52 protein-coding genes (2 of these 52 only partly in view) are annotated in these 57,671 nt (G+C 33.1%); 27 read left to right on the top strand and 25 right to left on the bottom strand.

The window, feature by feature from the left end; genetic code table 11:
- From ACWA1B_RS11445 to ACWA1B_RS11410, 8 genes are all read right to left on the bottom strand, one after another.
- On the bottom strand, positions 1 to 298 hold the beginning of the coding sequence (locus ACWA1B_RS11445) for a GntR family transcriptional regulator (RefSeq protein WP_456906949.1). It extends 710 nt beyond the left edge of the window; 298 of the gene's 1,008 nt are visible here — the first part of the coding sequence; the start codon lies at positions 296 to 298; the stop codon falls past the left edge of the window.
- A 525-nt stretch (positions 299 to 823) separates the two neighbouring features.
- Positions 824 to 1,849, bottom strand: coding sequence for a glycoside hydrolase family 43 protein (locus tag ACWA1B_RS11440; RefSeq protein WP_456906947.1), 1,026 nt, complete (start codon positions 1,847 to 1,849; stop codon positions 824 to 826).
- 26 nt (positions 1,850 to 1,875) lie between these two features.
- A complete protein-coding gene (locus tag ACWA1B_RS11435; RefSeq protein WP_456906945.1) occupies positions 1,876 to 3,309 on the bottom strand; it encodes an MFS transporter in 1,434 nt (477 codons plus the stop codon).
- 222 nt (positions 3,310 to 3,531) lie between these two features.
- Positions 3,532 to 4,641 (bottom strand): endo-1,4-beta-xylanase, encoded by a 1,110-nt coding sequence (locus ACWA1B_RS11430; RefSeq protein ID WP_456906943.1) that lies wholly within the window; start codon positions 4,639 to 4,641, stop codon positions 3,532 to 3,534.
- Positions 4,642 to 4,684: 43 nt separating this feature from the next.
- The gene (locus ACWA1B_RS11425; protein ID WP_456906941.1) at positions 4,685 to 7,261 is read right to left on the bottom strand and encodes a glycosyl hydrolase 115 family protein; all 2,577 of its coding nucleotides are present in this window, start codon (positions 7,259 to 7,261) and stop codon (positions 4,685 to 4,687) included.
- A 233-nt stretch (positions 7,262 to 7,494) separates the two neighbouring features.
- Entirely contained in the window at positions 7,495 to 8,658 is a 1,164-nt protein-coding gene (gene uxuA, locus ACWA1B_RS11420; protein ID WP_456907039.1) for a mannonate dehydratase, read from the bottom strand.
- A 175-nt stretch (positions 8,659 to 8,833) separates the two neighbouring features.
- Positions 8,834 to 9,571 (bottom strand): SDR family NAD(P)-dependent oxidoreductase, encoded by a 738-nt coding sequence (locus tag ACWA1B_RS11415; RefSeq protein ID WP_456906939.1) that lies wholly within the window; start codon positions 9,569 to 9,571, stop codon positions 8,834 to 8,836.
- A 167-nt stretch (positions 9,572 to 9,738) separates the two neighbouring features.
- Complete coding sequence (locus tag ACWA1B_RS11410) at positions 9,739 to 11,892, bottom strand: alpha-glucuronidase family glycosyl hydrolase (RefSeq protein WP_456906937.1); 2,154 nt, start codon at positions 11,890 to 11,892, stop codon at positions 9,739 to 9,741.
- Between the two features lie 448 nt (positions 11,893 to 12,340).
- Between ACWA1B_RS11410 and ACWA1B_RS11405 the strand changes: the two genes are divergently transcribed.
- On the top strand, positions 12,341 to 13,957 hold the full coding sequence (locus ACWA1B_RS11405) for a L,D-transpeptidase family protein (RefSeq protein WP_456906935.1): 1,617 nt from the start codon (positions 12,341 to 12,343) through the stop codon (positions 13,955 to 13,957).
- Between the two features lie 58 nt (positions 13,958 to 14,015).
- On the opposite strand, the gene ACWA1B_RS11400 is transcribed toward ACWA1B_RS11405, so the two are convergent.
- Complete coding sequence (locus tag ACWA1B_RS11400; RefSeq protein WP_456906933.1) at positions 14,016 to 14,972, bottom strand: hypothetical protein; 957 nt, start codon at positions 14,970 to 14,972, stop codon at positions 14,016 to 14,018.
- Between the two features lie 366 nt (positions 14,973 to 15,338).
- Between ACWA1B_RS11400 and ACWA1B_RS11395 the strand changes: the two genes are divergently transcribed.
- From ACWA1B_RS11395 to ACWA1B_RS11350, 10 genes are all read left to right on the top strand, one after another.
- Positions 15,339 to 15,509 (top strand): hypothetical protein, encoded by a 171-nt coding sequence (locus ACWA1B_RS11395; RefSeq protein WP_456906931.1) that lies wholly within the window; start codon positions 15,339 to 15,341, stop codon positions 15,507 to 15,509.
- 239 nt (positions 15,510 to 15,748) lie between these two features.
- Positions 15,749 to 17,266: a tetratricopeptide repeat-containing sensor histidine kinase gene (locus tag ACWA1B_RS11390; RefSeq protein ID WP_456906929.1), complete on the top strand. Its 1,518-nt coding sequence runs from the start codon at positions 15,749 to 15,751 to the stop codon at positions 17,264 to 17,266.
- A gap of 6 nt (positions 17,267 to 17,272) precedes the next feature.
- On the top strand, positions 17,273 to 17,941 hold the full coding sequence (locus ACWA1B_RS11385; protein ID WP_456906927.1) for a response regulator: 669 nt from the start codon (positions 17,273 to 17,275) through the stop codon (positions 17,939 to 17,941).
- Positions 17,942 to 18,089: 148 nt separating this feature from the next.
- Complete coding sequence (locus ACWA1B_RS11380; RefSeq protein ID WP_456906925.1) at positions 18,090 to 18,320, top strand: hypothetical protein; 231 nt, start codon at positions 18,090 to 18,092, stop codon at positions 18,318 to 18,320.
- 1 nt (position 18,321) lies between these two features.
- Complete coding sequence (gene yidD / locus ACWA1B_RS11375; RefSeq protein WP_456906923.1) at positions 18,322 to 18,603, top strand: membrane protein insertion efficiency factor YidD; 282 nt, start codon at positions 18,322 to 18,324, stop codon at positions 18,601 to 18,603.
- A 19-nt stretch (positions 18,604 to 18,622) separates the two neighbouring features.
- Positions 18,623 to 19,018 (top strand): hypothetical protein, encoded by a 396-nt coding sequence (locus ACWA1B_RS11370; RefSeq protein ID WP_035647569.1) that lies wholly within the window; start codon positions 18,623 to 18,625, stop codon positions 19,016 to 19,018.
- Between the two features lie 3 nt (positions 19,019 to 19,021).
- Entirely contained in the window at positions 19,022 to 20,290 is a 1,269-nt protein-coding gene (locus ACWA1B_RS11365; protein ID WP_456906921.1) for an ABC transporter permease, read from the top strand.
- Between the two features lie 4 nt (positions 20,291 to 20,294).
- Entirely contained in the window at positions 20,295 to 21,194 is a 900-nt protein-coding gene (locus tag ACWA1B_RS11360) for a hypothetical protein (RefSeq protein WP_456906919.1), read from the top strand.
- Between the two features lie 167 nt (positions 21,195 to 21,361).
- Positions 21,362 to 22,417: a type I restriction endonuclease gene (locus ACWA1B_RS11355; RefSeq protein WP_456906917.1), complete on the top strand. Its 1,056-nt coding sequence runs from the start codon at positions 21,362 to 21,364 to the stop codon at positions 22,415 to 22,417.
- Positions 22,418 to 22,509: 92 nt separating this feature from the next.
- The gene (locus tag ACWA1B_RS11350; RefSeq protein WP_456906915.1) at positions 22,510 to 22,920 is read left to right on the top strand and encodes a single stranded DNA-binding domain-containing protein; all 411 of its coding nucleotides are present in this window, start codon (positions 22,510 to 22,512) and stop codon (positions 22,918 to 22,920) included.
- Positions 22,921 to 23,252: 332 nt separating this feature from the next.
- Here the strand turns inward: ACWA1B_RS11350 and ACWA1B_RS11345 are convergent, their stop codons facing one another.
- Positions 23,253 to 24,170 (bottom strand): hypothetical protein, encoded by a 918-nt coding sequence (locus ACWA1B_RS11345; RefSeq protein WP_456906913.1) that lies wholly within the window; start codon positions 24,168 to 24,170, stop codon positions 23,253 to 23,255.
- Between the two features lie 369 nt (positions 24,171 to 24,539).
- Here ACWA1B_RS11345 and ACWA1B_RS11340 point away from each other — a divergent pair, with 369 nt between their 5' ends.
- The 3 genes from ACWA1B_RS11340 to ACWA1B_RS11330 all read left to right on the top strand — a co-directional run bounded on the left by ACWA1B_RS11340 (position 24,540) and on the right by ACWA1B_RS11330 (position 27,015).
- Complete coding sequence (locus ACWA1B_RS11340) at positions 24,540 to 24,698, top strand: hypothetical protein (protein WP_456906911.1); 159 nt, start codon at positions 24,540 to 24,542, stop codon at positions 24,696 to 24,698.
- 32 nt (positions 24,699 to 24,730) lie between these two features.
- Positions 24,731 to 25,399 (top strand): response regulator, encoded by a 669-nt coding sequence (locus ACWA1B_RS11335; protein ID WP_456906909.1) that lies wholly within the window; start codon positions 24,731 to 24,733, stop codon positions 25,397 to 25,399.
- A 263-nt stretch (positions 25,400 to 25,662) separates the two neighbouring features.
- Complete coding sequence (locus tag ACWA1B_RS11330) at positions 25,663 to 27,015, top strand: GH1 family beta-glucosidase (protein WP_456906907.1); 1,353 nt, start codon at positions 25,663 to 25,665, stop codon at positions 27,013 to 27,015.
- Between the two features lie 75 nt (positions 27,016 to 27,090).
- Here ACWA1B_RS11330 and ACWA1B_RS11325 read toward each other — a convergent pair whose 3' ends face one another.
- A complete protein-coding gene (locus ACWA1B_RS11325) occupies positions 27,091 to 27,456 on the bottom strand; it encodes a hypothetical protein (RefSeq protein ID WP_456906905.1) in 366 nt (121 codons plus the stop codon).
- A 350-nt stretch (positions 27,457 to 27,806) separates the two neighbouring features.
- Entirely contained in the window at positions 27,807 to 28,439 is a 633-nt protein-coding gene (locus tag ACWA1B_RS11320; RefSeq protein WP_456906903.1) for a hypothetical protein, read from the bottom strand.
- A gap of 565 nt (positions 28,440 to 29,004) precedes the next feature.
- On the opposite strand from ACWA1B_RS11320, the gene ACWA1B_RS11315 reads away from it, so the two are divergent.
- Positions 29,005 to 29,196 (top strand): hypothetical protein, encoded by a 192-nt coding sequence (locus ACWA1B_RS11315; protein ID WP_456906901.1) that lies wholly within the window; start codon positions 29,005 to 29,007, stop codon positions 29,194 to 29,196.
- Between the two features lie 161 nt (positions 29,197 to 29,357).
- Complete coding sequence (locus tag ACWA1B_RS11310; RefSeq protein ID WP_456906899.1) at positions 29,358 to 30,956, top strand: tetratricopeptide repeat-containing sensor histidine kinase; 1,599 nt, start codon at positions 29,358 to 29,360, stop codon at positions 30,954 to 30,956.
- Positions 30,957 to 31,026: 70 nt separating this feature from the next.
- Here the strand turns inward: ACWA1B_RS11310 and ACWA1B_RS11305 are convergent, their stop codons facing one another.
- The 5 genes from ACWA1B_RS11305 to ACWA1B_RS11285 all read right to left on the bottom strand — a co-directional run bounded on the left by ACWA1B_RS11305 (position 31,027) and on the right by ACWA1B_RS11285 (position 38,042).
- Positions 31,027 to 32,469 carry a TolC family protein gene (locus ACWA1B_RS11305; RefSeq protein ID WP_456906897.1) on the bottom strand — a complete coding sequence of 481 codons (1,443 nt, stop codon included), beginning with the start codon at positions 32,467 to 32,469 and terminating at the stop codon, positions 31,027 to 31,029.
- Entirely contained in the window at positions 32,462 to 35,629 is a 3,168-nt protein-coding gene (locus ACWA1B_RS11300; protein ID WP_456906895.1) for an efflux RND transporter permease subunit, read from the bottom strand. Before ACWA1B_RS11300 ends, ACWA1B_RS11305 begins: the two co-directional genes overlap by 8 nt.
- Before the next feature lie 103 nt (positions 35,630 to 35,732).
- A complete protein-coding gene (locus ACWA1B_RS11295; RefSeq protein WP_456906893.1) occupies positions 35,733 to 36,815 on the bottom strand; it encodes an efflux RND transporter periplasmic adaptor subunit in 1,083 nt (360 codons plus the stop codon).
- Between the two features lie 176 nt (positions 36,816 to 36,991).
- Positions 36,992 to 37,378 carry a hypothetical protein gene (locus ACWA1B_RS11290; RefSeq protein WP_456906891.1) on the bottom strand — a complete coding sequence of 129 codons (387 nt, stop codon included), beginning with the start codon at positions 37,376 to 37,378 and terminating at the stop codon, positions 36,992 to 36,994.
- A gap of 259 nt (positions 37,379 to 37,637) precedes the next feature.
- The gene (locus ACWA1B_RS11285) at positions 37,638 to 38,042 is read right to left on the bottom strand and encodes a GNAT family N-acetyltransferase (protein WP_456906889.1); all 405 of its coding nucleotides are present in this window, start codon (positions 38,040 to 38,042) and stop codon (positions 37,638 to 37,640) included.
- Between the two features lie 179 nt (positions 38,043 to 38,221).
- Between ACWA1B_RS11285 and ACWA1B_RS11280 the strand changes: the two genes are divergently transcribed.
- Positions 38,222 to 38,785, top strand: coding sequence for a hypothetical protein (locus ACWA1B_RS11280; protein WP_426484258.1), 564 nt, complete (start codon positions 38,222 to 38,224; stop codon positions 38,783 to 38,785).
- Positions 38,786 to 38,836: 51 nt separating this feature from the next.
- Here the strand turns inward: ACWA1B_RS11280 and ACWA1B_RS11275 are convergent, their stop codons facing one another.
- The 4 genes from ACWA1B_RS11275 to ACWA1B_RS11260 all read right to left on the bottom strand — a co-directional run bounded on the left by ACWA1B_RS11275 (position 38,837) and on the right by ACWA1B_RS11260 (position 43,763).
- Complete coding sequence (locus ACWA1B_RS11275; RefSeq protein ID WP_456906887.1) at positions 38,837 to 39,448, bottom strand: tetratricopeptide repeat protein; 612 nt, start codon at positions 39,446 to 39,448, stop codon at positions 38,837 to 38,839.
- Between the two features lie 151 nt (positions 39,449 to 39,599).
- On the bottom strand, positions 39,600 to 41,471 hold the full coding sequence (locus tag ACWA1B_RS11270; protein WP_456906885.1) for a M1 family metallopeptidase: 1,872 nt from the start codon (positions 41,469 to 41,471) through the stop codon (positions 39,600 to 39,602).
- Between the two features lie 322 nt (positions 41,472 to 41,793).
- Positions 41,794 to 43,374, bottom strand: a complete 1,581-nt coding sequence (locus tag ACWA1B_RS11265) for an NADP-dependent glyceraldehyde-3-phosphate dehydrogenase (RefSeq protein WP_426484254.1) — start codon at positions 43,372 to 43,374, stop codon at positions 41,794 to 41,796.
- A 77-nt stretch (positions 43,375 to 43,451) separates the two neighbouring features.
- Entirely contained in the window at positions 43,452 to 43,763 is a 312-nt protein-coding gene (locus ACWA1B_RS11260; RefSeq protein ID WP_456906883.1) for a rhodanese-like domain-containing protein, read from the bottom strand.
- A gap of 358 nt (positions 43,764 to 44,121) precedes the next feature.
- Between ACWA1B_RS11260 and ACWA1B_RS11255 the strand changes: the two genes are divergently transcribed.
- Complete coding sequence (locus ACWA1B_RS11255) at positions 44,122 to 44,748, top strand: Crp/Fnr family transcriptional regulator (protein ID WP_456906881.1); 627 nt, start codon at positions 44,122 to 44,124, stop codon at positions 44,746 to 44,748.
- 237 nt (positions 44,749 to 44,985) lie between these two features.
- Positions 44,986 to 45,771, top strand: a complete 786-nt coding sequence (locus ACWA1B_RS11250) for a sulfite exporter TauE/SafE family protein (protein ID WP_456906879.1) — start codon at positions 44,986 to 44,988, stop codon at positions 45,769 to 45,771.
- A gap of 289 nt (positions 45,772 to 46,060) precedes the next feature.
- Here the strand turns inward: ACWA1B_RS11250 and ACWA1B_RS11245 are convergent, their stop codons facing one another.
- The 4 genes from ACWA1B_RS11245 to ACWA1B_RS11230 all read right to left on the bottom strand — a co-directional run bounded on the left by ACWA1B_RS11245 (position 46,061) and on the right by ACWA1B_RS11230 (position 50,089).
- Positions 46,061 to 46,528, bottom strand: a complete 468-nt coding sequence (locus ACWA1B_RS11245) for a hypothetical protein (RefSeq protein WP_456906877.1) — start codon at positions 46,526 to 46,528, stop codon at positions 46,061 to 46,063.
- A gap of 171 nt (positions 46,529 to 46,699) precedes the next feature.
- On the bottom strand, positions 46,700 to 47,776 hold the full coding sequence (gene cydB / locus ACWA1B_RS11240; RefSeq protein WP_456906875.1) for a cytochrome d ubiquinol oxidase subunit II: 1,077 nt from the start codon (positions 47,774 to 47,776) through the stop codon (positions 46,700 to 46,702).
- Between the two features lie 2 nt (positions 47,777 to 47,778).
- Positions 47,779 to 49,125 carry a cytochrome ubiquinol oxidase subunit I gene (locus tag ACWA1B_RS11235; RefSeq protein ID WP_456906873.1) on the bottom strand — a complete coding sequence of 449 codons (1,347 nt, stop codon included), beginning with the start codon at positions 49,123 to 49,125 and terminating at the stop codon, positions 47,779 to 47,781.
- Positions 49,126 to 49,498: 373 nt separating this feature from the next.
- Entirely contained in the window at positions 49,499 to 50,089 is a 591-nt protein-coding gene (locus tag ACWA1B_RS11230; protein ID WP_456906871.1) for an HD domain-containing protein, read from the bottom strand.
- Positions 50,090 to 50,299: 210 nt separating this feature from the next.
- On the opposite strand from ACWA1B_RS11230, the gene ACWA1B_RS11225 reads away from it, so the two are divergent.
- The 8 genes from ACWA1B_RS11225 to ACWA1B_RS11190 form a co-directional block, all read left to right on the top strand.
- Positions 50,300 to 51,715, top strand: coding sequence for an MBL fold metallo-hydrolase (locus tag ACWA1B_RS11225; protein WP_456906869.1), 1,416 nt, complete (start codon positions 50,300 to 50,302; stop codon positions 51,713 to 51,715).
- 80 nt (positions 51,716 to 51,795) lie between these two features.
- Positions 51,796 to 52,359 (top strand): YeeE/YedE family protein, encoded by a 564-nt coding sequence (locus ACWA1B_RS11220; RefSeq protein WP_456906867.1) that lies wholly within the window; start codon positions 51,796 to 51,798, stop codon positions 52,357 to 52,359.
- 10 nt (positions 52,360 to 52,369) lie between these two features.
- On the top strand, positions 52,370 to 52,849 hold the full coding sequence (locus ACWA1B_RS11215) for a DUF6691 family protein (RefSeq protein WP_456906865.1): 480 nt from the start codon (positions 52,370 to 52,372) through the stop codon (positions 52,847 to 52,849).
- Between the two features lie 456 nt (positions 52,850 to 53,305).
- Entirely contained in the window at positions 53,306 to 53,767 is a 462-nt protein-coding gene (locus tag ACWA1B_RS11210; protein ID WP_035647635.1) for a MarR family winged helix-turn-helix transcriptional regulator, read from the top strand.
- Between the two features lie 4 nt (positions 53,768 to 53,771).
- The gene (locus tag ACWA1B_RS11205) at positions 53,772 to 54,404 is read left to right on the top strand and encodes an NAD(P)H-dependent oxidoreductase (RefSeq protein ID WP_456906862.1); all 633 of its coding nucleotides are present in this window, start codon (positions 53,772 to 53,774) and stop codon (positions 54,402 to 54,404) included.
- 30 nt (positions 54,405 to 54,434) lie between these two features.
- A complete protein-coding gene (locus ACWA1B_RS11200) occupies positions 54,435 to 55,001 on the top strand; it encodes a YceI family protein (RefSeq protein ID WP_035647640.1) in 567 nt (188 codons plus the stop codon).
- A gap of 204 nt (positions 55,002 to 55,205) precedes the next feature.
- Positions 55,206 to 56,486, top strand: coding sequence for a hypothetical protein (locus tag ACWA1B_RS11195; RefSeq protein ID WP_456906860.1), 1,281 nt, complete (start codon positions 55,206 to 55,208; stop codon positions 56,484 to 56,486).
- A 301-nt stretch (positions 56,487 to 56,787) separates the two neighbouring features.
- Positions 56,788 to 57,671 carry the 5' portion of an anthranilate synthase component I family protein gene (locus ACWA1B_RS11190; protein WP_456906858.1) on the top strand. Its footprint extends 517 nt past the window's final position, so 884 of the gene's 1,401 nt are visible here — the first part of the coding sequence; the start codon lies at positions 56,788 to 56,790; its stop codon lies beyond the right edge, outside the window.

Raw genomic sequence — 57,671 nt, 5'->3', positions numbered from 1 at the left:
AAGCCTTAAAAGTGTCTAAAACCAAAAGCACTTTTCTCGTTTCGCCCGCTACATAATAGCCTTTATTTGGTACAGAGTCAATTGTATTTTGATCTTTTAAAATCGAATACGCTTTAAAAACTGTGTCTCTCGAAAGCTGATACGTTTTGCAGATTACATTCACTGACGGAAGCAAATCTCCCTTTTGTAAAATATTCTCCGCAATGGCATTCGTAATTCCGTCAACCAACTGCTGATACTTCGGAATATCACTTTCGTGATTAATTATAAACTCAAATTTTTCTTCTTCTTTTAGCATACCGTTCTGTTCCGTTCTGTTATGCTAAAGTAATTAAAAATCTTTTATAAAAAATTAATTTTTACATGAATTATGTTATTTTTTTTAAGCTCTTTTATTCTAATAATTTGGGCGTGTTTCGCCACGGCGAACCGGGCTATACGTTTCAAGTCCTCGCCTCGTCAAAAGACGAGATGGGCTTTCCACTTCTATCCCTCACGCAAACTGTTTTCAAAAGAAATTACAGTATTATTTACCGCACCTTTGTCATTTCGTTTTAGAAATTTGAAATGACAAATTGTACGGAAAAACGTTGTCTACAAATAATCCTTCTTTTGATTTAAAAATATTCGCAGACGCATGATCTCTTCTTTGATAATTAAACCTATTAAAAACAATAACATCTTTTTGAACAACCGGTTGTGATTTCACGAAAATTTTTTTACATGCCATTATACGAACCATAGAAAAGGTTAATACTATAATTTTTAAACCAGCTGTTCTTAAGTCAATCATCTTCAGAATTAATTTTGAAAATAGTCTTGTTTAATCTTCTTTATTGTAAGGATCAATTGTTACAATTGAACCATCTTCATTATATTCAATTTTAGTCACTTTTATAGACCTCAAGTGCGTCACTCCTTTTGACAAACTCGAATCATGATAAAATAAATACCATTCTTTATTTATTTCACAGATCGAATGATGCGAAGTCCAGCCCACAACAGGATTCAAAATTCTTCCCTGATACGTAAAAGGCCCATAAGGATTATCACCAATTGCGTAACAAATAAAATGCGTATCGCCCGTTGAATAAGAGAAATAATATTTTCCGTTGTATTTATGAACCCATGACGCTTCAAAAAAACGACGATCGTTATCACCGGCTAATAAGGCATTTCCATTTTCGTCTAAGATTTTGATTTCTTTCGGTTCTTCAGCAAACTCTTTCATATCATCTGAAAGCAAAGCTACGATTGGCCCTAAAGCTACTTCATTTGCCTTTGGCTCTTCATATGACTTATCATAAGTGTTATTTCTATATTTTTGAAGCTGACCTCCCCAAATTCCGCCAAAATAAATATAGTACTTACCGTCGCTATCCTCAAAAACAGCCGGATCAATACTGTAGCTCCCTTTTATAGCATTTGGTTCTGACTTAAATGGTCCAGTTGGAGAATCGCTTATTGCCACGCCAATCTGGAAAATTCCGTCTGCGCGTTTTGCCGGAAAATACAAATAATGCTTACCGTTTTTACAAGCCGCATCAGGCGCCCACATTTGTCGAACAGCCCAGGGAACATCATTAACATGCAAAGCTACGCCATGATCTACTGCTTCTGCATCAACATTTTCCATGGAAATAACATGGTAATCTTCCATTCCGAAATGATCTCCATTGTCATTGAACGGAATTCCTGCATCAATATCATGCGATGGATATATGTATATTTTTCCGTTAAAAACGTGTGCCGACGGATCAGCGGTATAAATATGATTCACTAATGGATTTGAAATTGCGCGTTTAGCTAATGCTACAAAGTCAATGTTTTCAATATTATCTTCAGGCATGTTCTCTTTTTTTATTTTTTAATACATTAAACTCTTCTCTCTTTTAAATCTGATTCAATCTGCACTTCCATTTTCTTGTCGATTTTGTAAAAAAACAATAATCCAACGCCAATAAGGAAAGGGATAGCTGGAAAAACACTAACCAACAGTTTTATTCCATTTATAGCTATATCAGTCTGCTGTGCAGCATTTGGGACGTAATTAAAATGTCCTAATAATGAAGTTGTCAAAGCGCCTCCAATGCTTAAACCTGCTTTTAACCCGACCATCATGGCAGAAAAGATAATTGCAGTTGCTCGGCGGTTATTCATCCATTCAGAATAATCGGCAACATCGGCAATCATTGCCCAAAGAATCGGAATTGTGATTCCGTAGAAAAATCCATGCAGAATTTGGGAGAAAAATATGAAGCCAATTGATGATGAAGGAAAGAAGTAAAAAGCAATAACAAAAAGCGTTGAAATGAATAAAAACAAACCAAACACATTTCGTTTTCCGTATTTATCCGCAAGATTTTTAGACAAGGTAATTCCGACTATCATAAAGATAATACCGCCGGCATTAAACAATCCAAATCCCGCTGAAACAGGATCATTTCCAAAATGATTCAAACCAATTTTTGACAAAGTATCTAAAATAGGCTGAATAAAAATCGCCAATTGCTCCTTATCTACATAATTTTCAAAATAATAGACATATGATCCACCTTTCATTGCAAGTGTTATAAAAACCAAAGTTGTAAGTGAAAGCATGATTACCCATGGTCTGTTTTTGACCAAATCACTTAAATCTTCTTTTACACTTGATTTTTGTTCCGGCTTAGGAATAATTCTTTCTTTTGTTGTCAAAAAGGTGATTAAAAGCATGATGGTCCCGATAATCGCCAAAACTGTCATCACTTTTTCTATCCCAACAGCCTTATCACCATTTCCGGCACTTTTTATAATCCCGAGCATAAATACCTGAACAAAAAACTGCGCAAACATAACCGCCACAAAACGATAGGATGACATACTGTTTCGTTCGCCCATATCGCCTGTAATTACACCACTTAAGGCTGAATATGGCAAATTATTTCCCGCATAAAAAAGCAATAATAAACTATAAGTCGCAACTGCATAAATCACTTTTCCCTGATAAGAGAAATTTGGCGTTGTAAAAGCCAGTAATGCAATTACGCCCAATGGTACAGCTGTCCATAAAATCCAAGGTCTGAATTTTCCCCATTTCGTACTCGTTCTATCTGCGAGTACACCAATAATTGGATTAAAAATAAAAGCGGCAATCAAACCGACAACCAACATAATTATAGAAGAATGCGCAGGCGATAATCCGTAAATATCGGTATAAAAATACGCCAGATAAGTCATCAAGGTCTGAAAAACTAAATTTGCAGCAAGATCACCTAAGCTATATCCAATTTTTTCTTTTATGGATAGTTTTTGGGAATTAAAATTCATTATTGGTTCGTGGTTATTGTGGTTAATTTTTACAATCAATTCTTATAAAAAATCGATCATTTCAGTTAGCTCTTATACTGATTTCAAAAGCTTTTTACTTAAGCAATCGGTTGTGTAAATTTAGTAAAAAAAATACACCATCCAAATTTACTTTATTTAATTGCATTATTTTCAGAAAAACAGTCAGTTCGCATTCTCAATAAATAGAATTCGCACTCTTTTTTATTCTTTTTTTGCTTTAAGCTGAAGAATGCTATCGTATGCTTTTTTATGTTTCAACTGAGTATCAAATGGAAGCGGATAATTTGTTCTTCCTTTTATAGGCCAGTCATTTAGCCATGATTGTCCGTCATGAACGCCCCAAAAAGTAACTCTGCTTATTTTGTCTTTATGCTTTAAAAATAACTTGAAAATAGAAACATAACGTTCAGCTAATTTATTCTGAATAGAATCTGGCAATGCTTTTGGATATGGATTCATTTTTTCATTTCCTTCGAATTTCTGATTTACATCAGCACCTTTTAAATCCCATGGATTTGGCAAGACCGTAATATCCAATTCCGTAAATGCAACTTTAATTCCTAAAGCCGAATATTCCAAAATACTTTTTTCGATTTCTTCAATTGATGGACTTGCTAATCGCCAATGTCCCTGAATTCCAACTCCATCCACTTTTCCACCTGCCGCTTTTATTTTTTTGATTAAAGCGATAGCTCCAGCTCTTTTTGCAGGTTCTTCAATATTATAATCGTTGTAATACAAATCTACTTTTGAATCTGCTTTTGCAGCAAGTTTGAATGCATCAACTAAATATTGCTCTCCAAGTGTATTCAAAAATACTGACTTTCTTAAAGTTCCATCTTCGTTTAAAGCTTCATTTACAACATCCCATGAACCAATTCTTCCTTTGTATTTAGAAACAATTGTCGTGATATGATCTTGCATAAACGCTTTCATTTCGGTACTGTCTTTTATTTTTTCCATCCAGGGCGCTAATTGACTGTGCCAAATCAAAGTATGTCCGTGAACAAACATTTTATTTTTTTCGCCATACGCCACAAATTTGTCAGCTAATGTAAAATCATATTTATCCTTTTGCGGATGCACAAACATTGATTTCATAATATTTTCCGCTGTAATTGCATTAAACTCTTTTTTAATCAACGAATCTTCTTTAGTATTTTTTTCCTGAATTTGGTCAGCGCTTAAAGCCGTACCGATATAGAAATCGTCTTTATAAGCATCTTTTAACGACAGCGTTTCTTTTTTCGAAGAACAACTTACCATCAGCAACGTTGCGACGGCAAACACATAAGGGTTAATAAATTTCATATTTTGTGGTTTTAATAGTTAATAGTTTTTTTCGCTCAGTTTGTCATTTCTTCCTAAAACTTTCCGGTGGCCCTAAATACGACTCCAAAACTTTTCCTTCTTCTGTTTCAATTACAATTTTCTGGAGCACCACAGCCGGATCGATCGCATAAATTTTCAAAACATGATTTCCTGATTTTTCAATTTGATGTTCCGATGTAATTATTTTAATATTATTTGCAACCGATGACGCCCAAGCTTTTTCTGACGAATCTGCATTGAGGTTCATAATTTGCGGTTTTTCCGAATCAAAAGCAATTCCGTATTTTAATCCATCACCCATTTTAAAATTGATTGTTGGCGAAAAATAGGCGTTTACTTTTATCTTTCCCTTGCTGAAAAAATGAACATCATATTCTAATCTTGGTGACTGTTGTGAAATTTCAATCGGCTGAACATTCGAAGGTTTTATTGTTATTCCAGAATCTGTTTTACCAAGATTTGGGATTATAGTCCATTTTACAGCATCTGAATTTATTGCTTTAGAATAGTTTTTGCTTTCTATCGAAATATAACCGTTGTTCTCAACAAAACCTCGAACATGACCTAAATTTCTATTTTTATTAGTTGATACCTCAGCCTTCATAGAAATTTTCGCTTCGTCTTTATTTGAAACCTCAATTGTTTTCGTTTTTGGAATCACATTTTTATCGGGCTGTTGCCAATTTGTATATCCAATATGCGTCTGTGACATCATATGATTCCATTTACCGCTTGCAACTTTGGTATGATAATAATTTGTCAGCAGACTATCTTTTTCGAATAACATTTTTACTTTTTCAGCATAATCATTTGCCGAAGCTCTTCCCTGCTCTGCATATAAATGATTTTTGGCCGTCGCGACATACAATTCGTTTAAATTGGCACTTGCCAAAACCGGAAATAAAACCAGCTGATAAAAGGCATCTTTATATTCAGGTTTCAATTTCTCGTTTATTGCATTGGCTTTTTTAACCAATATTTGATAATCCGTAACAACTTGATCTGCTTCGTTATAATTTGTGATGCTATACGTTTTCTCATCTAATAATTCAGGTTTTCTACGAGAATTATACTTGGTGTATAATTTTAAAATCTCAGCAATTTCCACTGCAAGCTGACCTCCAAAATTCTCTTTTGCCCAATTCACATAATAATCTTGTAAATTTCCGGCATTGAACTTTTCTGGGTTCCAAGCCATATCAAGGAAAAACTCAATTGGAAATTCCATCGGTTTTATATCACCAACATTAACAATCCAAATTTTATCAACTCCGTGTTGATACGCCAGATCCATTTGTTCCCAAGTACGCTCGATTTGGTTGGTATTGATCCATTTATAATTTCGAGGTCCGCCAACATAATCATAATGATAATAAATTCCGTAACCGCCTTTTCTTGCTTTGGCATTCAGTTCCGGCAGTTTTCTAATATTTCCCCAATTATCATCGCACAATAAAAGTGTTACATCATCGGGCACCGTCATTCCTTTGTCGTAATAATCCTGAACTTCTTTATAAAGCGCCCACATTTGAGGCGTTTCTTCAATTGGCTTTTTAGTAACTTCTTGAATGATATTACGCTGTGTTTTTACAATATTTTCCAAAAGTCCAATGGCAGTTCCTTTAGTCATTGGTTCATCGCCGTCGCCTCGCATTCCAATTGTCACAATGGTTTCTTTATTTCCCATTCGTTTAATTCCGTCTTTCCAGAAATTAATCAAGGTTTCTGAATTGGTATTAAAATCCCATTTTCCTTTTTCTTTTCCCCATTCAGCATGCGCTCTCGTTAACGGTTCGTGATGCGAAGTTCCCATCACAATTCCATATTCATCGGCCAAAACAGCATTCTGAGGATCATCCATATAAAACATTCTGCCCCACATCGCTGGCCATAAATAATTGCCTTTCATTCGCAAAATCAATTCAAAAACGTTGTCGTAAAATTTCGAATTGAATCCGCCAAATTTTTCAAAAGCCCAGCCTGTTAATGCAGGCGCTTCATCATTTATAAAAATACCACGATACTTTACTTTTGGTTCTCCCTGCGAGTGTATTCCTGGCAAAACATGCAATTCCGATTGTTTTTTAACCGGAACATCTGCCCAAAAATACCATGGAGAAATACCAATCTGGCAAGACAAATCGTAAATTCCGTAAATTGTTCCTCTTTTATCTGAACCTGCAATTACCAAGGCTTTTTTTATTCCTTTAAACGGATTTTCAACAATTTGCGTGGTAAATTTTTCCCATTTTCCCTGAAGCTGATTCGCGTCAATTTTTCCTTCTTTGGCTAATTGATCAATGATTTCACTTTTCCCTAATGTTCCAATTATGACAACAAAACCTTCGGCTTCAGAAATATTTTTTATTCTCTTCGAATGCAAATCAGAAACTTTAAAAAGATCGTTTTCTAAATGTCCTGTTACTTTTAAAACTCCTGCATAATCTTTATCGTCAACCAAAATTGAAGCTATTTTTCCTTTCGAAACTAAAGGGAAATTTTTAGCAGAAGACTGATTTACTATATATTTCTCTGGATTTATGGCATATGTATTTGTGCTTAATCCTATAAGGAAAAGCAGAGAAATTATATTTAGCATCTTAAATTTTAAACACATAGAATCATAGTTTTTCTTTGTCTGCAAAAAGGCGTTTCACTTGTTTTAATAAACATAGTTTTTCGTTCTTTCAATTTTTCCGTTCTATTTTGTCATTCAGAGGAACGAGGAATCTCCGTAAGTAACGCCGCAACGTGAATCCAATCTTTGTAGAGCTTCTCGCGGAGATTCCTCGTTCCTCGGAATGACAAACAGGGCGTGTGATATCAATAATATTACAAATTCAATTTATAAGCAATTCCCATTTCCAATCCTCTCAATTCTGCCAAACCTTTTAATCTTCCTGTTAAGGAATACCCAGGATAAGTTTCTGTTTTTTCATCAACTGCATGCAAAAAACCATGATCTGGGCGAACTGGAAGGCTTGTTTTAGTTCTGTTCATTAGAAGTAATAATTTCTCTACAATCACTTCCATTTTCACATCGCCAATTAAATGTTCTGATTCACGGAAAATAGTTTCGCTTTCGCGGACGGTATTTCGAAGATGCAAAAAGTGAATTCGGTCACCATAATCATCAATTATTTTTTCCAGATTATTTTTTGGATCAGCGCTCAATGAACCCGTACAATAACACAATCCGTTTGCTTTAGAAGGAACCTCATCAAAAATCGCTTTCAAATCTTCTTCTGTTGAAACAATTCTTGGAAGACCTAAAACCGAAAAAGGCGGATCATCTGGGTGAATCGCTAATTTTTGCCCATTTAGCTCAGCAATCGGAGTTACTTCAGATAAAAAGTAAATTAGATTTTCCCTTAATTTTTGATTGTCGATGTCAGCATAATTTTCTAAAAGCGCCAAAATTTGTTCGGCCGTAAAATTGATTTTACTTCCTGGCAATCCTAATAAAACATTTTTAAATAATAATGTTTTTTCATCTTCAGACAATTGATTTCCAAATTGCAACGCTTTTTCTTTTTCAGTATCTGAATAATCATTTTCTGAATTCGGCCTTTTTAAAAGAAATACATCAAAATAGGTAAATGCATCCTGATTGTAGAGTAAAGCTTTACTTTCATCAATGTTTATAAAATTATGATGCGTTCTTACCCAATCCAGAATTGGCATAAAATTATAAGTAATGATTTTGATTCCACAATCTGCCAGATTCTTTAAACTGATTTTATAATTTTCAATGTATTGAACATAATTCCCAGAAGCACGTTTTATTTCTTCGTGAACAGGGAGACTTTCCACAACCGACCATTCCAAACCTGCATTTTTAATAATTTGCTGTCTTTCTTTAATCTCGTCAATTGTCCAAATTTCTCCAACTGGAATATGATGCAAAGCCGTTACAATTCCAGTTGCTCCAGCTTGTTTGATATCTAATAAAGTAACGTTGTCCTGAGGTCCGAACCAACGCATTGTTTGTTGCATTTTTGTCATACTTATTTTTTTAATCTCGCAAAGGCGCAGAGTCGCAAAGTTTTGTTTCCCGCTCCCGATAGTTATCGGGATAGCAGATTGAGCTGATTTAATCTTTATAATCCTCTAATCTGTGGCTTTAAAAAACCTTTGAACCTTTGAACCTCTGCTCCTTAGTAACTTTAAATTAAAACCCAATACTATTCCCGCCATCAACAGGCAAAATAGTTCCGGTTGTGTATTTTGATTCGCTTAAAGCAAAATAATAAACTGCATCAGCAATATCCGAAGGTTCTCCCAAAAAGCCCATTGGCGTTCTTCCCAGCACTTTATTTTTTCTTTCTGGATCGCTGTCCAAAGCTTTAGCCGACATTTTCGTTTTAATAAAGCCAGGAGCAACGCAATTGACACGAATCCCGAATGGAGCCAATTCTACCGCCATAGCACGCGTCATCGATTCGATTGCACCTTTGCTGGCTGAATAAGCGATAACTTTCGGAATTCCGTATTGTGATGCCATCGAGCTGATGTTTACAATACTTCCTGCGCCGTTTTCTTTCATGTTTTTTACAACCGATTTACTGACTGCAAAAACACTTAAAAGATTAGTGTGAATTATGGATAAGAAATCTTCATCGGTTACGTCTAAAAATTCCTTTTTCAGATTGATTCCGGCATTGTTTACCAAAATATCGATCGGGTTATCTTTTGATATACCTTCAATCATGGCAGGAATTCCGGCCAGATCATTCAAATCGAAGATTACCGGAATAGCATTTTCGCCAATTTCCTTGCAAGCTTCTTCTGTTTTTTCTTTTGATCTTCCTATTATGTACGTTGTGATTCCGTTATCACAAAGTTTTTTTGCTGTTGCAAATCCTAAACCCGAATTTCCTCCGGTTACAATTGCCGATTTTTTGCTCATAATTTTTAATGTCTATTTTTTTAGTACGCGGATGAAACGGATTCGCTATCGCGAAAGCGCTGATTTACACAGATTTTTTATTATTATTTTAAAAGGAAAAAATCCGTTTTTTTCCGTGTCTTCGTGATAGCGAATCCGTTTAATCCGCTTTACAATTACTCAATTTATTATCCATTTCCCGGTGCAAAAGGAAATTTTAATGATTTAAAATAATCCAATGTTTGTGTTGGTCTTTCTACCCCCGCCGGAAGTTCTTTTCCTGAAAACTGCTGAAAATACAACAAACAGGCATCTCGCCACCATTTTGCTTCTTTGTGCTGAATTTCCAATAACATTTGAACTTCATTAAAGCGTTCGTTGTCGATATATTTTTCCGTTTTCTTCCAGACATTCTGCATAGCTGCAACCTGATTTACGCCTTCCTGATATTTGAGTGCCAAACCATTCCAAAGCGTCTGACCGTTTTTCAGTTTATAATCCCATGAAACATGATGAAACCATAAAAGATCCTTTTCTGGACAAGTTTCTAAATTATCAAAAAGATTGGTAACTTCTGGTGCGTATTGTAAAACTGCATTTGTACCCGATTTTGATCGGTCAAAACCAATTCCGTTTTTGTCTGCTTTATGATAATACGTCGGATTCCATTCTGGTCTTGACAAATTCGAAACCCAAGGTCCTGGTCCATAGTGATGACCAGTATCCATAATGTGATGCAATCCAAGAGGTGTCATATAATTGACAACCGTTTCGCGTGATTCCATCATTATATTTTTAACCGGTTTAACGAAATCTTCATCATTTGAAAAAGTACACCTCAACCATTCATCAGCTATCGTTTCAGAATCCAAATATGGATTCCATGCCAATCTACCGAAACCATACCAATTTGCCTGCGCAAAAGGATGTCCGGTCCAGTTTAAATCGTTCCCAATATTGGCAACGCCAGCAATTCCGGTTAATTTGTTTTGATATAAAGTACCATCAATAACTTTTGCAACTGTTGAACCTTTTCCTTTTTGATAAGTGTCAGATTCTAAAACTTCCTGAAATAATTTAGGCAGAAAAACCAAATGCGTACTGAAGCCTAAATATTCCTGCGTGATTTGAAATTCCATCATTAATGGCGTTTTCGGCATCGCTCCAAATAACGGATGAAAAGGTTCTCTCGGCTGAAAATCAATAGCTCCGTTTTTTACCTGAACAATTACATTTTCTTTGAATTTTCCATCATAAGGCTGAAATTCGGCGTAAGCTTGTTTGGCGCGGTCATTTGCATCATGTTCTGAATATACAAACGCTCGCCACATAATTACACCTCCAAAAGGCGCAACGGCATCAGCCAGCATATTGGCTCCGTCAACATGATTTCTTCCGTAATTTTGTGGGCCCGGTTGACCTTCTGAATTGGCTTTTACCAAAAATCCACCAAAATCCGGAATTCGTTTATAGATTTCAGCCGACTTGTTTTTCCACCAATTAATCACTTCAGGATCTTTTGGATCAGCAGTTTTTAGATTTCCAATTTCAATTGGTGCCGAAAATCTCGAGGTTAAATACACTTTCATACCGTAAGGTCTGAAAATATTGGCCAAAGCCTCAACTTTCTCCAAATATTGTGGCGTCAGAATTAAGGCGTTTGCATTGACATTGGTCAAAACCGTTCCGTTGATTCCAACTGAAGCGTTTGCTCTGGCATAATCAATATAACGCTGATCAATAAAATCAGGCAGTTTCTGCCAGTTCCAAAGCGAAAATCCGGCATAGCCTCTTTCGACCGTTCTGTCCAAATTATCCCAATGATTCAGAATTCTGATATTTGTTTTTGGAGAATCGGCAATGTTTAAATTTTTAATCGATTTATTCGTCTGCAATATTCTCAGGAAATTAAATACGCCGTATAAAACAGCAACGTCATTTTTTCCCGTAATAATGATTTGTTTTTTATTTTGAATCGAAATCGATTTGATGATAAAACCTTCATTGTTTATTTTATCAAAATCAGAATGAATTGCCTTTTTTATTTCAGGATTTAATGAAGATTCGGCGCCTACAATAAGATTATTTTCTTCTTTTACTTCCGATTTAATTTCGAGAACATTTCCTAACATGCCTAAAAATCCAGTTTTAAGTTCTTTCTTGGCAACTTTAATCGTTTCGGAGTTTCCTAAAACAACAATTCCTTTAAGATTACTTTTATATTCTGAAGCCATTGAAGTATTATTCACGGCATTATATTGAAGCCACAATTTATAATCCTTTTGTGCCGAAGTGGAAAAGGAAATCAGAAGAAAAAGGAAAACAAATCGTAATGAATTCATTTTGGTTTTTTAATTTATTCTTGAAAATTTCAAATTTGAATGAATCAGTGTTTTTCGTCTGTATAAAAATATTTGATAAAATTTTAATTCAAAAAATACATTATTCGAAATAAAACAACAATTGCAATCGGTTGCGTAAAAATATAAGTTTGCATTTGAAGAAAAAAACTTTTGCTTCATTTTTTTTCAAAAAATAATTTCTTTAACAAATAAAAGCAGGATAATTTGAAAAACTATCCTGCACTTTCGTTCATCGTAATAATGTAATTTTCACTTTTAACCGTTATTATTTTTTTTAAACATTTTCTTAAAATATAAACATCAAAATATTAAGATATTTTTTATAAATTTGAGTAAGAATATCGATTTCCCCAAATCATTTTTTTTTACAACTTACTGCTTGTTTCCATTGTTTTCAAAAAGGATCTATAACGTAAAATCGAAAAAAATGAAAAACTTTACTTTTGCCGTAATTCTTTTACTGGGGATTTTTTTCAATTCCTCAACTGTTTTTTCAAAAAATGATCTGCATATTTCTGAAGCACCTAAAATAATTGCTTTTTCTACCAGCTCTCCAGAAATTACTACTGCCTCAATCGCTGCATTTTTCAAAAAATATTCTGATTTAAAATCCTATCAAACTGATGTTGCGGCTTTGTATAAGGATAAAGCCTATAAACCCATTTGGTATGAAGGAAATGATATAAACGAATTTGGATATCTTTTATATCACAAATTAAATTCAACTTACGAAGAAGGTGTCCAAATTGATATTCCGTATAAAAAGAAAATTGACGAAGTTTTTAACGAAGAATCACCATCGAAATCAAAAATTTCAGAATCTGATACAGAACTTTTACTGAGTTCCATGTACATTTTATACGCCAAACATGTTTATCAGGGAATTGATGCCGATGAACAAAATAAAATTCAGTGGTATTTGCCAAAGAAAAAATTGTCTTATGAGACTTTATTAGATTCAATCGTCAGCAATCCCGATTTATTAAAGGAAAATAAACATGTTCTTTTCAGCCAATATTACAAGCTTCAGGAAGTTTTAAAAAAATACCGCGAAATCGAAAAAAGTAATCAATGGACTCCCATCTATATGGACAAGCCTTATCAAGATTTGCGTCCTGATGCTACTTCACAAACCATTGCCGATGTTAGACATCGTTTATTCATAATTGGCGATTTAGCCAATGATTCTAAAAGCAATTTTTATGATCAGGAATTGATGGATGGTGTAATGAAATATAAACTAAGACATGCATTGTCGCCAAATTATATACTTTCAAAAGAACATATTGACCAAATGAATGAACCTATCAGCGATCGTATTAAAACCATAATGCTGAATATGGAACGCTGTAGATGGATTCCGCCATCCTTGGAAGATCAAAGCGAATATGTAATGGTTAATATTCCATCGTTTATGCTGTATTTTGTTAGAGATAAAAATTTTGATATTGTATCGAAGGTTTTCATTGGAACTCCATTAACCAAAACGGTTATTTTTAGTGGCCAGATTGATAGAATTGTTTTTAGTCCGTATTGGTATGTTCCAACAAGTATTATCCAAAACGAATTAAAACTAAAAATGGCCGAAGACAAAAATTACCTAGCCGATCATGGAATGGAATGGAATGGTGGGAAAGTAAGGCAAAAACCGGGTCCGGAAAATGCTTTAGGGCTTGTGAAATTTATGTTTCCAAATCCCAACGACATTTACATGCATGATTCGCCATCTAAAAGTTTATTTGGTTTTGAAAAACGGATTTTCAGCCACGGTTGCATCAACGTAGAAAAAGCGAAAGAACTTGCCGTTTCAATGATGAAAGATTATCCAGAATGGACAATTGATAAAATAAATGAAGCCATGAGCGGCGAAAAAGAAACACCTTTTTTCTTAAAGAAAAAAATCCCTATTTATATAGGTTATTTTACCGCGTGGGTTACGAAAGACGGAAATATGAATTTTTATCCTGATGTTTATCAAAGAGATACTCGCCTAAACGGAATGTTGTTTCCAAATGATACTGCTTATAAATCTGATCAGGAATAGACGTGATAAACCTCATCAATAAACCTCCCAAAGTAATTTTTATTTTGGGAGGTTTTTTCTATTTCTTATTGACGTACTTGTCTAAAATATATTTTGTAACTGGTCTTAACGGGCTATTATTTTCTGGATGCCTTCCGTGATTGTTAAAAAAATCAATACTATCTCCTCTTTTTGCATACCAGATAATTGCATTATGATTCTTATCAAAATAAACTGTTGTATCACAAACCTTTATTTTCTTAAGACCAACTAAATTCTCATCTAATAATTCAACAGGATTACTCAATTCTTCCGATTTTAAATTACAATCTACAATATCATAATGATCACCTGACCATTGCATACATTCTTTTCGTGGCAAGGCTAAAAAAATGATTAAACCCAATCCAGCTAGAACAGCTACAATTGCTAAATATTTTAATTTATTAGATTTTGGTTTCTCATCCATATTAACAAAAGTCGATATTGATGTTTCTTCAGATTTAACTTCCTTACTTTGAACTGGTAGAGGTTCTTCCATAACATCATCTGTTTTTGAATCATTTGAGTTTTCAACTTTTACTTTATCACTCAAATTATCTGAAGAAACTTCTTTAACTGAATCAGATGTACCTCTAAGGATATCTATCAATTGTACATCTTCTTCATCCATTTGTTTCTTATACTTATTAAAAGGTCTTGGCCGAAGGTCTACAAGTATTGCGGCCAATTGAATAGTATCTTCAGATGGTTTCTCCGTTTTACCTTGAAAAAATCTCTTAACCGCTTCTAATTTGTTCATCTCATCATCTCCAAACAAATTCTTTTTATCCTTATCAAATGGAAAATCAAAAAAAGATTCAAAAGCATTTAAGTCTTCTTTATCAGGATTTGACTTAAATCTTTTGACACATAATTTTCTAAGATTTGCGGTTGTTGGCGAACTTAAATTATTTGAATAATCCCCTTCTTCTTTTTCCTTTTCATATTTCGCTTTAATAGCATTTTTATAATCTTCAAAAGTAATGTTTGACATAGGTATTTGAACTTTTTACAACTTTTCTAAAGTACTTTATTCTACTTTTTGTGACTTTTTAGAACTTCTCCCGACTTTAAAAAAACTAATTAGACTTTCCTGACTTTCTGATCAATACAGCTCTAAACCCCACATAACTTTGCTTCAACAAAATTAGTTAACGTTATGACCTGCAGGTTAAAAACAAAAATACAAAACTAGTTTTATTAAAAATGCGGAAAACCGTAAGACGGAATTTATCCGGGAAGTATAGATGAAAATCTTACTGTTCTACGCATTTCACTTCCCAAACAAAAAATGGTATCGACTAGATCTGGAATAGTTCCGGACAGCAATACCCATGTCTAAAATTTAATCGTAAAAAACATGAAAAAGATATTTTTATTGGGAGCGTTTGCGCTATTGTCAGCTACATTATTCTCTTGCACAGCCGACGAATATGATGATGTTAAAAAAGAAATTAATCCTATAAAACCAACTTATGCTGATGGCCCTGGAGATACAGTTCCTCCTCCTCCACCTCCAAAAGATGAATAAAAAAGTCCATTAAAAACAATAAATTTGTATTTTCGGGGAAAGTAAATTTTATGTTACGATCCCCGTTTTTTTATTTTCTTTTTTTACTGTTTTGCTTTTCATGCAAAAACAAAGCTACTATTCCTGTAAAAAATGAGATCATAAAAAAAGAAGCTTTAGAGATTAGAAATAAAGGCATTGAAAAATTTGAACAAGCAAATTATGATAGTTCCTTTTACTATTATAATAAGTCTAAAACAATGTATGAAAAAGTCAAAGACAGTACAAATATTGTTTTTATCCTTGCTCAAGTCGCCCAAATCCAACAAGTCAATGGTGATTATTACGGAAGCAGAGAAACTCTTACTGAAGCCCTGCCTTATATCAAGAAAAAAGATATTTACACCGCCACAATCAATACTTTATACGGAATAGCCGAAAAAGAATTATCTAATTTTGATGATGCAATCTATTATTATAATCAAGGTTTGAAAGATTGCCCAGATCCTTCATGTAAAGAAAACACTTTAAACAACATTGCAGTAGTTTATACTCATCAAAAAAAATACAATCAGGCCATAAAAATTCTTGATTCTATTTCGAATATAAAAACATCAGCAGATCAATCAGAAAATTTCAAAGCGAGATATATAGATAATTGGGGTTACGCTTTATCTAAAAATGGACAGACTGATAAAGGACTTAAGCTTATAAAATATAGTTTAGAGTTAAGAAAAAATGTTCCTTATGATTATGGAAGCATTGAAAGCAATTTGCATCTCGCTGAACTTTATACTGAAAATGATCCTTTACAATCAAAAGATTACGCTTTAAAGGCTTACAAAACTGCAACAAAACTTCATAGTATTGATGAACGTTTAGAAGCGCTTTCTTATTTAATGATTAATAAGTCATTGACAAATAATACCGACTATGCTAAGCAATTTTCTTTTTTGAACGACAGTATCATAAAAGTTCGCAATAATTTTAAAAACAAATTTGCCAAAATCAAATATGACTCTCAAAAGGAAAAAGATGAAAATCAGAAACTTCGTTTAGAAAAAGCTGAAAATCAATTATTCTTAGAAAGAGCACAATTTAAACAATATTTATTCATTGTCATTTTTTGCTTTTTGTCCATATTGATCTTTTATCTCAGAAAATATTATCGAAAAATAAATCGAATCGAAAAAATAAAAACGGCCTACGACACTGAAACAAGAATTGCAAAAGATATACATGATGAATTGGCAAATGATGTTTTCGACACCATAACCTTTACACAAACTCAATCTTTAACAGCCGAAAATAATACAGGAATCTTATTGCAAAAACTAAATCATATTTATACTCGCGTTCGAGGTATTTCAAGAGAGAATAATGATATCGATACTGGAAAAAATTATTCTAGAAATTTAAAAGAAATGCTTTCTACTTACAGCGACAAAAATATAAATGTCTCCATTAATGGTGTCGAAAAAATAAATTGGGATGTAATTGAAGAGCTTAAAAAGATAACAATTCATCGCGTTTTACAAGAACTAATGGTTAACATGAAAAAGCATAGTGAAGCTTCGGTAGTTGTTTTAAAATTTGAAACCGACAGTAATAAAATCTTTATAAATTATTCAGACAACGGAAAAGGCTCTGAAAAATCAAAAATTATAAAAAATGGTTTACAAAATATGGAAAACCGTATTTTATCTGTAAAAGGAGCGATTACTTTTGAAACCGAACCTCAAAAAGGTTTTAAAGCAAAAATAACGATGCCTAAATAAAAGCCTATGTTTAAAAAAGTAATAATAGCTGAAGATATCGATGCAATGAATTTAGGAATTCAACAAGTTTTGAAAGATTTAAATATTGCCGATTACCAACATTCTAAATTTTGTGATGATGCATTTCTAAAAATACGCGCCGCAAATCACAAAAATGAACCGTTTGATTTATTAATTAGCGATCTTTCTTTTAAAAAAGATCATCGTGAACCCAATATTATAAATGGAGATGAACTGGTTCAAAAAGTACGCGAATTACAACCTGATATTAAAATAATTGTCTATTCTGTTGAAGACAAAAGCTTTCGTATTAAATCGCTTTTTGAAAATGCTGAAATAGATGGTTTTGTTTTAAAAAGTTTGAACAGTATTGAAGAATTAAAAAAAGCAATCAATCTGATTTCAACTTCGGATAAAAAATTTATTTCTCCAGAAATATCTTCCGCTTTACAGGAAAAAAACAATTTTGAAATAGAAGAGTTAGATATTAAGATTTTAAAATATTTAGCCGATGGCATTTCTCAAGATGAAATAATAGAAATTCTAAAAACTTTAGGAACTAAACCAAACAGTAAAAGCGCTATGGAAAAAAGACTTTCGAGATTAAAAGACTTTTTTAAAGCCAATAATACGCTTCATTTGATTTCAATTGTAAAAGATATGGGAATAATTTAAATTCCTGCTATTCCTATTTTAAAGCTCCTTCGGGGGCTTTTTTTATTGCCCAAATTTAAAATTTTATGGATTATGGATTTCCGTAAAATACTGGTTTTATTGATTTTACTTTTGGGTTATTAATCAACTAATTAAAACTTAAAAAATTATGGAACACAAAGTAATACCATTTGCCGCTTCAATCGATTTAAAGAAAAACACATCTTCACAAATCGCAGAACAATTAGAAAGTGCAATAAAATATCATACTGATAAAGGATGGAAATATGTTCGAGTAGAAAACATTACAACTTTTGTTCATGCAGAATTAGGATGTTTTGGAATTGGAGCAAGACCTGCTCAAACACTTTTCACACACTTAATCGTTTTTGAAAAATAAAATGAAATATTTCATTTTATTAAGTATTCGATTGTATTGGATATTAATTCCTCAGTCTAACAGAAGAAAATGCATTTTTAAAAAATCCTGCTCTAATTATGTTTTTGAAATAACTCAAAAAGAAGGTTTTATAAAAGGTTTAAAAGCATTTCAATTTCGATATAAAAACTGCAGAGGAAATTTTTCAATTTTTCAGAATCCAATTAATGATAAAATACAAATGATTCTTCCTTCGCAAATAATAATTGAGAGGGAAGAAATTGCTGACAGATTAATTAATTAAATCAAAAACTATCCAAACTATGATAACACTAGAACTTAAAAGTCATTTCTTGAGATTGTATCAAATGGCAATGGCAGACGATCAATTTAATGTATTAGAACTACAAATGTTATATCATTTTGCTGACGAAAGAGGAATTCCAAAAGAAGAATTGGACAAACTTTTTCTGAATCCTATTAATGTAGAATTTATAATTCCAGAAGCTTTAACTACAAAAATTGAGTACTTGTATGATCTGACAAAAATAATTTGGGCAGATGAAAAAGTAACTGACGACGAATTAAATATGCTCAAAAAATATTGCAGAAAATTTGATTTCGTCGAAGAAAACATTAATGATCTATCTGATTATTTAATTGATTGTGTTCAAAAAAATATCAGCAAAGAAGAAATTATTAGTCAACTAAACACTTAAACTATGAAACCACTTTCACAATTATTTAGTTTAAAAAAATCTGAAGATTCTGCTATAAAATCTTTTGATGAAAACGAAGACGACAGAGAGCAAATTAGAATCACTTATTATCAAAGCGGTTTTGCCGCTTCTATAAAAGCCACCGGAAAGCCAATTGTTCTAAAAGCTTGTCTCCAAAATTTATACATGAGTTTTGAAGACCAATGCCGAAAACAAAAACTTGAACAAGACAGATTGAAACAGCCTTATCGAGAAGAGCAGGAAAAAAATAGAACTGAGCTTAAAAAATCTGAAGCTGCAATTGGCATTTATGAAAAAAAAGAACAGGATATCAATGCCAATATTGACCAAATTAAAAACGAAATTATCGAAGTAAAACGTAATCCCGACAAATATGGAATAGACGAAGGAAAAGGTTTAAAAGCGCAGTTCTATATTGGTTTGATTCTTTTATTACCAATCACACTTTATGTTTTAGTATTCTATATTTCAGCATCTTATTCTGCTTTTTTTAAAGAATTTTCAAATGACAGTTTAACCGCAGCAATTTTCGATGCCGATGCTTTTACAAATGCATTTAAAGCGAGCTGGCTCGAAGGAGTTTTAGTCGTGACAATTCCGTTTGTTTTTATGGGATTAGGCTATGTTATTCACATGGTACAAAAAGGTAAAGGACTTAAAAATGTTTTTAGACTTATTTCTCTTTTTGCTATTACATTTTTATTCGATTCTCTTTTGGCTTATATTATTGAGAAAAAAATATACGAGTTTAACAAAACAACAGAATCTTCTCCTTACAATTTAAATATCGCTTTAGGCGAACCAGAATTCTGGATGATCATATTTGCCGGTTTTGTAGTGTATATTATCTGGGGACTTGTATTTGATTTTGTTATGAAAGAATTTGAAAATATTGATAAAATACGAGCGTTCATCAGAGGAAAAAAAGAAAATTTAATCAATCTTGAAAAATTGAAGACAGATTATATCAATAAAACAAATGATTTCAAACAGCAGATTGTCACCATAAATGGAAAAATCTCTGAACTACAATCGAAAATAGATGGTTTTGTTTTTCCTGTAAAAGAATATCTGCATTATCATCATCAATATAAAGAAGGCTGGTTTCAGGCAATTGGTACTGAATTGGCGTTACCTTATAAAGAGAAAGAAGAACTTTTACAAAGCTGTGAACTTTATTCTGAAGAACATTTAAGCAAATTAAACTTAGTCGATCCAGATTTTCAACATTTAGTATATTCTAAAAACTGATACTATGAAAAAAACTATACTAAAAATTGTAATGTCTTTACTATTGATTTTATTTTTTTCTTGCAAAGAAGATTCTAAGACTGAAGAAAAAGAAACAGCACATAAAAGTTCCATTTCAGAAAACTATAATATCAGTATTCTAATTGATTTATCGGATAGAATAAGTCTCAAAAAAAATCCAAATTCAACTATGGAAATCTATCAACGAGATTTAGGATATATCAAATCGGTTTCTGAAGCTTTTACTCAGCATTTGAAATCAAAAAGAATGAGGCAGATTGATGACAAAATGCAATTATTCTTTAATCCTGAACCTGAAAATTCTGAAATTAATTCTATTTCCAAAGAGTTAAGAATTACTGTTGACAAAGACAATGCTTCAAAAAAATTATTGAATTCTATCAACGAAACCTATTCTTCAAAAACATCAAAAATATACGAGTCAGCAATTAAAGATGATAAATATATTGGCTCTGACATTTGGAATTTTTTTGATAGCAAAATTCAAGATCAATGTATTGATAAGAATTACAGAAACATCTTGATTATTTTGACAGATGGATATATGTTTTATGAAGGTACGCAAATCAAAGATGGAAATTTATCCAGCTATTTAACACCTCAGCTAATTAAACAGAATGGATTAAATAACAACGATTGGCAGAAAAAATTCGAGAAAGAAAATTTTGGATTCATTAAAATTGATAAAGATTTATCGAATCTCGAAGTTTTAGTTTTAGGAATAAATCCAAGTAAAAATAATCCGTTTGAGGAAAAAGTTATAAAAGCGTATTGGAGCAAATGGTTCTCAGAAATGAAAATAAAACATTTCGAAATTAAAAATGCTGATCTACCTTCAAATACTGATAAAATTATAAAGGATTTTATTCTAGAAAAAGAGTAAAAAATTCAAAACCTAAATGCTTTAAAGAGGAACTTTATTGTCCTCTTTTTTCTGTTTAAATCCTTTTCTAAAAAATTTTCTTTTCTAATTTTTATCAGATTACGGATTTCCATAAAATATTGATTATACCAGTTTTACCTTTGAATAATAATCAAAAATAAAATCAAATGGAAATCAACATTCAACTAAAATCATTAGCCGATAAAATTACTCAGCTGAAAAGTAAAATTGAAACTGAAGAATCTACAAAACATGCTTTCGTATTGCCTTTTATACATATTTTGGGTTATGATGCTTTTAATCCGTTAGAGGTAGTTCCTGAATTTACAGCAGATCTTGGGCTTAAAAAAGGAGAAAAAGTAGATTATGCTATTTTTCAAAATGGAGAACCCATTATAATTGTAGAATGCAAAAGCTGGAAAGAAAATCTTACGGTACATAATTCTCAATTATTTCGCTATTTCCATGTTACAAAAACTAGATTTGCGCTTTTGACAAATGGCATTAAATATCAATTCTTTACCGATTTAGATGATCAAAATAAAATGGATGAAAAACCATTTTTGGAATTTGACATCAGCAATTTAAAGGAAAATACAATAAATGAAATTGCAAAGTTTCATAAAGCCAATTTTGATGTAAATAATATTGTAAGCAATGCCAGTTCTCTAAAATACATTAAAGAAATCAAAAAACAGATAAGTGTAGAATTAGAAAACCCTTCAAATGATTTTACAAAACTTTTTGCCAATAAGGTATACGCAGGCAGACTAACTGAAAAAGTTGTTGATGAATTTAAAGACTTAGTTCAAAAATCAGTAAATCAATTTATCAATGATAAAATTAATGATCGTTTAAATGCCGCTTTAACAAAAGAAACAATTAAACAGCAAGTCGAAGAAATTTCAGTAATTGAAGATGACAATAAAATTAATACAACTGAAGAAGAACTAGACGGTTATCGAATAGTGGTTGCCATTTTACGCCGAAAACTTCCAACCAACAGAATTGTTTATCGCGATACGCAATCCTATTTTGGAATCTTACTAGATGATAACAACCGTAAGCCTTTATGCCGACTGCATCTTAATGGCGGTAAAAAATACATAAGCCTGTTTAATGACAATAAAACAGAGTCAAAAATTTCGATTTCAACAATCGACGATATTTATCAGTTTGAGAAAGAATTATTAGATACTGTGGCGCTCTATGAAACAGAATAAAATCACGTATAAGTACTCATTATAAAGAATTTAATTCTAATTAGATTTAGAAATTAAAAGCTTTTAGCTCTAAATCAAATACCACAAAGCCTATGCTAAAAAATTACCTCATCTTACTTTTATTATTTACGTTTTATTCTTGTAAAAAAATTGCTGCTCCGCCTCCGCCACAAATAAATTCATTTTATAAAGATACAGTTACCGCAGACGACCGAAAAACCATTACACCAGAAGAAGCTAAAACTTATCACGTAAATAAAACCTATCAATATGAATACCGCACAGGAAATCCAGGTCATTACGAATACAATTATGTTGTAAAAGGAATAAATTACAAAGGTGATTCGGTTTTTGGAAATATAAATGTTCAAGGAAAATATGGTGCAGGAATTTTAATGCTAGATAGCAATCCTGAGCTAGAAATTTGTACAGAATGGATTTCATACGGAAAATTAAAAGCATTTGATAATAAAGGAAATGAATATCACTTAGCAGTAAAATAAATTAGGCCAAAAATGAAATATGCTTTATTACTTCTCTTTACTTTTTTAACTTCATTTTGTCCGCTCGAAACGACAGTATATTTATGTGGTCCAACAGGCGCCAAAAGATATCACTATAACGCAAACTGTCGCGGACTAAGTTCGTGTAATCATGAAATTACAAAAGTTAGCCTTAAAAAAGCTCAAGGATACGGTTTGACGCTTTGTGGTTGGGAAGATTAATTTCTTCTTTGTATTATTCAACGAATGGCAATTGTACAAAGAAAGAATAACCGAATCAATAAAAACGAATTATAAAATCTCCCAAAATAAACTTTATTTTGGGAGGTTTTTTATTTTTCCGCACTAGCCTTATGTGCATATTTTCTAAAAATATCTTTTGTGACTGGTTTCAGTGCAATATTATTTTCAGGATGCCTTCCGTGACCGTTAAAAAAGTCAATTCCATCAGCAGTTTGGGCATACCAAATTATAGCGCGTCCGTATTTATCAAAACAAATAGTATGATCATCAATATCTACTTTCTTCAAATGAACCAAGCTTTCATCTAATAATTCAACTGGATTTCGTGTAAGCGAACTTTGTGATTTCAAATCGCACCTAACAAGCTCATAATGATCACCAGACCATTGCATACATTCTTTATGCGGAAGCGCCAGATAAACAATAACGCCAATCAAACAAACAACAGACGTTATTGTTGCAATTCGAAACATTTTAAATTTTGACTTATAAATTCTAATTTTTCTTTTCTTATTTGGTGTTTTCGCAAAAACTGCTTTTTCAGGGTGTTTTAAATTTTCGTCAGTTTTCTCAATTTCATTTTTGTATAAAACGTCGGGACTAGAAACAGTAATTTGCTCTTCCTGAGACATTGCTTTAGCCTTAAATTTTCTGAAAGGCCTTGGCTGAAAATCAATCAAAATTGCAGCCATATCAACGGTATCTATTTTTAGAGGTTCTTTCTCTCCCTTCAAAAATGCGCCTACTTTTTTATACTTATCCGTATAGGTTGTGCAAGTATCTTCCCTATTTTTATCGAAAGGAACACCTTTAAAATCCCAATACACTTTTAAATCGTCTGGAGCAGGATTTTCACGTAATATTTTCCAACATAAATCTCTCAAATGGGCTTGAGAAGGTGTCTCCAGATAATTGGAATTTTCTCCTAATTCTTTTTCAATATTATATTTTGTTCGTATAGCTTCTTTATAAGCTTTTTCATAATTGCATCGTGTAATGTGGTCCATATACATTCAGGATTTTCAGGATTTTTAGGATTAATTCTCGGATTTTTCAAGAAAATCTGGAACATTTGGAATTTCCGGATTTCCTTCTCAATTCAAAGGAAAATAAATGATTACTTTACCTTAGAATTAGTGCTCGTTCTGACTCGCGATCATAACAAATTTACAAAACTAGTTCACCTAGAAATTGCGGGAAACCGTAAATTTTAGTTTAGAAGGAAAACCTAAATCAAGACTTACTACTTTACGCTCTTTTCTTCACAAACAGAAAGTTTCATTACCCAAAAAACGATTCAGAACAATTCTGAATAGCAATGCTTATGCCAAATTTTTAAACCATAATAAAAAAGAAAAAATATTTTTTAGTTCTATTTGAACACAATATTATTTTCTTGTTATGATGATAAATATGATCGTATTAAAAAAGAAATAGAACGTGCAAAATCAAATTATACCGACGATTTTCCAGAAGAGTTTCTACCCCAAAAAGGAACTATTACTTTTGACAATGAACCTAATAGAGGTTTTTAAAGTAAAGATATCCATGCCTAAATAATTTTTATATGTTTAAAAAAGTAATTATAGCCGAAGACCTTGATAGCATCAATTTTGGAATCGAACAAGTCCTGAAAGATTTAGGAATTGAAAATTTTCATTATTCCAAATATTGTGACGATGCCTTTTTAAAAATACGAAAAGCTATTCAGGACAATGATCCTTATGATTTATTGATAAGTGACCTTTCTTTCAAGGCAGATCATCGTGATATAAAGCTGGCAAGTGGCGACGAATTAGTTCAGAAAACACGCGAAATACAGCCAGACATTAAAATCATTACTTATTCTGTAGAAGATAAAAGTTATCGTATAAAATCGCTTTTTGAAAATGCAGCAATAAATGCCTTCGTTCTAAAAGGCAGAAACAGCATCGAAGAGCTTAAAAAGGCAATAGGTATTATATCTGATTCTGATGAAAAATTTATTTCACCGGAAATTGCTTCATTATTGCAGGAAAAAAATAATTTCGAAATTGATGATATTGATATTAAAATCCTAAAATATTTATCTGAAGGACAATCGCAGGATGATGTTATCGAAATTTTCAAAAATGCCGATATCAAACCTAACAGTAAAAGCGCCATCGAAAAAAGATTATCAAAACTAAAAGATTTTTTTAAAGCTAATAATACTGTTCAGTTAGTTTTTATCGCAAAGGATATGGGGATTATCTAAATCTCTGAAAATACTTTGATTTCTAAAGCTCCTTCGGGGGCTTTTTATCGTTTTTTTCGTTACTTTCATCTTATTTAATTATTTGATAATAATGACTTTACAATTTATTCACATTAGTTTTCTTAATTTGAGTAAAAGTAAAAGTTATGAAATTCTTTAATCTAAATTTTCTGGTATCTTTCAAAGAGTGGCTTTTTTTAAGAGCTATGCAATCTTCTTTCCTTCATTAAAAATCATTTAAAAATCAAGGAACATATAGTTGAATGAATAAAGTTGAAAACTCATTTCTAAACAAAAATCAATTTGGAGAGGATTTCTTGTGGGGTGTTTCTACCGCCGCATTTCAAATTGAAGGTGCTCATGATGCAGACGGAAAAGGTTCTTCGATCTGGGATGTTTTTACTTCTCAAAAAGGGAAAATTAAAAACGGACATCATGCTGTAACCGCTTGTGATTTCTATAATTCGTATGAAAACGATATTAATTTAATCAAAGAATTAAATATCCCGAATTTTAGATTTTCTATCAGCTGGCCACGAATTATGCCTACAGGAACTCATCCTGTAAATCAGGCCGGAATTGATTACTATAATAAAATCATTGATTCATTGCTTGCTCAGGAAATTGAACCTTGGGTTACGCTTTATCATTGGGATTTGCCACATGCGCTTGAAGTAAAAGGCGGATGGACGAATCGCGAATCTATTTCCTGGTTTTCAGAATATGTCGAAATTTGTGCAAAGCATTTTGGCGATCGCGTTAAAAACTGGATGGTGATCAACGAACCTTCTGTTTTTACCGGAGCTGGTTATTTTTTGGGCATTCACGCACCTGGAAAAAAAGGAATTACAAACTACTTAAAAGCCATGCATCACGTTACAATGGCAACTGCTGCCGGAGGAAAAATACTTAGAAACAGAATTCCTGATGCCAATATTGGAACTACTTTTTCTTCAACTCATATTGAACCCGCTACAACAAGTCAAAAAGATGTTGAAGCCGCAAAACGTGTTGACACTCTGCTTAACAGAACTTTTATCGAACCGCTTTTAGGCCTTGGATATCCACAAGGCGACTTACCTGTTTTAAAAAAACTAAACAATTATATTGCGCCCGATGATTTGAAAAACATAGATTTTGAATTCGATTTTATTGGTCTACAATGTTATACCAGAGAAGTTGTAAAATCGTCGTTAATAATTCCCTATATCGGTGCCGAATTAATTAGTGCCGAGAAAAGGAATGTCATTGCAACTGATATGGGCTGGGAAGTTTACCCTCCTGCTCTCTACCATGTTTTAAAAAGATTTAACGAATACGACGGCATCAAAAAAATTATAATTACCGAAAATGGTGCCGCTTTCCCGGACACGGTTACAAACGGAAAAGTGTACGATATTAAACGTACACATTATATTCAGGATCATTTAGAACAAATTTTGAAAGCCAAAGAAGACGGCTTAAATGTCGATGGCTATTTCGTATGGACGCTTACCGATAACTTTGAATGGGCCGAAGGTTACAACGCCAGATTTGGACTAATTCATGTTGATTTTGAGACTCAAAAAAGAACCATTAAAAATTCTGGATTCTGGCTCAAAGATTTTTTATCCTAAGACTTTATTCCTAAAAATAGCAAAAGCCTTTCCCATTGAATGTGAAAGGCTTTTATTTTGAAATAAATTTTTTAATCAATTAAATCTAAATTTATAATTCTGTTTTCTAATCCCAATATAAAGCTTCCCGTTATTTATTAAATGGGCAGTCACCACAATATATTTTTCTTCGGGATAATTTATATTGTAACTAAAGGTTGTATCTTTTGTTTTAACCTGAAGCAGGTGTTTTCCTTCATCAGATATTGAAAGTTCTGCTGTTTGGTAAGTTGGCATTTCATTTGTTGCTTTCAAGTTAATATCCTGAACTTTCTTCTTATCGAGAAATACCTCTAGTTTTAGATTGTCCAGTTTCATTTCCGTCGGCTGTTCAAACGACACGACATACTTTTTACAACCAAAAGTGCATAAAACAATTAATAGTATTAATACCTTTTTCATGAATGAATTTTTAAATAGATTGTTGACAGAATCAAATTCTTTTTACTGCTTTATAAATATAAATAATTTTATCGAAATCCAGCTAAAAAGCAAATTTTACAGCCTCACTTGTTAAGCAAACAAATACAAAAAAAACTTCCAAAAAAAAGCAAAAAAAATCATTATTTCGTTGATTTTATTAGGTTTAACGGTATTTTTTTCTTATCTTTATAGTGTAAATAACAGTAAATATATGCCGAAAAACAAACTTTTTAAATGCCTAAATTACACCGTAAAAAATTATTCTTTTTCCAACTTTTTGCATTTTATTTCTCAAAATGCTTTTGATTTTCTTTTGGAAATTACTCTACCTAATCTTTTTTCTGCACAAAATATAAACATGCAGAAGACACTAATGCGACCGCTCCAATTGCAATCGTAATTACTTTTCTGGGATATATCTTCTGAACTATTTTTTTAGAAAATATGTCTTTTAAATTCAAAAAAAGATTTCCTTTTTTAGGAACTTCTTTAGATCCTTCATTTTCATTTTTCACAAAACTCTTTAATTCTATGTCTTCATTTTCTATTTCAGCAGTTGCTTTAATTTTTTCTGCATTTTCAGCCACTTTAACTTCTGCATTTCTACACTTTTCATTAAACCTTTTAAAAGGACGCGGTTGAAAATCGACCAAAATTGCCGCGAGATTTATTGCGTCAATATTTGACGGATCTGTTTCTCCTTTAAAAAAGGTTTCAATGGGTCTAAACTTATCTTTTTGTTCCTTAAACTTATTCTTTTTAGTATGATCAAAATCTAAACACAACAAATTCCTAAAAACATTTAAATCATCTTGGGTTGGATTATTTTCGAAAATAAGCCAGCACAAATCACGAAGTTTTCCTCGTGACGGATTATACAAATAATCGAAGTGTTCTCCCTCTTTTTCAAGTTCGTATTTAATTTTAATTGCTTTTTTATACTCTTCTAATGTATTATTCATCTTGACGTTTTTAGGAACTTTTTTGATACGTTATTTTCATTTTTCATCAAAAACATTTTTTATATGCCTTTATTTTTGACTTCTAAAATTCAAATATTTATCAGCACTTTCAATTTTTATTACAATCTAATATTATTTCTACATTTTTTTTTACAGTTCAAGCCAACTTTTGTCAAATTTAATGCATCTGTTATAATAGAGATTAGCCTAAAACCAAATAACATTTAATAAAAAATAGGCATTGCATTTTTATTTTATTGGGAAATCATAGGAATCTCAGGAAAACGCAGGAATTCCGGGAATTCCTTATCTACAGTGCTCTAAAAGTGCCTTTCCTTTGCATCAGAAATTAGTTCAAGTTTTGTCTGCAGACTAAAACAAAAATATAAAACTAGTTCTAATTAACATTGTGGAAAACCGTAAGACCGAGTTTATTCGGGAAGTTTAAATTACGTCTTACCGTTCTACACGATCAACTTCCCAAAACCAATTTGGTATTGTCATAAATAAACTCTGGATAACTCCGGACAGCAATACCTATGTCTAATTTCTAAATTAAATCAAAATGAAAAAACTATTATTTTTTAGCACATTTGTGTTATTGTTCACTATATTTTCTTGTACTCCGGACGAAATTGAAACAAAGCCAAAACAAGAAACCAAAAAAACTGTTAATCCAGTAAAAGATACTTTCGCTGATGATGGACCTGGTGAGGGGCCTAAAATTCCACCGCCACCACCGCCAACAGATGAATAAAAATATTTTCGTATCTAATTAATTACTATTTTCGGGGAAAGTAAACTTATATGTTACGGTCCCCGTTTTTTTATTTTATAATTCTTCTTTTTCTTTTTTCCTGCAAAGAAAAAAAGACCATTAAGCCCAATATAGAATCATTAAAAAAAGAAGCGCTTAGTTTGCGAAATAAAGGAATTGAAAATTATCAAAAACAAAATTTTAATACTGCACTTTACGAATTTAACAAATCCAAAATACTTTTTGAAAGCTTAAAAGATAGTGCTAATATAGGATACACAATTATTTTAACAGCAACCATTCAACAAGTTAATGGTGACTATTATGGAAGTAAAGAGACTGCTACAGAAGCATTAGCATATTATAAAAAAAAGAATACCTATACTTCTACAATAAATAATTTATTAGGTGTTGCCGATAAAGAACTTTCTCTTTATGATGATGCTATTTTTTACTATAAGGAATCTATAAAAGATGAGCCAGATCGTGTCGCTAAATACGAGCCTATGAACAATATTGCTGTTGTCTATATTTTTCAAAAAAAATATCAAAAAGCTATTAACATTTTGGAATCTATACTAAACACAAAATTTTTTGATGATAAATCTCACGCTTTAACTAAAGCCAGAATTCAAGACAATTTGGGTTATGCCTATTTTAAAAATGGATCAGATGAAAAAGGGTTTCATTTAATGAATGAGGCGCTCCAGAAAAGAAATGAAATTAACGATACCTACGGAAGTATTCAAAGCTATTTAAACTTAGCAGATTATTATTCAAAAAAAGACATTCAAAAATCAAATGAAAATGCCGTCGCTGCATATAATATTTCTACAAAACTAAATAGTGTTGATGAAAGATTAGAAGCGTTGCAAATTTTAATTTCAAATGATCACAGTGCTCAAAACGGCAAATATGTTCAAAAGTATTTTACATTAAACGACAGTATCATAAGGGTTCGAAATAACTTTAAAAATAAATTTGCCAAAATTAAATACGATGCTAAAAAAGAAAAAGACGAAAACGAAAAACTTCGTTTAGAAAAAGCTGAAAACCTCTTAGCACTTCAAAAAGAAAAATATATACGAGTTGTATTAGTTATCATATTTATTTTTCTAGTTATTTTAATAGCCATTCTGATACGTTATTATAAAAATAAAAACAAGGCAATCGAATTTAAAGCTTCGTATGAAACTGAAACCAGAATAGCTAAAAAAATCCATGATGAGCTGGCAAACGATGTTTTTAACGTGATTGCTTTTACCGAATCACAGCCTTTGTCTGTAGAAAACACAAAAGAGAATCTTCTTCAAAAATTAGATGATATTTACGGCCGTGTTAGAGGAATTTCAAAAGAAAACAATAAAATTGATACGGGCGCTAATTTTACTACCAGCATCAAAGAAATGCTTTCGACTTATAATTCTGCTGAAAGAAATATCATGGTTACTAATTTAGAAAGTGTAAATTGGGAAATTATTGACGATATAAAAAAGATTACCATAAGCCGAATTTTACAAGAGCTACTAGTAAATATGAAAAAACACAGCCGAGCAAATCTTGTTGTCGTAAAATTTGAAAATGATCAAAACTCTATCTTGATAAACTATACTGATAATGGCATAGGCTGCGAAAAAAATAAAATTGCAAAAAATGGTCTCCACAATATGGAAAGCCGTATTCAAGCCGTTAAAGGAACTGTAGATTTTGAAACAGAACCTGGCAAAGGTTTTAAAGCGAAAATAGCGATTCCTAAATAAGTGAAAATAAAAAACCTCTCAGAATTAATTTCTGAGAGGCCTCTACTAATAACTAATTAAAATGGGCATTCTACTTCCAACCTCCGCCTAGGTCTCTGTAAACATGAACGGCAGCGTTAAGTTGTTCTTTTTTAGTATCAATCAATTCTAAATTTGCTTCTAATGCGTCGCGTTGCGTCATTAAAACTTCAAAATAATCTACTCTTGCCGATTTGAATAAATCATTCGAAACATCAATCGATTTGTTCAATGCGTCAACCTGTTGTGATTTCAAATCATACCCTTTTTGCAGATTATCAATTTTAGAAAGCTGATTAGATACTTCTAAATAAGCGTTTAAAATCGTTTTATCATAATTGTATAATGCCTGAAGTTGTCTTGCATTTGCGCTCGAAAACTCCGCTTTAATTGCATTTCTGTTAATAAGCGGCGCTGCAAGATCTCCTGCTAATGAATATAAAAGTGACTCTGGAAATGTAAACAAATAAGATGGTTTAAATGCCTGAACTCCAAAAGCTGCAGAAATATCCAATGAAGGATAAAACTCAGCACGAGCTACTTTTACATCTAACTTCGCCGCAACCAATTCTAATTCTGCCTGTTTAACATCAGGACGATTCATTAATAATTGAGACGGAATTCCGGCGCTTACTGAGGCTGGCAATAAAGTCAGGAATTTTGTATTACTTCTTTTAATTTCCTGCGGATAACGTCCTAACAAGAAATTAATTTTATTCTCCGTTTCTTTGATTTGCTGTAAAATATCAAACTCCATACTTTTTGAAGTCAATACTTCAGCCTCAAACTTTTTAACTCCAAGTTCTGTTGCTCTTGCCGCCTGTTTTTGGATTTTTACAATTTCCAAAGCATTACTTTGCAAAGTAATTGTTTGTTTTACAATATCAAGCTGACTATCTAAAGCTAATAACTCATAATAAGAATCAGCTATTTCAGCAATAAGGTTTGTCACTACAAAGTTTTTTCCTTCAACTGTAGCCAAATATCTGTTTACGGCTGCTTTTTTAGAATTACGCAGTTTTTTCCAGATATCCACTTCCCAATTTGCATAAGCTGCAATTGTAAAATCCCCAAGTGGATCTGGAGTTTCTACACCAGGTTTGATTTCAGTAGTGGCATCACCAGCCCCTTGGCTGGTATACCTTCCTACTTTTTCTACTCCAGCTCCGGCGCGAACACCAACTTGTGGCAATAAAAGTCCTTTACGAACTCTAACATCATTCTTAGCAATTTCGATTTCCTGCAGCGTCATGTTTAATTCCTGATTGTTTTTCAGGGCCACATCAATCAAATCAATAAGATTTTGATCCTTAAAGAATTCATTCCATTTTATAGCTGCAGTATTGGTTGTATCCTGAGTGACAGCAGCACTAAATGATTCTGGAACCGGCGCACTAGCAGTTGCTGTATCTGGTGCAGGAGCTTTACAGCCCACTACAGCGAGACATAATCCCAATGCAACGCTATATTTATATAGTTTCAATTTATTATACATGATTGTTGTCAATTTCTTCTGTTAATGGATTTTCTTCTTCATGTTTTACTAATTTGTGCTTCTCAGCGATCTTAGCGAATATGAAATACAATCCCGGAATTACAAACACTCCGCAGATCGTTCCTATAAGCATACCTCCGGCCGCCGCAGTACCAATAGTTCTGTTACCAATTTTACCCGGTCCAGTTGCAAAAGCAAGCGGCAATAAACCTGCAATAAAAGCAAACGAAGTCATCAAAATTGGACGGAACCTTGCTTTTGCTCCTTCCATTGCTGCCTGTAAAACTGTTAATCCCGCAGCGTGCCTTTGAATAGCAAACTCTACAATTAATACGGCATTTTTACCCAATAAACCGATAAGCATTACCATGGCAACCTGCGCATAAATATTGTTTTCTAATCCTGCAATTTTCAATAAAAGGAAAGCTCCAAAAATACCCGCAGGCAAAGAAAGGATTACCGATAATGGCAAAATAAAACTCTCATATTGAGCCGCTAAAACCAAATAAACAAATCCTAAACAGATTAAGAATACCCAAATAGCCTGATTACCTTGAGCAACCTCATCGGCAGAGATACCTGCCCAGTCGATATCGTATCCTCTTGGTAATTTTTCAGCGGCAACTCTTTGAATGACTTTAATTGCTGTACCAGAACTGTAACCTGCAGCTGCAGAACCACTAATTTGAGTAGAAGTGTACATATTATGTCTCGTAATTTCTGAAAGACCATATACTTTTTCTAATTTCATAAAGGCAGAAAATGGCACCATTTCGTCACGATCATTTTTCACATACAGTTTTAAAATATCATCTGGCTGTGCACGATATTCTGGCGAAGCCTGAACAATAACTTTATAATTGATACCGAATTTGATAAAGCTGATTTCATAGTTACTTCCTACAAGAGTTGACAAAGTATTCATAGCGTTTTCAATAGAAACACCTTTTTGCTGTGCCAAGTCGTTATCAACCTTCATCATGTATTGAGGGAAACTTGAACTATAAAAACTAAATACGTTTGATAATTCCGGTTGTTTGTTCAATTCGGCAACAAAGTCGTTGTTGACTTGTTCCATTCTCTTATAATCTACAGAACCCGTTTTATCTAACAAACGAAGCTCAAATCCTCCGGCAGCACCATATCCTGGTACAGCAGGTGGTTGAAAAAATTCGATATTAGCACCCGTAATATCTTTACATTTTTCTTCCATTTGATGCATAATCTCAAGAACAGACTCTTTTCTGTCACTCCAATCTTTCAGGTTAACTAAACAAGTTCCCGAGTTGGCTCCTGTACCTTCTGACAAAATCTCATAACCTGCTAATGAAGAAACTGATTTCACTCCATCAATCTCTTCTGCGATTTTTTGAACTTTCTCAGCAATATTATTAGTTCTCTCCAAAGATGACCCCGGAGGCGTCTGAATTACAGCATAAAACATTCCCTGATCCTCATTTGGAATAAATCCTGAAGGAACGGTGCTGCTAATGATCCATGTTCCAGCACAGAAACATAGGAGTGCAACAATCGTAACGACTCTTCTGTTAACAATTTTACCTAATAGATTTTGATATTTACCTTGTGCTAAATTGAATTTTTCGTTGAAAGCATCAATAAATCTATTTGCTGGAGTTTTCTTTTTAGGTTTACCGTGGTTATTTTTTAGCATCATCGCACAAAGTGCTGGTGTCAATGTCAAAGCCACAATACCTGAAAGTATAATTGCTGTCGCCATTGTTACAGAAAATTGTCTGTAAAACACCCCCACAGGACCTGACATAAATGCAACAGGAATAAATACCGCAGCCATCAAGAATGTAATAGCAATAATTGCTCCCGCAATTTCGTGCATCGCTTGTTTAGTAGCTTTAAATGGTGAAAGATGTTCCTCTTCCATTTTGGCATGAACAGCTTCAATAACCACAATCGCGTCATCGACGACGACTCCAATTGCTAATACTAAAGCAAATAATGTGATTAAGTTCAATGAAATATCAAAGAATGTCATAAATACAAATGTTCCAATCAACGATACAGGTACCGCAATTGCCGGAATAACCGTAGAACGCCAGTCTCCTAAGAAAAGGAATACTACTAAACCAACCAAAATAAATGCTTCAACCAAAGTATGGATTACTTTTTCAATAGAAGCGTCAAGGAATTTAGAAACGTCATATGAAATTTCATAATCCATACCTTTTGGAAATCTTTGTTTTATTTTTTCCAATTTAGCTTTTACCTCTTCAATAACCTGATTCGCGTTACTTCCAAAAGATTGCTTTAATACAATCGCTGCTGATGGTCTTCCATTTAAATTGGAATAGATATCATACATCGAGCTTCCGAATTCAACTTTAGCAACATCTTTCAAACGTAAAAGCTCTCCGTTTGGATTTGCTTTTACTACAATGTTCTCGTATTGTTCTTTTGTTGTAAAACGTCCAGAATATTTCAATACGTACTCAAACGCCTGAGAACGTTTACCAGAACTTTCTCCCGTTTTACCCGGAGAAGCCTCCAAACTCTGGCTTGACAATGCTTCCATTATCTCATCAGCAGAAATTTTATAAGCTAACATACGATCTGGTTTCAACCAAATACGCATTGCATATTCACGTGTTCCTAAAATATCTCCAGCACCAATACCATTTACCCTTTTCAATTCTGAAAGAACGTTGATGTCTGCATAATTATACAAGAACTTCATATCGGTATTTTTATCTGTACTGTAAAGGTTTACGTACATCAACATACTCGGTACTTCACGAGTAATTTTAATACCCTCTCTAATTACCAATGGAGGTAATTTATTGGTTACCGAAGCCACACGGTTTTGAACGTTAATCGCGGCCTGATTTGGATCTGTTCCTAAATTAAATACCACTTTAATTGTTGCTTCACCGTCGTTTCCAGCATCTGAAGCTATGTATTTCATCCCCGGAACTCCATTTAGTGCTCTTTCTAAAGGAATAACAACCGCTTTGATCATTAATTCACCATTAGATCCAGGATAATCTGCGGTCACATTCACCATTGGCGGTGAAATGGTAGGGAACTGAGTAATTGGTAAATTCAATACCGACAATACCCCTAAAAAGACAATTATCAGCGATATTACTATCGACAGAACAGGTCTCTGAATAAATTTATTAAACATTTTATATTTTTTTAATGATTAAGACAATCTGAAATTCAAAAGTGTCTCAAGTTTCAGACTTCATGTTAAGTGCGCAACTTGAAACTTGAAACCACTTAAAAATCTACTCCGCTTTTAGACGCAAATGATTGATTACCGTTTGTGGAGCTTGGTATTCATATTTAATTTTGTCGTTCTCTTTTACTTTTTGAACTCCTTCAAGTAAGATTTTATCATTCTCCGTAAGTCCACTTTTGATCACAAACAAATCAGGAATTTCACCTGTTATCGTGATTTCTCTAGAGCTTACTTTATTGTTTTTATCAACAACGAAAACATATTTTTTATCCTGAATTTCGTAAGTAGCTTTCTGTGGAATTACGATCGCATTTTTCAACGGAACAAGCATCTGCACTTGTCCAGTCTCACCATTTCTAAGAAGTCTTCCTGAATTTGGGAATCTCGCTCTAAAAGCAATGTTCCCTGTTTCATTATTGAATTCGCTTTCTATAACCTCAACATTTCCTTTTTCTTTGAAAATATCTCCGTTAGCTAAAACTAAATTCACTTTATTATCAGCGCGGTCTTTTACATTAGTCTCATACTGAAGATATTCTGGCTCTGAAACGTTGAAATAAGCAAACATTTGGCTATTATCTGAAAGACTTGTCAGTAATTCGCCCTCGTCAATAAGACTTCCTAATTTTAATGGAATTCTATCGATTGTTCCGTCAAACGGAGCTCTGATTTCTGTGAATGATAAATGAAGTTTTGCTAATGCAACTTCAGCTTTTGCCGATTGCAGTTTAGCCTGAGCAACACTCAATTCGTTTTTAGAAACGATATTTTTATCTGCTAAAAGTTTAGCATTTTGCAATTCAATTTCGGTTGATTTTTGTTCCGCTTGCGCTTTCAATAATTCTGCCTGATACATATTTGGCATAATTCTGAACAGTAACTGGCCAGCTTTTACAAACTGTCCTTCATCAACATAAATGTTTTGTAAAAACCCTTTTTCTTGGGCACGGATTTCAATATTTCGAACAGATTTAATCTGCGAAACATATTCTTTAGTAAATGAAGTGTCAATTTTTACCGGATTTGTTACCGTAAATACTTCCACTTCTTCTTTCTCTTCTTTTTTAGTTGTACAACTAGTCAGGCACACAAAGGCAATTAAGCCTGTGAACAAAATAATTCTTTTCATGATTTAGTTTGGAAATTAAGCGATTGAATGCTTGGAATACAGTGATTCCTTTAGATGAAAAAATGCATCGGACACCAGTAGCTCATAATCTCACTTTCAACAAGAAGAAGTAGAAAAAAATATACATCAACAAGATAGTAGGATTACAGCTGAGGTAACCGATGTATATTGGTAAATCAAATTCTTAGTACTCTCTGAGTAATATAAATAGGATTTGAATGCGCAAGAAAGGGCGCATAAATTTTAAAACGATTTGATTCATTTGTTGCAGATTGATCTGAAAAAGATAAATACCATTTATCAAGTAAACTGTAATTAACTGCAAAAAATTTCGTTGTAAGTCCATCCTTAACATCATCACTTCCAAGTAAATCCTCTTCCAAATCAACATCTGCTGCATCTTCAATAACTGAAGTGCCTTTTTCCTGATTAGTGAATTTTACACGGTGCTTTTTTTCAAAAGAATGATGATGAGAAAATCCAAAAGTACTTGCATTAAGATTTTGGCCTCCGCCTAACAGAAGCAAATTCATGAATACTAAAAATACTATTAACTTTCTCATTTGGGTGCGAAAGTAATAAAAGATTGCAATAAAAAAAATAAAATAAGAAAGTCTTAACATGTCGATAATAAACGAAAACGTTTTCATTTTTTTTCGTTATTTATTCCATAATTAAACTGATGATTTTATATCAAAATAACAGTCAGCCAGAATTTGAAACTGATGATTTGTTATCCACTAAAAAAGGAACCATAAAAAAATAGTAAAATTATAAATATTTGACATTCTATATTTTATTCCTCAATTTAAGTCGAATTTTTTATAGAAAAATTTCCATTATGGTAAATTCCTGGCCTTCTTTAGTAAAAATTTTATGCGTATCGGTCATTCCAAATTTTTCGTAAAATGCCTTTTTGTTAGTACGTGCGTTACACCAAATTTTAGCCATATTCTTCTGTTTGGCCAGCTTAAATATATGATTTAGCAATTCTGAAGCGATTCCTTTTCCTTGAAATTCTTCGAGGGTCGCAAGTTTTCTGAACTGCATTTCATCATCAGAAAAAAAACAAGAAACAATAGAAACCAATTTCTCATCTTCAAAAGCACCAAAATGAAATCCAAGTTCATCTTCTTTTAATTGAACAAATTCAAAAGGCTGATCTGGCCACATTACTTGATGGCGAATTTGCCAAGTTTGCGAAGGCTCAATTACTGCAATTTTCATTTTAAAAAATATTTAGTCTTTTGTCAAATTTACAGCATTTATTATTTTTTACTCTTCCAAACAACACAAAACAACATCACACTCATTATCAAAAAGATAACTTAAAATAAATCAGAAAAATCATTCTATTTAAATTAAATATAAGTAAATTTATGGGATCAAAATAAATAAAACCGGTTATGAAAAAATTCTTTCTTGCTACATTATTATGTATTTGTGCGAATGGATTTGCACAGTTTATACAATTTGGTCCCCAATTTTCAACCAATATTACTTCTGTCATTACTGATGATTTCAGTTCAAAAAGTGCAGGAACTGATTATGGATTCGCTGGTTTTGCACGAGTGAATCTGGCTCTTTTTTATGCTCAGGGCGAATTTGGCTATTCGCAATCAAAGTTTACTGTTTCACAAACAGGAATTGGGGAAACGGAGTATGAGTTGGGCGGAACTGATGCCACCTTAATTGCTGGTTTAAAAATTGTGCCCTTAGGGAAATTAGGAAACGTTAGACTTTTTATTGGTTACAACTGGAAAAACTTTTCTGACATCAAGGCTAACAACAATCTGAATTATATTGCTTTTGAACGAAATAATAGCAGTTTTTTAGGTGGCGTTGGAGTTGATTTGTGGCGATTCACAGTAGATTACAGATATCTTGCCGGATTAACCGATCTTGATCCTTCGGGAAGAAGCATTAAAACGGGAATTTCGAATTTTTCGGTCGGATTTAAATTCTTATAAAAACTTTAGTTGGCAAACATAAAAAAGGGAATCAAATTAGATTCCCTTTTATTATTTTATCTTGACAAAAAAAGCTTCTTCATTATCACTGGTTATTTTTTCAATACCCGTTTCGTTCTTTTTCGCAATGTTGATAACATGCAGCACATTTGTCTCTTCATTTAGAAGACAGCTCCAAATTGTACCATCAGAAAGAATTATATCTGAAAATGCGCCATCAGATGCATCTTTATTATAATACTTTAATTCTTCCGATTTTATCAGTCTTTTTGTTTGCGTTTTTTTGTCTAATTCAAAAAAGAGGATCTTATCCTGAGTTATTTCAATTATTTCTTCAGTTTCTTTTTGTGTTCCCACCACAGTTTGGGCCCAGGTAGGTCTGTCTCCAATCATTTTCCAAGTACCTATAACCCGATTTAAAACTTCATTTCGAAGCATTGTTTTCAAAGTATCAACCTTTTTGATGGATTCCTTTCCCAGATCATTTTCAGGTTTAAGTTTTGAAGCAATAGAAAATAAATCAAGTGCTTTTTTAAAATCTGCTTTTTTATAGTAGGAAACCGCTAACTCGTATCTGCTCTTTTGAAATACGCTTTTCGAATCATTTTGCGCAAAACATTTAAAAGAAAGCAATAAAACAAAAAGAATGTGGTGCTTTTTCATTAATTATTCAATTTTTTTATTTTTTGCAAACGTAACTTTTTAAAATGAAACTTCATTACGGTTTTCCATATTTCTATTATTTTTCTTTAAAAACAAAAAAACCGTCATTTTTATTACAAAAGACGGTTTTCTAACTCATTACTATTTGGATTTATTTACCTGTCCATATATTATTCGCAGGAGTTGCATCCATAAAAATACCGCCATCAAGGGTAATTAGTTTAATTTGTTTCTTCGATTTTAAATCGATCAATGCTACTTTTTGATTGGTTTCCCAAACTGCAGGTGTTTGATGAAGTATTTCATTTGAATCATCAGCATAAACCACTTTTATATCAAACGGAATAGCAAAACCACCTGTGTTTTCTATCGTGATTTTATTTTTCTCTACATTTTTAATAGAAAGATCAATATAATTATTCGTGAAAAACCAATTGTTAAAGAACCAATTCAGGTTTTTTCCTGTAGCCGAATTAAATGAGTTAAAATAATCCCATGGAATTGGGTGTTTTCCGTTCCAATTATCCATATAGGCGTGCAATGCTTTTTTGAATAAATCATCGCCAAGCATATCTTTTAAAGCAATATAAGAAAGAGAAGCTTTGCCATAAGAATTGTTTCCATAACCTGCATCAGATACCTGAGATGACATTGAAATAATCGGCTGATCTTCTTCTGTTGATGCATCATTAATATAGTTTTTTACTCTAAATTCTTGGTAAAATTTATCAGCTGCTTCTTTTCCGTGTTCCGCAATTCCAATTAAATACTCAAAAGTTGTTGCCCAGCCTTCATCCATAAAAGCATAACGCGTTTCGTTGATTCCCATATAAAAAGGAAAATAAGTGTGTGCTACTTCGTGATCCTGAACCAATTGTGCAAATTTAGGATCACCCATTTGTGAATCGTTACACATCATTGGGTATTCCATATCAGCAAATCCTTGAAAAGCTGTCATTTTAGAAAACGGATACGGAACTCCCGGCCAATTGTTCGAAAACCAATCTAAAGCGTATTGGTTATTTTTTACCGAAGCCACAAAATCAGTTCCTTTTACATCATACGCAGCCTGAACACTTGCGCGTCTGTTTGTTTTTTTGTCAACTACAACACTGCTCGCATCCCATAAATAATGATCGCTTAAACCAAAACAAACATCTGAAATATGTTTAGCCTCAAATTTCCAGACATTCCAATCGTTTTGTTTTGTTACCACTCCATTTTTCATTTCTTGTTCGTTTGCGATATGCAGAACTTCATCTGTAACATAAGATTTTTTCAAACGAGCAGCAAATTCTGGTTGCAAAACCTCATCTGGATTCAGCAAATCTCCAGTCGCATACACCACATAATTTTTTGGTGCTTTTACAGAATAAGTATAATCATTAAAATCATTATAAAATTCTTGACGGTCTGTATGCGGTAATCGGTCCCATTTGTTGTAATCATCAAAAACCGAAACGCGCGGATAACTGTAGGCTACAAAAAATGTAGTTTCATCAATTTGTCCTTCTCTCCCGCTTTCTTTTGACAAAGGATAATTCCAGTCAATATTAATGGTTGCTGTAGAATGAGGCGGAATAGGTTTTTTCATTCGAATCATTCCAACTGTTCCCCATTTTCTGCCATCTTCTTTATAAACTTCACCGGCAATTTTTAATGAAGTAATTGTTAATCCGTCACTTAAAAAATCTTGGCTAACGACACCACTTCTTGGTGAAGATGGTTTATGAAGATTATTCACAAATCGAATTGGCAAGTTTTTTAATGTATCGTTGCTGTTGTTTGTGTATTCAATCGTTTCTGTTCCGCTTACTATTTTTGTTTTGGCATCAACCGTAATTTCCATGGTATATTTTCCATGATTCTGCCAATAATTTTTCCCCGGTTTTCCGTCCATTGAACGGGTACCTTTTGCGTAAGCTTCTTTTATATTTCTAGGCATGTAAAGTTCCTGTGCAAAACTGTTTTGCACAAAAAATGCCAAAGCAATCAATAATAATTGCAATGATTTTTTTCTCATAAATGTTTTAAGATTTTGATGATTTTAATTCGCTATAATATTAGTGGATATTTTTAACTTATTGTTACAATAGAGTTATAAAATTTTAAAGTTTCAGGTTTCAAGTTTGCCATGCTTGGCGAAGGCGAAGAATTAAAACTTTTGTCCGTTTACACCTTTGTCCCTTTGTCTCTTTGTCCCTTTGTCTCTTTGTCCCTTTGTCTCTTTGTCTCTTTGTCTCTTTGTCTCTTTGTCTCTTTGTCTCTTTGTCTCTTTCAAAAAAAAACCGTCTTTTTCAAAAGAAAAAGACGGAATCCCTACAATTAATATATAACTCTGATGACTACAAAATATAATCGGTATTAATGAAGTTTGATTCTTTGCTGTTCAGCAATTCCTGCAAAATTTCATTGTTGTAATCGATATCTTTTGAAGCTACAAACGTACGTATTGAAAAAGAACGCAAAGCATCTGGAATACTTAATGTTCCTACAGCAGAATCTTTTCGTCCTGTAAATGGGAAGGCATCTGGCCCTCTTTGACATGAACTGTTTAAGTTAACTCTGCAAACTAAATTTACCAAAGCATCAATAAGTGGTGCCAAAGTTTTAATATCTTTTCCGAACAAACTTACTTGCTGTCCATAATTTGATTCGGCCATATCTTCTAGAGGTTCGCTGATATCTTTAAAAGAAATAATTGGAACCACTGGGCCAAATTGTTCTTCATGATACACCCTCATTTCTTTATTTACCGGATATAAAACGGCTGGAAAAATAAAGTTTTCTGTATGTTTTCCTCCTTTTTCATTGATAATGCTTGCGCCTTTATGTTTTGCATCATCAATCAATCCCTGAATGTAAGCTGGTTTGTCTGTTTCTGGAAGCGGCGTTAATGAAGCTCCTTTTTCCCAAGGATTTCCGAATCCTAAACTGTCTACTTTTTCAGCGAAACGTTTGTTGAATTCTTCTCTGATTGATTCGTGAACATACAATACTTTTAGTGCCGTGCAACGCTGTCCGTTAAAAGATAAAGTTCCCGCGATACATTCCTGAATAGCCAAATCTAAATCGGCATCCGGAAGAATAATCGCTGGATTTTTGGCTTCCAAACCTAAAATCAAACGAAGTCTGTTTTTATTTGGATGCTGATCCTGTAAAGCAATCGCCGATTTACTGTTTCCAATTAATGCCAAAACATCAATTTTTCCCGATTTCATAATTGGTGAAGCGACTTCTCTTCCGCGACCGTAAACGATATTGATAACACCTTTTGGAAAACTGGTTTTAAAAGCTTCTAATAAAGGCGAAATACATAAAACACCATGTTTTGCCGGTTTGAAGATTACAGCATTACCCATAATCAACGCCGGAATCAATAATGAAAAAGTTTCGTTTAGCGGATAGTTGTAAGGTCCAAGGCACAAAACAACTCCAAGAGGTCCGCGGCGAATCATTGCATTTACACCTTGTACTTTTTCAAAATGCGAACTACGTCCGTTTAATTCTTTATAACTGGCGATGGTATCATAAATATATTCAACCGTTCTGTCGAATTCTTTTTGCGAATCGCCAAGGTTTTTTCCAATTTCCCACATTAAAAGTTTTACCACTTCTTCACGTGTTTCTTTCATTTGCTTGACAAAATTCTCCATGCATTTAATACGGTCAGCTACTTTCATAGTTGGCCATAGACCTTGTCCTTTATCATAAGCAGCATTTGCAGCTTCTACTACTTCGGCAGCTTCTTTTTCAGCCATGAAAGGAATCGATCCTAATAATGTTGGAGTATATTTTTCAGTTGATGAAATCGTTGAAAATACTGGTGTTGTTTGCCCTGTCCATTTTTTCAATTCTCCATTTACAAGATAGGTATCTTGATTTATCAGGTTTTTAATCTGATATTCTTCGGGTATTAAACTCATAATCTGGTAATTTATAGTTTGGTTATTAATAGCATTTTAAAATGAAAAAAGAGGCTTTTATGCGCCTCTTCTTCCTTTTATGGTTGTACGGTGTCGCCTTCCCAGTCCAGTATGCCACCAAGTAAATTATAGGCATTATTGATACCTAATTCATTCATGATTTGGCATGCTTTTGCACTTCTGGCCCCAGAACGGCAATACACATAATAATTTTTGTTTTTATCTAATTCTTCAATTTCATAAATAAAAGCCTGACCTTTATTGATGTCAATGTTTAAAGCATTTTCAATATAGCCATCATTAAATTCGTCCTCAGTTCTTACATCAAGTATAACTGCATTTTCGTCAGCGTTTAACTGAGCAACCCAATCTTCTTGTGATAAATTCATAGTAAAATGTGTTTTTGTAAAATTACGACGTTTCTATTAATTAAAAACGTACCAAATGCGATTTCGATTATTATTCTCAGAAAACGTTTTAGAGAAAGGATTATAATCAGTGATTTACAAATTTACTTACTATTTTTAAAAATTCACTCTACAAAATCGATAGAAAATAGGATTTATTCATTTACACAAAATGCATCTTATTTATAATTTTCCGACAAACAATGCCAGCCGAATCTATTATCTTTGTAAAGAATTACAATTTTTAATCCGATTTTGATAAAATTATTCGTCATGGATTTCACAAATTCTCACATAGTAATTGATATAAATCTGTAAAATTGGTGTAAAAAACGTTACAATGCAGCACTCCATAAAAAACAACTTTCCAAATTTTTCCAGCGAACTTGTCGCTACCATTGAAGAAAACGGAACGCAGCAAAATTTTGAAGCCGGAACCATTTTAATGCGCACCGGACAATACATTAAAAACACGGTTTTGATCCTGAAAGGAAAAATCAAAATTTACCGCGAAGGTGAAGATGGAGGCGAATTTTTAATGTATTATTTACAGCCCGGACAAGCCTGTGCCATTTCGATGATTTGCACGGCCAAAAGCGAAAAAAGCCAAATTATGGCCAAAGTTGTTGAAGACGTAACTGTCATGATGATTCCGCTACAATTGATGGACAAATGGATGATGGAACACCGCTCTTGGTATGAATTTGTAATTGAAACCTACAGAAGTCGTTTTGAAGAAGTCTTAGAAGTAGTTGACAATATTGCTTTTCGATCTATGGACGAACGTTTGGAATTCTATCTAAAAAGACATTCTGATGCTTGTGGTTGTGCTGAGGTTAAACTTTCGCACCAGGAAATCGCAACTGAATTAAATACTTCCCGAGAAGTCGTTTCGAGATTATTAAAGAAAATGGAACAAAGAGGTTTGGTCAAACTCAACCGAAACCAGATTGAATTATTGAAGTGATATTGGCCACGGATTATACTGATTAAACAGATTTTTGCTGGTTGATTTGTCACATTTAGCGAAGTCGAAATGCTGTGTGGGTTTCGACTTCGCTCAGCCTGACACACTTTTAATAATTAATCTGTGGTAATCCGTAAAATCCGTGGACAACAATTTGGAAGCAAAAAAATTCGTTCTGTGATAAATGTTACTGTAGGATTCTAATTTCCGAAGCAACTTTGCATCAAAACAAATGCAATGGAATATTTAGGCTATTTTGCTTCAATCATAATCGGGATTTCGCTGGGACTAATTGGGGGCGGCGGTTCAATTCTGACTATTCCAATATTAGTGTATTTATTTAAAGTAAATCCAGAAGAAGCCACTTCATATTCTTTATTTATTGTTGGAATGACGGCACTTTCCGGAAGTTACAGCCATTATAAAATGGGAAATTTGAAACTAAAATCGGCATTGTATTTTGCGATTCCTTCTGTGATTTCCATTTTAATTATTCGTGAAGTTATTTTTCCGCAAATTGCTTCTACTCTATTTTCTATTGCTTCTTATTCGGTTTCAAAAGATTTTCTAATTATGATTGTCTTTTCGGTTTTGATGATTACAGCAGCAATTTCGATGATTCGAAAACCTCAACCAGAAATCAAAAATACCGAAACTAATTATTTTCAATTAAGCATAATTGGTTTTATTGTCGGAATTGTAACAGGATTTCTTGGTGCCGGCGGTGGATTCTTAATTATTCCGGCCTTATTGTTTTTTGCAAAATTACCAATGAAACAAGCCGTTGGAACTTCTCTCTTAATCATTACAATAAATTCCTCAATAGGTTTTGCAGGCGATTTATACATTGGAACACCTATTAATTATACTTTCTTATTAAGCGTTTCTGCTATGGCGTTAATCGGAATGTTAGTTGGAAGCCAGCTTTCTAAAAAAATCGACGGAGCAAAATTAAAACCACTTTTTGGCTGGTTTGTGCTCGTAATGGGATTTTATATTATTACAAAAGAGGTTTTATTTTAGAATTTACAGCATTACACAGACTAAACAAATTTGTGTAGATTTTTAAATATTTTCAATTTAGTTCACTTGTAGAGTAATCTTTGTCAAAGTTTTAGGCTTTGACAAAGGTGAAAACTAAAAAGATTTTTTCCAGATATAAAGGGATTTGTATTTTTTGGGCGTTTCCTTCGGCCGGGCTATCCGCTATATTCCCGATTAACAAAAACTACGGCTAAAAAGCCTTGTTTTTCTAAATCGGGAGATACCGCTTCTATCCCTAACGCACAACTGGAAAACGAAAAATTTTCAATTATATTTTTTTTCCAATAGCCCAAGGAATATAAGCTTCAAATTCTACCTGAATTAATCCGTCCTTATTTTTAAAAAATGTCAAACTGTTTTGTTCACAAAAACCTATTGAAAAATTATCATCGATAACTGTTAATTCTATTTGAAAACTTTCATTTTCAATATCTCTTTTACAATTCTTACCATCAATCATTTTGCCTTTAAAATGAAACCATCCTGCTACATGTTGCAATCCATTTGGTAAAATTTGATACGATAAAATTTCAACTTCTTTTTTATAATCAATGCCTAAATTTAAAAACATCGTTTTAATTTCTTCAGGAAAAATATTTTCTCGATTCTGAATATAATTTTCACAATCACTACAAAGACATGATTCAGTGCCGCTTGCAATTACATTAGAATAAGTTTCAATCGTCAACTCCCTATCAACTTCAAACTTCCAATTTTTAAATTGTACTATTTCCATATCGTTTCACAATTGCCTCCAGCTTTAGCTGGAGATAAACAAATCTATATAAATAAAAGGCTTTAGCCAAACTTTACGATTTTGGCTAAAGCCTATTCAAATTCAAACAAAAAACCTCCAGTTAAAACTGGAGGCAATTAGTATAATTCGTGAATTCGTGGCAAACAAAAATCAATGCTCCCCATACCCAATATCATCCATCTTCCCGCTAAAAACGCGATACTGAATAATAAAGTAAATAATCACTAAAAACAAAGCGATAAAAAACCAACTCAATCCAGCATTTAATCCATATTCGTGCGCGGCGGTGTTATAAATAGTTAACGACGGATTTACATTATTAGTTGAAGGCAAAACATTCGGGAAAATTGAAACCGCTGTTGAAGCAAATCCGCCAAGTAGAAATAAGGTTGAGAAAATAAATCCGTGACCGTCTTTTTTAAACGAACGCACTTTGAATAATCCAGCAATTCCAGTAAAAGTCATTAAAGGAAAAAACCATAAGATTGGATTTTCAATAAAATTATGAAACGGTTGAGGTTCGATAAAATGCCAGATTCCTAGTGAAATAAAAACCAAAACAAGCAAAACAAAGTTCAGTTTAAAAACCACATTTTTAAGTTTTGGATTCAACGATGAATTTGTTTTATAAATAATCCAGTTCGCACCGTGAATCGTTAAAGCGACTGTACTCACAATTCCGAGGAAAAGCGTAAACCAATCTATAATTCCCAATTCGTTCGCCTGCGGACTAAAAGTTGGATTCCACAAAGGCAAAAAGAAGAAATGCGGTTCTTGAGTCGAAACGCCATTTTGGACCATCCCGAGATTGACACCACGAACGATATTTCCTAAAGCTATTCCGAAGAAAAGTGCCAAAAGCAAACTCGCAATTCCGAATGCTTTATCCCAGATCGCTTCCCACATATGATTGTGAACTTGTCCGCGCATTTCCAATCCGATCGCACGGAAAATCAGAAGCCATAAAATCATAATCAAAGGCAGATAAAATCCGCTGAAAGAAGATGCGTATAATGTCGGAAAAGCAAAGAATAAAACTCCTCCGGCTGCAATCAGCCAAACTTCATTAGCATCCCAAAATGGACCAATCGAATTGGTGATTACTTTTTTATCTCTTTCAGTGTCGGCAAAAAATAAATGAATAATTCCTGCCCCAAAATCATAGCCATCTAAAACCAGATAAACAGCCAAAATTCCCATTAAAACTATGTACCAAAAAAATTCCATAATTATATTTTTTCTGTTGAAAGTTCCACATGATGAGGTCCTTTATTGATAATTTTTCCAATCAAAAGCAAAAATAACATTCCGAGTAAAAGGTATAAACCAATGAAACCGAGCAATGTAAATAAGGTATTTCCGGAAGACACCGTTGGCGACGCGCCCGATGCTGTTCGTAATAAATTGTAAACCAACCATGGCTGTCTTCCTAATTCGGCCGTGTACCAGCCTGTTGTATTGGCAATGTACGGAAACGGCATCATAAACATTAATGACCATAAAATCCATTTGGTTTCAAATAATTTTCCTCTTATTAATTGAAAAAGCGCCAGCAACATCAAACCAATGAAAACGGTACCTAATCCTACCATAATATGATAAGCGTAATATAATCCTGAAATATTCGTTGGATGCAAATCTTCTTCAAACTGATCTAAACCTTTGATTTCCTGATTCCAATTTCCGTAAGTCAGGAAACTTAAAATATTTGGAACCGCAATTTTATTATCCAATTTTTTGTCTTTTACGTCGGGCTGACCAATTAAGACAATTTCAGAACCTTTTTTCTCGGTATGAAAAATCCCTTCCATTCCGGCAAAAGTTACAGGCTGATATTTCACTACATTTTTTGCCAATAAATCTCCCGTTGGAACTGCAACTACGATACTGGAAATCAATCCGAAGATTACTCCCGTTTTGAGGAACAATTTCCCAAAAGAAACATTCTTCTTACTCAAAATATAAAAAGCCCCAATTCCGGCAACGACAAAAGAACTGGTTACCAAAGAAGCGGCCTGATTGTGCAAATAAGAAGGCCAAAGCCAAGGATTTAAAAATAGAGCCTGAAAATTATTGAGGACAAATTTTCCGTTTTCCAAAATTTCATAGCCAACTGGATTTTGCATCCACGAATGTGTTGCGATGATTAAAAATCCGCTGGCCCAGGAACCGATACATATTAACAGCCCGGTTACAAAATGCCATTTATGTCCGAGAAGTTTTTCTCCAAATAAAAATATTCCCAAGAATGAAGATTCGAGGAAGAAAGAAAACATTCCTTCCATGGCGAGAGTTTGTCCGATGATTCCGCCGGTTAACTCTGAGAATTTCGCCCAATTGGTTCCGAACTGAAACTCCATCGGGATTCCGGTAACTACGCCCATTGCAAAATTGAGGGCAAAAATCTTCATCCAGAAATGGGTGGCGTGATTGTATTGTTCGTCTTTAGTTTTGAGATATTTCCACTTGAAGTAAACGATAATGAGCGAAAGCCCCATTGTAAGTTGTGGAAAAAGATAATGAAAAGTAATGGTGAAGGCAAATTGCATTCGATCATAAAAGAGCATTTCTTCCATAGAGTGGTATTTGTTTTATGAAGTTCAACAAATTTAACCATTACAACCCGAATTTCCTGCCTTTAAAAAAAGTTTATCGCTTGCTATTTGTGAAACTTTTCAACAATTTTAAAAGTAGAAAGTACACTTAATGATTCCGCTATTATTGTCATTTCGACGAAGGAGAAATCCTCGCCAGAAGCTCGACAAAGATTGTGTTTGCATTGCGGAGTTACTTGCGAGGATTTCTCCTTCGTCGAAATGACAAGATTGTGTATAGATTTACGTGATAAAACATAGCCCGCGGTTGAAACCGCGGGAACACAATGCGCATCACTATACGTTTCCTGCGGTGGAAACCGAAGGCTATATTTAATTATGTGGCTACGTTTGATTATTTTTTTAAAATCCCTTTTTCAACGCTTTCGTTTATCAAATCTTCCGCGAAATTCCATAATGTTGCCGAACCATTTTTTATGACGCTCTTTTTCTCGTGAACCTTATCATATCTTACACCAAACTCTTTCCAAGTTCCTCCATTATTAGAAGTATTTTGCAACAAAGGTTCTAATCTGTCCATCGATCTTGCAAATTTGGCTTCGTTGGTTTCTCCGGCTTCAAATTCTTCCCAAATAGCGATAAAGTCTTCGGCTTGTTTTTTCGGAAGCAAACCAAAAATTCGATTTGCGGCTAATCGTTCTTCATCTGTATTATCATGATTTTTGACTGTGTCATACATAAAAACATCTCCAGCATCAATTTCTACAATATCATGAATCAAAACCATTTTTACGACTTTCAAAACATCAATCTGTTCATTTGAATGTTCAGCCAAAACAATTGCCATTAAAGCCAAATGCCAACTGTGTTCAGCATCATTTTCGCAACGATCACTATTAAAAAGCTTTGTTTTTCGCTGAATGTATTTTACTTTATCAATTTCTTTTATAAAAGCGATTTGATCTAATAAGTCTTTCGTGTTCATATAACTGATTATTTTTTTTCTTAAAAATGACATTCATCATATGCAAAATTAAAGCTTAAGGCGTAATTGCTCAAGTTTAAATTACTTAAATAACTCATATGATGAAAATTCACTTCTTTTTAAGCAGAATTCAAATTTCTGTAACATTAGTCACTTATTTTACGAAAAAACAAACTTACCTTTGTGAACCAAATTTTAGATTTCTTAATCATGAAAATTGAACAAATTTACACCGGATGCCTTGCGCAAGGTGCGTACTATATTACTTCAAATGGCGAAGCGGCCATTATTGATCCGCTTAGAGAAACACAGCCTTACTTAGATCGTTTAGAACGTGACGAAGTAAAGCTGAAATATATTTTTGAAACGCATTTTCACGCCGATTTCGTTTCTGGACATGTTGATTTGAGCAAAGAAACCGGAGCGCCAATTGTTTACGGACCAAACGCTGCCTGCGAATTCGACTGCATTTCTGCAAAAGACGGACAAGAATTTAAACTTGGAAAAGTTACCATAAAAGTTTTGCACACACCTGGACACACTATGGAAAGCACGACTTTTTTGTTAATTGACGAAAACGGAAAAGATCATGCGATTTTCTCTGGCGATACTTTATTCATCGGTGATGTTGGCCGTCCTGATTTAGCTCAGAAAGCTGCGGGAATGACTCAAGACCAGTTAGCTGGAATTTTATTTCATTCGTTGAGAGATAAAATCATGACTTTGGCTGATGATGTAATCGTTTATCCTGCGCACGGTGCCGGAAGCGCTTGCGGAAAAAACATGAGCAAAGAAACGGTTTCGACTATTGGCAACCAAAAAGCGACGAATTATGCTTTGCGCGCTAATATGACCGAAGAAGAATTCATCAAAGAAGTAACTGACGGTTTATTGCCTCCTCCAGCCTATTTCAGCATGAATGTGGCCATGAACAAACAAGGGTATGAGAGCTTTGAAACGGTTTTGCACAATGGAATGAAAGCCATAAAAGCAGAAGACTTTGAAGTTATTACAGAAGAAACCGGAGCACTGATTTTAGATACAAGAAACGCAGCCGATTTTAGTAAAGGTTTTATCCCTCAGTCTATTAATATTGGAATCAATGGTGATTTTGCACCGTGGGTTGGAACTCTTATTGCTGATGTAAAACAGCCTATTGTACTGGTTACTGCCGTTGGTATGGAAGAAGAAACCGTAACGCGTTTAAGTCGTGTTGGTTTTGATACCATTATCGGACATTTAGAAGGCGGTTTTGAAGCATGGCAAAAAGCGGGTTTCGAAACAGATTCTGTAAACCGAATTACTGCCGAACAATTTGCAAACGAAGTAGACATTCAAAAAGACAAAATAATCGACATTCGTAAAGAAACCGAATACGAAGCAGAACACATCGAAGATGCGTACAGCAAACCTTTGGCCTATATTAATGACTGGGTAAAAGATATCAACCCAAATGAACATTTTTATTTACATTGCGCGGGTGGTTACAGAAGTATGATTGCCGCTTCAATTTTACAAGCGAGAGGTTTCAGAAATTTCTCTGAAGTGGAAGGTGGTTTTGGAGCGATTTCAAAAACGAATATTCCAAAATCAGATTTTCTTTGTCAAAGTAAAGTATTAAAATAATTAAAGTAGCTAAGCTATTAAGATGCTAAGTCTTTTTGCCTTTGAACTTAATAGCTTAGCAACTTAGAATCTTAAAAAATATGCTAGAAATCATTAAAGAACCTTGGCCTTGGTACGTTGCAGGTCCGTTGATTGGATTAACTGTTCCAATTTTATTAATTATCGGAAATAAATCTTTCGGGATTAGTTCGTCATTGCGTCATATTTGTGCGATGTGTATTCCTTCTAATATTCCGTTTTTTAAATACGACTGGAAAAAAGAAAGCTGGAATTTATTTTTCGTTCTCGGAATATTTCTTGGCGGTGCTATTGCAGCCTATTTTCTGTCTAATCCAGATGCAGTTGTAATTACGCCAGAACTTTCAGAACAATTATCAAGTTACGGAATCACAGACCATACAGGTCTGGTTCCAGCACAATTATTTTCGTGGGAAAGCTTATTAACGCTTCGCGGATTCATTATGATTGTAGTTGGTGGATTTTTAGTTGGCTTCGGAACGCGTTATGCCGGCGGATGCACAAGCGGACATGCGATTATGGGATTATCAAATTTACAATGGCCTTCATTAGTAGCTACAATCTGTTTTATGATTGGCGGTTTTGTAATGGCACTTTTGATTTTACCTTATATTCTTTCACTTTAAAATTTCAAAAATGAATAATTTAGAAAATAAAAATACAGACGGCGAAGGAATCAACGCAAGCCAGAAAAAAGAAAACACATTAGGAAACCTTAAATATTTAATCGTTGGGATCTTTTTCGGAATTGTATTCGTGAAAGCTGAAATCATTAGCTGGTTTCGTATTCAGGAAATGTTTCATTTACAATCTTTCTTTATGTATGGCGTAATCGGAAGTGCGGTTGCTGTTGGTTTAATTTCGGTATTTCTGATTAAAAAGTTCAACATCAAAACGCTTCAAGGCGAAAAAATCGAAATCCAACCAAAAACTTTCAGCAAAGGACAAATCTATGGCGGATTATTATTCGGTTTTGGATGGGCGATTACTGGAGCTTGTCCGGGTCCGCTTTTTGCTCAAATTGGAACTGGAGCAACTGTAATAGTTGTTACTTTAGTAAGTGCAATTGCAGGAACGTGGGTTTATGGTTTGATTAAAGACAAACTTCCTCATTAGTATTATACCTTATTATATAGAGTATATCAAACCCGACAGTTTTTAAAAAAAATGTCGGGTTTTCTCTTTCTTGCGCTCGCGTGAGGGATAGAGCTAAGCTACCGAAGTAGCAGCGAAAGCCCGACAGTATTTAAGAAAAGGCCTCATGAACGCAAAGTATAGTAGGCCTTTTTTTTTAAATACTGGCACGCCCTGATGATCAAAATTTACATTTTGTTAAAGCCAATTATTTTAAAGAACTAAAACTTAAACATATCTTTATCAAAGCTTTAAAACATTTGAAGAAGATTTATTTGGTAATTTCAAAAAATAAATAGTATTTTTATACTAATTATATAGGCTTTATCAAGTTATAATTTTTAGCGTTATTTCAATTAACAAAAAATTAACACAACATTTGTATATACAACTATTAAAAGTTATACATTTGTATATACAAATTATACACTTACGACTATGACAATTGAAGAGGTTATTAAGAGTACAGTTAAGATGGATAATGCGAAAAAAGTTATTCTGAATATCATGTACACACAGAATGTGATTCAGGATCATTTCAACGAGTTGATAAAACCGTATGACTTGTCTGGAGAACAATATAATGTACTTCGTATATTAAGAGGACAAAAAGGAAATCCTGCTAATATGTGTGTGATACAAGAACGTATGTTGGCTAAAACAAGTAACACAACGCGATTAGTTGATAAATTATTGCTGAAAGAATTCGTAACAAGAAATGTTTGTCCGGATAATCGACGCAAAATTGAGGTTTTGATTACTCAGAAAGGACTAGATGTTTTAAAAGAATTAGACCCAAAGGTAGATGAGCACGAGCGCGTATTTGCCCAGAATATAAGCCCAGAAGAATTAGAATTATTAAATCAGTTATTAGAAAAATACCGAACCCAACAAAATTAATATTATGAGCACATTAGTAAACAATTTAAACTGGAGATACGCAACTAAGAAATATGATGCGACTAAAAAAGTATCTGCAGAAGATTTGAATACATTAAAAGAAGCGGTTAGATTAGCAGCTTCTTCATACGGATTACAACCTTACAAAGTAATTATTGTTGAAAATCCAGAAATTAGAGAAAAATTAAAAGCTGCAGCTTGGGGGCAAACTCAGCTTACAGATGCTTCTCAAATATTTGTATTTGCAAATGACTTAAACGCTGGACCAGAATCTGTGGCAGCTTACATTAAAAACATTAGCGAAACAAGAGGCGTTCCAACTGAAGCTTTAGGCGGATTTGCAGATATGATGAATGGTGTAATTTCGAACCTTTCACAAGAAGCTAAAAATATCTGGACAGCAAAACAAACTTATATTGCTTTAGGAACTTTACTTGCTGCTGCAGCCGAATTAAAAATCGATGCAACTCCAATGGAAGGTTTCAATGCAGCACAATTCAATGAAATCTTAGGTTTCGATAAATTAGGCTTAAATGCTGCTGTTATCGCTGCTGTAGGTTACAGACATGATGAGGACGACGCTCAGCATTACAAAAAAGTTAGAAAATCTCACGAAGAATTATTTATCACTCTATAATTATTATTAATCAAATTCAATTTTAACAACATGAAAAATTTAAAAACAATTGCAATAGCATTATTCGTAGCAGCGGCTAGTATTTCAGTAAATGCTCAAACTAAAAAAATCGATGTAAAAGCATCTTCTATCAAATGGGTAGGTAAAAAAGTAACTGGAGAGCACTCTGGAACTGTAAACTTCAAAGAAGGAGCTGTAGTTTTCAAAGGAAAAAAATTAGTTGGTGGAAGCTTCACTGTTGACATGACTTCTTTAACTTCTACCGATTTAACTGGAGAATACCAAGGAAAATTAAACGGGCACTTAAAAGCTGACGATTTCTTCGGAACTGATAAATTCCCAACTTCAAAATTAGTTTTCAAAACTATTGGTGCTAAAGCAACTGACGTTTATACTGTAACTGCTGATTTAACTATCAAAGGAATCACTAAACCAGTAACTTTTGACATCACAGTAAAAGGAAACACTGCTACAACTGCTTTCAAAGTTGACAGAACGAAATATGACATTAAATACGGATCAGGAAGTTTCTTCGAAGGTTTAGGAGACAAAACTATCAATGACGAATTTGAATTAACTGTAGCTTTAAAATTCTAATTTAAAGACTTACTTATTCATACATAAAAAGAAACCCCAATAGTTTATTCTATTGGGGTTTTCTTTTATAATCAGTTTTCAAAAAGATAACGTTCTTAATATTAAAATAACGCTTTCATAATAACTATAGCCGAATTGATTAACATTCGGGCTCTAATTTTGAACAAATTAAAAAATCAAAAACTAGAAATTAAAATTATAGTTATGAAAACAAAATTACAAATTGCTGCTTTTGCCCTTTTGAGCGCTTTTTTTCTTCAAGCACAACAACAAACAAAAGGAATTATTGGAACAACAAACTGGATGAACAACTGGACCAATTTTAAACCTGCTGCCAACGAATATAACGAAGCTACAAATATAATTGCCGGAACAATAGACAAAGATTTAAAGTTATTGAAACGCAACACTTATCAATTAGTGGGTGTCGTTTATGTTACTAACAATGCAACATTAAGCATCGAACCTGGAACAGTAATTCGTGGAGATGATAAAACTTGTGGAACATTGGTCATTACAAACGGAGCAAAAATTATTGCAGATGGTTTAGAAACTGATCCGATTGTTTTTACATCAAACAAAGAAAAAACCGAAAGAAAACCAGGAGACTGGGGCGGTATTATAATTTTAGGAAAAGCACCGATTAATACTTTAGGAGGTCTTCATACTTTACCTTTTGATCTTGAACCACTATTAAATCACTACGGAGGACAAGATGCTGAAGATAATTCGGGAATTTTAAAATATGTACGAATTGAATATGCCGGAAGAAAATTAAGTTCATTGAAAGAGTTAAACGGACTTTCATTAGCTGGTGTTGGAAGAAAAACGGTTTTAAACAATATCCAGATAAGTTTTTCAAATGATGATTCTTTTGAATGCTACGGTGGCGACTTAAATATGAGTAATTTAATTTCATACCGAACTACAGATGATGATTTTGATTTTACTCAAGGCGCACAAATCAACATAAGTAATAGTATTGCTATTCGTCATCCGTTTTCATCCGATATTTCAGGGTCAAGATGCTTCGAAGTAGATTCATACGATAAAATTGGAAATACTGATATGAGCAAAAAATTGACTAAAATAAATGCTTCAAACATCACTTTGGTCAATCTTGAAGAAAACAATCAAGGATTGGTTCGCGAATCTGTTTATGTTAGAGAAAATACTTTTTTTAATCTGTCAAATAGTATTGTTTCAGGCTTTTCTCCATTTGTTTTGTTGGAAGGAAATATTGGAAATGGTGATGAAAATTTATTAAAAATCAGCTTCAAAAACATAATTGCAAATAATTGTAATGGTGGTATTACAAGTGAATCTTCAGCGAGTAATCCTGTTATTCAAAACTTTTATAATAAGCCAGGCGCTGGATTAGAATATACTAATGTTAAAAATACAGAATTATTTACAACGCCAAATATCAAAGGAATTCCAGATTTTAGAGCAAACGTAAATAACACGTTGGCTATTGGAAACTAAGGCTTTGAAACAATAATAAATTTTAAAATTTAACAAAATTCCAAAATTAGAAAAGATTTTTTTGAGATTTTATGTGTTTTAATTCAAATTACCTTTATATCTTTGTGACATCAAAATAAGGAAATGAAAACATTAATGAACAATACTTGGTGGTGGAAGAATTTACGTCAAACGTCGTGAACGAAGCTTCCTATGGTATTTTCAAAACTATAAATCTAAAAGGCTTGTCATCACGACAAGCCTTTTTTTTTGGTCACAACATTAGCAGAAAAAAATAGTAAAAACTAAAAAACAACATACTTTGAAACCTTTTATACTTAATACACATTACAAGCAAATTCTGGCAGACACGATTACGCCGGTAAGCATCTATTTTAAAATAAGAGATAAATTTCCAAATAGTTTATTATTGGAAAGTAGTGATTATCACGGAAATGACAACAGTTTCTCATACATTTGCTGCAACCCGATTGCAACGATTAAAATCGAAAACGAAGTTATTTCAAAAACTTTTCCTGATGGAACTTCGGAACAAATTAAAATTGATTCCAAGACAAATATTCCAGAAGTTATTCAGGATTTTTCGAATCAGTTTAAATCGGAGAAAAACGATTTTAAATTCATTAACAACGGATTATTCGGATACATTTCTTATGATGCTGTTCGTTATTTTGAGAAAGTTTCGATTGCAAAAAAAGATGACGCAACTTCAATTCCGGATGTATTTTATGCAGTTTATCAAAATATCATTGCCATAAATCACTTTAAAAATGAAGCCTATATTTTCTGCCACAGCGTTGACGGAAGAAATAACATTTCTGAAATCGAACAATTGTTACAATCCAGAAATATTGCTTTATACAAATTCACAAAAGAAGGCGAAGGTTTCTCTAACCTAACCGATGAAGAATTCAAGCACAATGTGGCTTTGGCAAAAAAACATTGTTTTAGAGGAGATGTTTTCCAATTGGTTCTTTCACGTCGTTTTACACAAGGATTCAAAGGTGACGAATTCAATGTTTACAGAGCTTTAAGAAGCATTAATCCATCTCCATATTTATTCTTTTTTGATTATGGAGATTTCAAAATATTCGGTTCTTCACCTGAAGCACAAATTATTGTAAAAAACAGAAAAGCCGAAATTCACCCAATCGCAGGAACTTTCAAAAGAACTGGAAACGACGA

It is taken from the genome of Flavobacterium xizangense, from assembly GCF_054075145.1.
This window is presented reverse-complemented; position numbering and strand designations above follow the sequence as displayed.

Excerpts from the sequence above, each read along its gene's own strand:
- ACWA1B_RS11440 (WP_456906947.1), bottom strand. The coding sequence starts at position 1,849 with ATGCCTGAAGATAATATTGAAAACATTGACTTTGTAGCATTAGCTAAA.
- ACWA1B_RS11275 (WP_456906887.1), bottom strand. The coding sequence starts at position 39,448 with ATGAAAAAGCACCACATTCTTTTTGTTTTATTGCTTTCTTTTAAATGT.
- ACWA1B_RS11285 (WP_456906889.1), bottom strand. The coding sequence starts at position 38,042 with ATGAAAATTGCAGTAATTGAGCCTTCGCAAACTTGGCAAATTCGCCAT.
- ACWA1B_RS11385 (WP_456906927.1), top strand. The coding sequence starts at position 17,273 with ATGTTTAAAAAAGTAATAATAGCTGAAGATATCGATGCAATGAATTTA.
- ACWA1B_RS11200 (WP_035647640.1), top strand. The coding sequence starts at position 54,435 with ATGAAAAATTTAAAAACAATTGCAATAGCATTATTCGTAGCAGCGGCT.
- ACWA1B_RS11370 (WP_035647569.1), top strand. The coding sequence starts at position 18,623 with ATGATAACACTAGAACTTAAAAGTCATTTCTTGAGATTGTATCAAATG.
- ACWA1B_RS11300 (WP_456906895.1), bottom strand. The coding sequence starts at position 35,629 with ATGTTTAATAAATTTATTCAGAGACCTGTTCTGTCGATAGTAATATCG.
- ACWA1B_RS11235 (WP_456906873.1), bottom strand. The coding sequence starts at position 49,125 with ATGGAAGAAATGCTCTTTTATGATCGAATGCAATTTGCCTTCACCATT.
- yidD (WP_456906923.1), top strand. The coding sequence starts at position 18,322 with ATGAAATATTTCATTTTATTAAGTATTCGATTGTATTGGATATTAATT.
- ACWA1B_RS11280 (WP_426484258.1), top strand. The coding sequence starts at position 38,222 with ATGAAAAAATTCTTTCTTGCTACATTATTATGTATTTGTGCGAATGGA.
- ACWA1B_RS11355 (WP_456906917.1), top strand. The coding sequence starts at position 21,362 with ATGGAAATCAACATTCAACTAAAATCATTAGCCGATAAAATTACTCAG.
- ACWA1B_RS11425 (WP_456906941.1), bottom strand. The coding sequence starts at position 7,261 with ATGCTAAATATAATTTCTCTGCTTTTCCTTATAGGATTAAGCACAAAT.
- ACWA1B_RS11245 (WP_456906877.1), bottom strand. The coding sequence starts at position 46,528 with ATGGAAATAGTACAATTTAAAAATTGGAAGTTTGAAGTTGATAGGGAG.
- ACWA1B_RS11325 (WP_456906905.1), bottom strand. The coding sequence starts at position 27,456 with ATGAAAAAGGTATTAATACTATTAATTGTTTTATGCACTTTTGGTTGT.
- ACWA1B_RS11330 (WP_456906907.1), top strand. The coding sequence starts at position 25,663 with ATGAATAAAGTTGAAAACTCATTTCTAAACAAAAATCAATTTGGAGAG.
- ACWA1B_RS11265 (WP_426484254.1), bottom strand. The coding sequence starts at position 43,374 with ATGAGTTTAATACCCGAAGAATATCAGATTAAAAACCTGATAAATCAA.
- ACWA1B_RS11400 (WP_456906933.1), bottom strand. The coding sequence starts at position 14,972 with ATGTCAAACATTACTTTTGAAGATTATAAAAATGCTATTAAAGCGAAA.
- ACWA1B_RS11195 (WP_456906860.1), top strand. The coding sequence starts at position 55,206 with ATGAAAACAAAATTACAAATTGCTGCTTTTGCCCTTTTGAGCGCTTTT.
- ACWA1B_RS11430 (WP_456906943.1), bottom strand. The coding sequence starts at position 4,641 with ATGAAATTTATTAACCCTTATGTGTTTGCCGTCGCAACGTTGCTGATG.
- ACWA1B_RS11230 (WP_456906871.1), bottom strand. The coding sequence starts at position 50,089 with ATGAACACGAAAGACTTATTAGATCAAATCGCTTTTATAAAAGAAATT.
- ACWA1B_RS11380 (WP_456906925.1), top strand. The coding sequence starts at position 18,090 with ATGGAACACAAAGTAATACCATTTGCCGCTTCAATCGATTTAAAGAAA.
- uxuA (WP_456907039.1), bottom strand. The coding sequence starts at position 8,658 with ATGCAACAAACAATGCGTTGGTTCGGACCTCAGGACAACGTTACTTTA.
- ACWA1B_RS11410 (WP_456906937.1), bottom strand. The coding sequence starts at position 11,892 with ATGAATTCATTACGATTTGTTTTCCTTTTTCTTCTGATTTCCTTTTCC.
- ACWA1B_RS11210 (WP_035647635.1), top strand. The coding sequence starts at position 53,306 with ATGACAATTGAAGAGGTTATTAAGAGTACAGTTAAGATGGATAATGCG.
- ACWA1B_RS11270 (WP_456906885.1), bottom strand. The coding sequence starts at position 41,471 with ATGAGAAAAAAATCATTGCAATTATTATTGATTGCTTTGGCATTTTTT.
- ACWA1B_RS11320 (WP_456906903.1), bottom strand. The coding sequence starts at position 28,439 with ATGAATAATACATTAGAAGAGTATAAAAAAGCAATTAAAATTAAATAC.
- ACWA1B_RS11415 (WP_456906939.1), bottom strand. The coding sequence starts at position 9,571 with ATGAGCAAAAAATCGGCAATTGTAACCGGAGGAAATTCGGGTTTAGGA.
- ACWA1B_RS11305 (WP_456906897.1), bottom strand. The coding sequence starts at position 32,469 with ATGTATAATAAATTGAAACTATATAAATATAGCGTTGCATTGGGATTA.
- ACWA1B_RS11295 (WP_456906893.1), bottom strand. The coding sequence starts at position 36,815 with ATGAAAAGAATTATTTTGTTCACAGGCTTAATTGCCTTTGTGTGCCTG.
- ACWA1B_RS11220 (WP_456906867.1), top strand. The coding sequence starts at position 51,796 with ATGCTAGAAATCATTAAAGAACCTTGGCCTTGGTACGTTGCAGGTCCG.
- ACWA1B_RS11335 (WP_456906909.1), top strand. The coding sequence starts at position 24,731 with ATGTTTAAAAAAGTAATTATAGCCGAAGACCTTGATAGCATCAATTTT.
- ACWA1B_RS11205 (WP_456906862.1), top strand. The coding sequence starts at position 53,772 with ATGAGCACATTAGTAAACAATTTAAACTGGAGATACGCAACTAAGAAA.
- ACWA1B_RS11350 (WP_456906915.1), top strand. The coding sequence starts at position 22,510 with ATGCTAAAAAATTACCTCATCTTACTTTTATTATTTACGTTTTATTCT.
- ACWA1B_RS11405 (WP_456906935.1), top strand. The coding sequence starts at position 12,341 with ATGAAAAACTTTACTTTTGCCGTAATTCTTTTACTGGGGATTTTTTTC.
- ACWA1B_RS11215 (WP_456906865.1), top strand. The coding sequence starts at position 52,370 with ATGAATAATTTAGAAAATAAAAATACAGACGGCGAAGGAATCAACGCA.
- ACWA1B_RS11360 (WP_456906919.1), top strand. The coding sequence starts at position 20,295 with ATGAAAAAAACTATACTAAAAATTGTAATGTCTTTACTATTGATTTTA.
- ACWA1B_RS11390 (WP_456906929.1), top strand. The coding sequence starts at position 15,749 with ATGTATGAAAAAGTCAAAGACAGTACAAATATTGTTTTTATCCTTGCT.
- ACWA1B_RS11260 (WP_456906883.1), bottom strand. The coding sequence starts at position 43,763 with ATGAATTTATCACAAGAAGATTGGGTTGCTCAGTTAAACGCTGACGAA.
- cydB (WP_456906875.1), bottom strand. The coding sequence starts at position 47,776 with ATGGAATTTTTTTGGTACATAGTTTTAATGGGAATTTTGGCTGTTTAT.
- ACWA1B_RS11290 (WP_456906891.1), bottom strand. The coding sequence starts at position 37,378 with ATGAGAAAGTTAATAGTATTTTTAGTATTCATGAATTTGCTTCTGTTA.
- ACWA1B_RS11255 (WP_456906881.1), top strand. The coding sequence starts at position 44,122 with ATGCAGCACTCCATAAAAAACAACTTTCCAAATTTTTCCAGCGAACTT.
- ACWA1B_RS11250 (WP_456906879.1), top strand. The coding sequence starts at position 44,986 with ATGGAATATTTAGGCTATTTTGCTTCAATCATAATCGGGATTTCGCTG.
- ACWA1B_RS11365 (WP_456906921.1), top strand. The coding sequence starts at position 19,022 with ATGAAACCACTTTCACAATTATTTAGTTTAAAAAAATCTGAAGATTCT.
- ACWA1B_RS11435 (WP_456906945.1), bottom strand. The coding sequence starts at position 3,309 with ATGAATTTTAATTCCCAAAAACTATCCATAAAAGAAAAAATTGGATAT.
- ACWA1B_RS11225 (WP_456906869.1), top strand. The coding sequence starts at position 50,300 with ATGAAAATTGAACAAATTTACACCGGATGCCTTGCGCAAGGTGCGTAC.
- ACWA1B_RS11345 (WP_456906913.1), bottom strand. The coding sequence starts at position 24,170 with ATGGACCACATTACACGATGCAATTATGAAAAAGCTTATAAAGAAGCT.
- ACWA1B_RS11315 (WP_456906901.1), top strand. The coding sequence starts at position 29,005 with ATGAAAAAACTATTATTTTTTAGCACATTTGTGTTATTGTTCACTATA.
- ACWA1B_RS11395 (WP_456906931.1), top strand. The coding sequence starts at position 15,339 with ATGAAAAAGATATTTTTATTGGGAGCGTTTGCGCTATTGTCAGCTACA.